The following is a 57,671-nucleotide window of genomic DNA, read 5'->3' as shown; positions in this document are numbered from 1 at the left end:
ACGTACTGATCTAAAATCGCACAAATTTCTTGCGGCGTTGGTAATGATTTATCCGTCGATTTAATATCGCTTAAACTTTGTACTTCTTCTTTGATGATGTCATTGCATAAATCGACGCATTCATCGCAAATAAACACAGACGGCCCAGCGATGAGTTTCTTAACCTCATGCTGACTTTTGCCGCAAAAAGAGCAATACAATAATTTTTCACTTTCGGCTTTATTCGCCATGCAACATCCTTAAACCAACAAACTTAAATACTGACCAAAAAACTTAACACTCTAAAGACTGCAAATTATGCAACGGCAGCACGTGCTTCGATTACTTTATCAATCATGCCATATTCAACAGATTGCTCTGCACTCATGAAGTTATCACGCTCCGTATCACGATCAATTTCTTTAGCCGTTTTACCTGTGTGATGCGCTAATATCGCGTTCAATTTACCACGTAAATATAAAATTTCTTTAGCGTGAATCTCAATATCTGTTGATTGACCTTGGAAACCGCCCGACGGTTGGTGAATCATCACGCGTGAGTTAGGCAAACTAAAACGTTTACCTTTTGCGCCAGCTGCCAACAAAAATGCGCCCATACTTGCCGCTTGACCAATACAAAGTGTGCTCACGTCTGGTTTAATGAATTGCATAGTGTCATAAATCGACATGCCTGCAGTCACTGAACCGCCTGGTGAGTTAATGTAAAGTGAAATGTCTTTATCTGGATTTTCAGCTTCCAAAAACAATAATTGAGCAACCACCAAATTAGCCGTCATATCATTGACAGGACCGACCAAAAAAATCACACGCTCTTTTAGCAGACGTGAATAAATGTCGTAGGAACGTTCACCACGGCCACTTTGCTCGACTACCATCGGAATCAAACCTAAACCTTGCGGTTCTAACCCATTGCTTATATTCACTTTAATATCACTCATATTAATTAATAACATTTACCAGTCAATTGGACTGCGATTACAGCATTAAATTTACTGACCAGCCATTAATTCATCAAATTTAATTTTTTTGGTCGTCACTTTTGCTTTATCTAACACCCAATTGACAACATTTTCTTCTGTCGCCAAAGCTGCTGGCTCGTCTAAGCGTTTTACATCGGCATAATACCAACTAACCAACTCAGTGGGTTTTTCGAAGCTTAGCGCAAAGGTATCTACCATTGCACGCACTTGATCAGCGCTGGCTTGTAAATTATTGGTATTAACCAACTCACTTAGAATCAAACGTAAAGCCGTGCTACGTTTAGCTTGCTCCTCAAACATCGTTGGCTCTAATTGAATCGCTTTAGGATCCATGCCGCGCTGTTGTAAATTCTGTGCAGTTTGTTGCATCATGCGATTAATTTCCGCATTCACCAATGCTTTTGGCGTTTCAATATTTGAATCTGCAACTAACGCTTGAAACACTTGTACTTTGGTGCGCGCTTTGATGCGTTTTTCAACTTCTTGCTCTAAGCTGGCTTTGATTTCAGACTGCATTTTTTTAACATCGCCATCATCAATGCCTAAACTTTTAGCAAAGTCTGCATCAATTTTTGGCAATACTGGTTGTGAAACACTGTTGTAAGTCACGTTGTAACTCACTGTTTTACCAGCTAATTGTGCAGGATTATGGCCTGCAGGATAAGTAATCTCAAATGCTTTATCGCTACCCGCTTTTCCGCCTGCTAAGTTTTCATCAAACTCTGCAATTCGGCCAACCTCGCCCAACACTAAATCAATACCTTTTTCGCCAGTGCTTTCTACTTGCTCACCATCAATACTTGCGGTCAAAATCACATTGATTTGATCACCTTTTTTTGCGGCGCGTTTAACAGGTTCGTAACTAACGCGTTGTTTAACCAAAACTTCCAATGTTTTTTCAACATCTGCTTCTGCTACTTCTAGCGCTGGTTTTTCGATTTTTAATTTGCTTAAGTCGTTTAACTTAACCTCTGGGAACACCTCAAAAGTTGCGGTGTATTCAAAATCAGTTGCTGCTTCTGCGAATGGCTTGTGTTCAATATTCGGAAAGCCTGCAACACGTAATTTATTTTCTTCAACCGCGTTGCCAAAACTTGTTTCTACCGCTTGCGAATACACTTCATCGCGTACTTGATCGCCATAATGCTGATTCACCAAACCAATTGGCGCTTTACCTGGCCTAAAGCCTGAAAATTTAGCTGTGCGCGAAATTTGAGTAAGGCGTTGTTTAATTTGGCCTTCAAGCGGTGCCAAAGGCACTTTAATCGTGATACGACGTTCTAAATTACTGATTGTTTCAAGCGATGCTGCCATATTGCAGTTCCTGTAGTAAGTGTTGCCTATAATTGATAGGCGACGATTTAATTGTTAACAGTTTGAAAGGTCGTAACTTGCACAACCTGTTTAATTTTTAATGCCTAGTTTAGTTTAATGCGAATTCGTTTTAATTTGAAAATAAGCCACTCGAATAATTCAAAATGGACTCATTCAAAACAACACTGAAATATATCACATCCTAGATTTGAAATAAACGCTTTAAAATTTAAGCGAACAGATTAAGCCGCTTGAATGCGTCAATAACTAAAGCTAAGTTAACGATACGATTGCTTCAATTTCCACCAAAACATTACGTGGCAATTTAGCGACTTGCACAGTTGACCTTGCAGGTGTGTGACCGCCAAAAGCTTCAGCGTAGACATTATTCATCGCAACAAAGTCGTCCAAATTTTTTAGAAAAACAGTTGTTTTCACTACTTTGGATAAATTTGCGCCAGCCGCTTCAATCACGGCTTTTAAGTTGGCTAGCACTTGCGTTGTTTGCACAGCAATATCGCCGTCATTTAATGTGCCATCTGCGCGCAAGGGGATTTGGCCTGAAGTGAACAATAAATCACCTACTACAATCGCTTGTGAATAAGGACCGATAGCAGCTGGCGCGTTGGGTGTTTGAATAATTTGCATATAAAAACCTTTTCAATAATGTTGCTAATTAATGTTTTTTAATATTATTTGATGTTAACTCTTGAATCTACAATAATTTGAATTAATCATTATCTGAATAACGAAATTGTACGCGTTTCACATTGCAAAACAATTCATAGGCAATCGTGTTTGCTGATTTAGCCACATCATTTGCAGCGACTTGGTCGCCCCATAATTCCACATCACTGCCAATTTCAGCATTTGGAATATCGGTTAAATCGACAAATAACATATCCATTGAGACGCGACCGATTAGCTGGGTAACTTTCCCATCAACCGCTACTGGCGCGCCGACTTTGTTTGCACTTGTTGCTAATCTTGGATAACCATCGGCATAACCGCAAGCGACAACGCCAACTTTTGTATCGCGCTGTGCGGTAAAAATACTGCCATAACCAATGGATTCACCTTTGCTAATTGTGCGTATTGAGATGATTTTAGAAGTTAACTGCATCACGGGCCGCAATATTTTTTGCTGCTTCAAATGTGTTAACTCCGTTTGATTTTGCACATTAGCCGTTAATGGATGCGCGCCGTACAGCATAATGCCTGGACGCGACCAATTTGCCTGCGCTTGCGGCCAACCTAAGATAGCAGCAGAATTTGCCAAACTGGTTTCGACAGAATGATTGTTTGCGTTGCTTAATAAATGAGAGGAAGCCAATTGATTAATCGTCTGCTGAAAAACCGCAACTTGTTGTTGTGTGTGCGGCGAAGCTAAATCGTCGGCATTAGCAAAATGGCTCATATGAACGATTTTTGCGATATTTTGATGGTTAACTAATCGCGCAAAAGCATTTACATATTCGGCAGGAGATAAGCCAACTCTATGCATGCCTGAATCCAACTTAAGCCAGACATGCAGTGGCTTCGATAGTTTGGCTGCTAATAATTGATTCAATTGCCATTTGGCATGCACCACAATCCACAAATCATTAGCGACAATTTCTGGCAGTTCTTGTGCTTCGAAAAAGCCCTCTAACAACAAAATTGGATTTTTAATAGCTGCTTGGCGCAACGTTAAAGCCTCTTCCAAACTGGCAACGGCAAAACCATCCGCTTCATTCTCAATCGCTTTTGCGCACTGCACCGCGCCGTGACCATAAGCATTGGCTTTAATCACCGCCAACGCAAAGCCAGCATGCGATTGTTTGGCGACACGGTAATTGTGCCTAAATGCATCTAATCGAATATGTGCGATTGCTGGACGAGACATGATGTGAATGTAGTTTTAGAGCTGTAGACTTAAGATTTGTTGAATAGTATTGTATTTTTACCGCGCAATACAACGATATTTGACGATATTAATCGTTAATCGCTATTCAAATAAAAATACAGCACTTTTGGAAATGTTACGGATTGAAACTGATGATATAACCATGTGTTTGATTTAATCAGGTTTGATTCAATTCCATGTTTGATTAAACCTGGTGCGAAAGGAGAGACTCGAACTCTCACGCCTTACGGCGCTGGAACCTAAATCCAGTGCGTCTACCAATTCCGCCACTCTCGCAGGTGATTCCGATTCACTGTTTAAGTATCCCTAAACAATGAAGATGCGTATTATATCTGAATATCAATCAATTTGATAAGAGAAAGTCGCTACTACAGCACAAATATTATTTTGTGATGAATTAAGTTGATTGACAAGCAAGCATGACCGATTGCAAGATAATAAGTGAATTTAAAAGAGAGAATGATTTATGCAAAACACACAACAATCTGCCGAAAATAACATGTTACGTTCGGAATTAGAATTACTGATGAAAGAACGTGAAACACTGTTAATTATCGCAGGTGCAGCCACTGGTTTGATTGCCGAATTAAATACGCAAGATTTGCCTATTCGCACAGTTGAAGCCGCAGATTTACTGGCAACAACTATCAATAAATTAGCTGAAGAAACGTTACAAGATGCGCTTGGTGCGGTGCATGCAACCATTGATGCTTAGGCTAAATCCACAAAATTGATATTAATATTAAACGCATCATTAGCTGCTTAGCCTAATGCTTAATTTCTACATTGCTATGAAAATCCCGCAAAAAAAACAAGCCGCTAATATTGCGTTAACCATTTGTAGTTTGAGCATTTTTTGTGGGTTAATCAGCAGTTGTGCCAAAGAAAAATATGTTGCAAAGCCGCTTGATCCGCAAGTAGTTAACGCTAAGATTTCGAATAAAAATCCTGCAAATGCAGCATTCAATGCTTATTTAATCCAGCAAGGTTATGCACAGACCGATTTGCCTTTGCAGCTTTGGGGCTTGAACGAACTGACCAGTGCTGCATTATATTTCAACCCAAAATTAGATGTCGCAAAGGCACAATTAGCCCTAGCAAATGCGGCCATCGATACAGCGCATCAGCGACAAAATCCCACTTTAAATGGCAGTTTGGCGCGTAGCAATAGAGCCAATGGTGACATTGATCCTTGGTCTTATGGTTTAAACGTAGACATTCCGATTGAGACTGCAAACAAACGGGCAATCAGAGTTGAAGAGGCGCAACACTTGCGCGATGCTGCAGAGTTAGACGTTGCAGAGATCGCGTGGCAATTACGCAGTCAAATTGCCAAAGACTTAATGACCTATCATGAAAATATTGCCTTACAGCAAGAGTTAAGTCATCAGCTGAAAGTGCATACTGACATTGTTAATATGCTCGAAAAACGCCTAGCTCTGGGTTTGATTGATAGCTCGACACTGAATGATGCCAAGTTAATTCAACAAAGAACTCAAATTGTCGCGAATGCCTTGCCCACGCAATTGATTGAAATTCGCGCGGCTTTGGCGGCAGATACTGGTTTGAGTCTTGATCAATTGAATACGATGGCGATTAAACCAATTGATGTTGACGTGATATTAACGCAACAATCTGACCAATTAAACCAACAAGATTTAAATGGTCAAAAACCATTTAAAACATTCCAGCAATACGCCCTGCTGAACCGTTTGGATATTCGTCGTAGCCTTGCCAAATACGCAGCGGCAGAAGCAAAGATTAAATTAGAAGTCGCCAAACAAACGCCTGATATTAATCTCACACCTGGTTTTCTCTTTGAATTCGGCGATAGTATTTGGTCACTGGGATTTTCCAACTTGCTTAATCTGCTGAATAGAAATCAAACCTTAATTGCGGAAGCGACACAATTACGTGAAATAGAAGGCGCTCAATTTGAAGTATTACAAACCAATATTATCAGTGATTTAAATTTAGCCTATGCGCAATTGACAACGGCTTTGCAAAATATCCAGCAAACACAATCCCAGCTTGAAAATCAGGCTAATCAACAGCGTAAATTACAAAAACAATTAGACGCCGGATTAACCGACCGTTTGGCGGTGACTCAGCAATCATTAAATTATTTATTGGCCGAACAACAATTATTAACGCTTAAGTTTAATGGTTTAAAAGCCATGATTGCGATTGAAGATTTAATGCAACGGCCGATTGATGATACGCAAAAAAACGCAATAGTTAACGCAAAAATAGGGTTAAAAAATGAATAAAAAACTCATCATTGTGATTGGTGTACAAACCTTATTAATTATCATCTTATTTTGGACACTGGTTATTAATAGTAAGGATGAGTTTGAAGCCTATCAAGCTAATCAGGAAGATGAAATCGAAAGCCCCAGCCGCGTTTCGACGGTTGAGGGCATTAATACCGTCACCTTGCCTTTGGCGACACAAATCAATAGTGGCATCGAAACGGCTAAAGTCGCCAGCACAGCGTTTCAAGGAGAGATTAAAAGTTTTGGCAATGTAGTCGCCATTGATCAACTAATCGATGGAAAAGCCACTTATTTGAACTTGCAATCCAACCTAAAGCTAGCCCGTGTGGGAAGCCAACAAAAGAATCAACAATATCAACGACTTAAAATTTTGAATGCGGATGATAAAAACGTATCAGATTTGGCACTACAAGAAGCACTGGCCGCAGTGGAAGCCGATGCAGCCAATATCACAGCAATTGAATTGCAGCTGAAAAACTTACAAACCAACTTGCAATTACGTTGGGGGAAAGCGTTAGCAAAAGTCGCTTTCAGCGAAAATTTGCCACCGAATTTGGCTAATTTACTCAATAAAAATAATGTACTGATACAAATTAGCTTGCCATTAAATACATCCGCGCCTGCGCAAGGTTCCATAGTTAATATCACGCCATTAACTGAATCTTCTTCACAAATCAAAGCAACTTATGTATCGCCAGCGGCAACTAGCGATAGTAATGGTTTTGGTAATACTTTTTATTACAGTGCACCTGCAGACTCATTACGTATCGGCATGCGTGTGAATGTTGAAGTGCAAGCGGATGCTGACGATGTGAGCAATGGCGTCATTATTCCGAGTAATGCGGTGGTTTGGTATGCTGGCAAACCTTGGGCTTATTTCAAACAACCGCAGCTTATTAACAATAAGCAATCAGATCAAACTAAACCCAGCTTATTTGTACGAAAACCGATTTCAACAGACACTGAAATTGATGCAGGTTGGTTTAATCAAGGCATAGAACCTGAAACTGAAATAGTCGTCAGCGGTGCGCAACTATTATTATCAGAAGAGTTTAAGTATCTGATTAAAAATGAAAATGAAGATTGATATGCCCATATTAACTTTCATTTCAGAAAAAAAATTAGAAATAACTCGCGCGAAAAATCCGCATTATTTAGCGAATAAAATCTTATTCAATTTAGTAAAGTCTAAATCGCCATGATGTCGGCATTGGTGCGTTTTTCCATCCGCTTTTATGGCGTGATTATTGGGCTCGCAAGCCTAATGGTCTTCTATGGTTTGTACAGTTTACAAAGAGCAAATTTAGATGTTTTCCCTGAGTTTTCACCCACGCAAATCATCATTCAAACAGAATCGCCTGGCCTATCGGCAGAATTAGTCGAAAGCCTAGTCACTCAGCCAATAGAAACCAGCATTGCAGGCACCGTAGGCGTGGCGGATTTACGCTCACAATCCATTCCAGGTTTATCCATCGTTACCGTCATATTTGATGAAGATGCAGGCACCAACACTGAAGCGATTTATCGCAATCGGCAAGCGGTTGCAGAACGTCTAAACACGCTGACTAATCAGATTCCAAAGGGAATCACACCCAATATCACCCCGCTCACTTCATCCGCCAGCACGGTTTTAGGCTTTGGCGTGACTTCAAAAACACGCAGCTTGATGGAGTTGCGCACGATTGTCGACTGGACAATCACGCCACATTTATTGGCAATTCCTGGTGTGGCGGATGTGAATGTTTTTGGTGGCGAAGTACGACAGTTTCAAGTGCTGATTGACCCTGCAAAGCTAGTGCGCTACCAAATCAATATTAACGATGTATTATTGGCGGCACAAAAAGCCACTGGCGTTAGCGGTGCGGGTTATATTCAAAATAACAACCAACGTCTGATTGTGAATACGGAAGGCCAAGCAACTAATGCTGCTACGCTAGCAAAAGCTACCCTGCTGCATAAAAATGGCCACACAATCCATTTGGGTGATATTGGGCGCGTGGTAGAAGGCGCAGCGCCATCGATCAGCGCAGCAGCGATCAATCAGGAAACCGGCGTTTATTTATCGGTACAAGGTCAGTTAGGCGCCAACACGCATGCAGTTACATTAGCAATTGAAGCTGCCTTACAAGAACTTAAACCCACATTAGCCGCAGAACAAGTGGTTTTGCATGAAGGCTTATTTCGACCCGCCAATTTTATTGAAACTGCGATTGATGGTGTGCGCACCGATATTTTAATCGGCTCAGTCTTAGTCATTGCTGTTTTATTTTTGTTTTTGTTTAATGTGCGTACGGCTTTCATTTCAGCAACCGCGATTCCCTTATCTCTTCTTACCGCCATTGTAGTGCTGCATTATTTTAATATTGGTTTAAATATTATGGTGCTTGGCGGTTTGGCGATTGCACTAGGCGAAGTTGTCGACGATGCGATTATCGATACTGAAAATATTTTCAGGCGTTTGCGCGAGAATCGTTTGCTCGCAAATCCGCAACCTATCGCAAAAGTCGTTTATCACGCATCGATGGAAGTGCGTAGCTCTGTGGTTTATGCGACAGTCATCGTCGCGCTGGTATTTATGCCGTTACTGACTTTAGGCGGCGTCGCGGGTAAATTATTTGCGCCCTTAGGTTTTGCCTACATCGCCGCTATCATGGCATCACTTGTCGTCGCGCTGACTTTAACACCAGCTTTGTGTTATCTTATGCTGGGCAATGCTGAATTGTCGGCTGAAGATTCGCCTATGATTAAAACCATCAAACGTGGTTACATAAAATTACTCTATAAAATCGAAAAACAATACAAAGTAATCCTAGCGCTGAGCTTTGTATTGATTGCATTAGGTTTAGGTATTCTGCCTTTGTTTAAAAGCCAATTTATCCCCGCTTTGCATGAAGGTCATTTTATTATGCATATGACAGCTGTGCCAGGCACCTCAGAAACTGAGTCTTTGAGGCTTGGCAAACAGGTAGCTAAGGTAATTGGTGAAATCCCAGGTGTTAAGTCAGTCACGCAATGGGTGGGACGTGCGCAAAATGGTGCTGACACTTTTGGCACGCATTACAGCGAATTTGAAATTGAAATTGGTACCTTATCTGGTGAAGAACAAGACCGCATTCTGGCAGATATTCGTGAAGAACTGGCAGGTGACGCGACTGATGAAGACAATGATGGTAAAGCCGAAATTGGCTTTGTAGGTGTCAATTTTGCCATCAATACTTTCTTAACTGAGCGAATCGAAGAAACCATTTCAGGCTATGCTGCATCGGTAGTGATTAATATTTATGGTAATGATTTAGACGCGCTAGATCGCGATGCACAAAAAGTAGCCAGTGTCGTTTCCAGCATCAAAGGTGCGGAAGATGTATTAGTGCAATCGCCGCCAGGAACGCCACAAGCGGTGATACGTCTACGCCCAGATGCACTATCGCGCTGGGGGTTGCAGCCAGTTGACGTACTAGATATGATTCGCACCGCTTATGAAAGTGTACCGATTGGGCAAATTTATTTGGGCAGTCGCGTAGTCGGCTTAAGCGTGGTGTTAGAAGACGAGGCGCGCGACGATATAGGCGATATTGGCAATATTCCGCTATTTAACCCAGATGGAAAATTATTACATTTAAAAGATATTGCGTTTATCAGCCAAGAAAATGGCCGTTCTAAAATTTTACACGCTGGCGCAAAACGCATTCAAACCGTTACCACGAATGTGCAAGGTCGCGATATTGAAAGCTTTACCAAAGACTTAAAAAACCACCTCAAAAATGATGTTAACTTAAACGTTGGCAATTATTTAGAGTTCACAGGCGAAGCAGAAGCCAACGCAAAATCACGCGAAGATCTCATCGTGCATTCACTTTTCGCTGGCATTGCCATATTTTTAATGCTGTATATCGCATTTGGTCGCCTGCGCAATTTATTACTCACATTTGCCAACCTGCCATTTGCGTTAATTGGTGGCGTCATTGCGGCTATGTTTACTGGTGGCTGGTTATCATTAGGCTCTTTGGTCGGCTTTGTCACACTATTCGGCATCACGCTACGCAACAGCATTATGATGGTTTCACATTTTCAACATTTAATCGATGAGGAAAACTGCGTGTGGACTTTAGAAACCTGCATTCGCGGCGCATCTGAACGCTTGCCATCTGTATTAATGACCGCGCTAGTGACCGCATTGGGTTTACTGCCACTGGCTATCGGTAGCGGTCAGCCAGGCCGCGAAATCGAAGGTCCAATGGCGACCATTATCGTTGGTGGCTTGGTCACTTCTACTATTTTGAATTTACTTATTTTGCCCGCGATTATGTTGCATTTTGGGCGATTTGAAAGAAAGGCTAGTTTTGACTAATACGAAACGGCTTAAGACTAATCGTATTTAATATATTTAAACCTAGCGTCATCATTTGGCGTACCTTCCAAAGCACTTTTTGAACCGTCCGCATTCGCCTCTTTAGCTGGTTGCCAACCAATAACTTGCTCGATTTTTAACGCCAATTCAAAGTCTTTATCCGTGATACCTTTGGCATCATGTGTCTGTAACTTAACGATGACAAAGGCATAAGAAACGGTTAAATCCGGGTGATGCCAAGCCGCTTCTGCTAAATGTCCGATTGTATTCACCACCATCAAAGTGGCTTTCCAGCCGCTGGTTTTATATTTACGACGTATCCAGCCACTTTCTAAAAACCACTGTGGCAGTTCACTTTCAAGTTTTGCTTTTACTTCGGCTTCTGAATAAACGGCTGCTGTCATCACAATTGACCTTATTAAAACTTTAAATATTGCTCATTCTAGCTGGTTAACTTGATGTGTAAAGGTTTTTGTAAGCTAGCTTTTTAATGAATTGAAGAGCCTACTTTATCCAGAGTTAACTCACTTAAACCTTCTAAAAAGTGTGTGTAATCAGTTTTATTTAACATCCATTTACCAAACGTTTTATTCAATACAAAATCACTAAATGCTTCGTCTAACACGCCATTTTGCGTCATCACTTTAAGGCTTAATTCTGCGGTATTGGGTTTGTCTGATTTTACTAAAATCAAATGCTGCGCATTGAGTTTTTGTGCCAACCAAGCCGCAATACTGTCAGATGTCACATTCCAACTTTGTGGAATACTATCGTCTGAAAGTACCATATGGCTGGGTAGCCAGACTATTCCGCGATGTTGCCATGTGCGTTCATCAATTTCCAGCTGCGTTCTTGCGGTGGCAAGTAGCGGATTCATATTTGCCAATAACAGACCGTATTGGTCCATCGCCAATACCGCTAAACGATGCGCACAGGCGTCGCTAATCTTAGATAGTTTTTGCGCATCACGTACCGCATCGGCAAACACGCCACCGCCCGGCACGATAATAATATTGCCATCACTGAATTTCGCAAATATAGCCAACCAACGCTCTAATTCAGGTGAGCCCAAAAGGCTGCCGCCGATTTTAACGATCCAAATAGGCCTGTCGCGTACGTTTACAAACGGTTCCATTTTTATTCCCAATTGTTATTACTATTTAATCTAATATAAGTAGTTTTCATTCTATAACAATTTTGAGTAGATTTGTTTAGTTAAGTTGCTAATGGAATCAATCAGTTGCAATCGCCGACTTAACCTTCAGAAGTGACTGAAAAATGCGCTAATATGGCCTTAAGACTGGAGGCTTTATCCAAAGTTTCGTTGTACTCTTTATCGGCAACAGAGTCTGCCACAATGCCGCCACCCGCGTAAAAACTCAATGTATTTTGGCAGACGACTGCGGTGCGGATGGCAATGTTCGTATCCATTTTTCCATCGAATCCAATATAACCAATCGCGCCACAATAAAGCCCACGCTGATGCGGCTCTAACTCTTCGATAATCTGCATGGCACGTAGTTTGGGCGCGCCGGTAATAGAGCCGCCTGGAAAACAGCCCTTTAACAAATCCACTGCGGTTGCATTAGGTTTTAATTTTCCAGTAACAATACTCACCAAATGATGCACATTGGCAAAACTTTGCAATTGAAATAATGTATCGGCTTTTACGCTACCAATGATGCAATTTTTACCCAAATCATTGCGCAATAAATCCACAATCATCACATTTTCAGCCTTGTCTTTCAGGCTGTTTTGCAGTTCTTGTGCATAAGCTAAATCTTGTGCGGCATCCTGCGATCTTGGGCGCGTACCTTTAATTGGCCGTGTTTCAACATGATCGCCATCGGTCTGTAAAAAACGCTCGGGCGAATTAGATAATACTTGGAAATTTTCTGAATCATTTAACGGCAAATTCATATAAGCCATAAAAGGTGCTGGGCTAATTTCACGCAATTTTTTGTACGCTTGCCAACTATCGCCCTGCACTTGCGCTGAAAAACGCTGTGCTAAATTAACTTGGTAACAATCACCCGCGTCGATATAAGACTTAACCTTATTAAACGCTTGAAAATATTGGTACTTGCTTAAGTTTGATTGAATATTAGAAGTAACTTGAAATAGGCTTTCAGTTGAGCTTTTCGCTTGCAAAACCATCACATCAAACCTTGTGCAAAGCGCTTGCCAGTTTTCTTTTACCGTATCCGTTAAACCATGCGAAACCAAGATACACTTTTTTTCACGATGATCAAATATCACCGCCCAATCATAAAAGCCAACCATCATTTCCGGCGTATCAGCAACTGGCGCGGCAATATTCGGTAGTTTTTCGATACTGCGTGCTAAATCATAAGCAAAATAACCTAATGCCCCACCAGAAAATGGATAATCTGCATGTGCTGTTTTATTGGGATTTAAATCACTAAGTATTGCGTTATTTTTGCCTACTTTATATTGGTTAAGTAAGTAATTCAGTAAAGCAAATGGATCCTCTTCAGAAGTATTTGTCTGGCCATTTTGGTTGATTGTGGTCTGTTTATTTTTAGTGACCAATGTAATAATTGGCTCTGCAACCAGAATATCGTAACGACCATATTGGCTGCCCGCTAAGCCTGTACTTGGGTTAATCGCCTGTCCACTATCCAATAACATCGCCCATTGTTGATGCGCAATCTGCTCAAATAGCAATGCGCTATCACTTTGATAAGCTAATTCATATTGCAATAAACTCATGCAGAAATAGCCTTCAATAATTGGTTAACTAAAGCTAAACGCGCAACCGCATAAGCGGGAAAACACACTTCTAAATCTGTTTGCTGCAAAACGTTAAGCATGTCATTCGATGAAATATCCGATTTTAGAATATCTGTAAGTGAACGATATTCGCAACCTAATTCTGTCGCCAACACTTTCACCAAAAAACTGCCTGCACCCGCGCCGATAATAGGCATATTAGGTTTAAGATGTTTTAAAATCGCCGCTTTGAGTTGTTTTAATTGTATAGCTCTAAATGAAAAAGCCAGTTTTATCCATGTTTCAATCGGTTTATCTTCCAGGTCGCAACCCACCATGCGCGCCAATCTACGCGCTGATTCCTGTTTTGTTTTACCTTTGCTATCCGCGGTTTCGGCCATATCATTTTCAACAGATAATTCGCCAGTTAATCGATATACATCAGCCATCGTCGCAAAAAATTCTGCTGCAACATTCATTTCAACAATTAAGCCATTGTCATTAATAGTTATTTTTTGTGCGACTGCCATTATCGGCGTACGCACAACACCGGTATAAACCAATGTGTCATGCTGCATGCGGCTAGCATCTGATAAATCTTGTAGCGCTACTTTAGCGTGCGCAATCGGGATAATATCGCTAGTTGTACTGCCAATATCAATCAGTAATGCATCTTGCACATGCTCAGCCAATAATCGCGCGCTTGCATGCCAATTGGTAGAAGCGATTTGCGCCGTATATTCAGCAACATTTTCAAATTTCACAAAGCCGTTATTTGCCGCATAAAAAAATGTATTCCGCCCTAACAAGTCCATAACATATTTTGCAATTTCGCATACGCCTGTGTGACGATTAGGAAATAAATCCACTAATTCGCCAGTCATCGTCAATGCGTGTAATGCTTCATCAGGTCGCACATCCATTAGGCTAAAAACTGCTTCAATCGCAACTTCAAGCTCATTTAATCCACGCCAAAGCGGACAAGGCAATTGTATGCAGCTTAGCTGTGCGCCATTTGTATCTAACAACACAGCTTTAAGATGTGCGCCACCAATATCCCAGCCAATAATTTTAGGTTGAATAAAATTAGACATGCACACTCACCACATGACGTTTTAAAGCTGGCCAAACAAAATTGGGTTGCGTGAAAGTATTGATAATCAACTCTGCTGGGTTCGTGGCAATGGCGTCTGCTAATACTGCATAACTCGTTGTTAAACGCGGATTGATTTCTACCACTGTAATTAGATTTTCATTTTGCGTGTCGACTATTAGCTCGTTCACTAGCACATCAATTCCTACATAACCGTTTAAATCGGCAAGTGTTTCCGTTATTTTTTGCGCGATCAATTCAAACACATGCCAAAGATGTTGCATGCCATTTACTTGGCTACCCGCATAAGTTAACCCATTTTTTTCGCTAATAATCATTTGTGTATTACAGCTTAACACCTGCGCGCGACCTTGATGCATCACGCATGAAATACTGGCTGGAATACCCTGCCGATAAGGCTGAATCACGTAACGGGGGCTTTTATTATTTTGCGCCAGCCAATTCGTTAAATTATCTGCATCATCAAATATGACGATTCCATCGCAACCTGCACCATCATTTGGTTTTACTAGCCAACGCCCTGCTGTTTTAGGCCAGTTTTCCACTGTATAAGTGGGTATAGTTGCAATACCAGCCTGTTGCAAAAGATTATAAGTTGCGAGTTTTTCGCTGGTAATTTGAATAGCATCCGCGCCGCTGCCTAATACTAACTTGCCTTTTTGCACGGCTAATGCGGTTAACTTTTGTAATAATCCATCCGTTTCTGGCGCAATCAACCAAACGGCATCTGCTAACTGTACTTGGCTCGCCCAAATATCCCATACGTCTTGATTAGCATCAATTGTCAGGCAGTCATCGCAATATTCAGGCGCACTTAAACGCGCATCAATCGTTGTACTTATCTCATAAGGCAAAGTCGATAAATCGCGCAACAAGGCATCACGCATCAATGTCGCCTCAGCTACCAATCCTGCAGGTAAATCTAGGTGATTAAAACCGCCTGCCGTGACAAATTCGCATACGAATATTTTTTTAATCGGTATTTTTTTTGCAGGTATTTTTTTTATAGCCATATGTCTAGCGGACAAATATTCTAAAATGCATGATTGAAAACCGAATGTCTATAAAAAATGAATGCTGCAAAATCTAAAGGCAAGCTTTGAAAATTATTCCCGTGATTGATCTAATGCAGGGCCAAGTTGTACACGCTAAATTCGGCTTGCGCAGTCAATATCTGCCGATTCAATCCAGTTTATGCAATGGTAGCGCACCGTTGGTTGTTGTTGCGGCATTGCTGGAATTATACCCATTTCAAACACTGTATATCGCAGATTTAGATGCCATTTTGGGCGTTGGTCATCACGCTGAGTTAATCGAAATCATCAGCAATACTTACCCGCAATTAACTATATGGCTAGACTCTGGCATTCGCCAAGTAAACGCACGCGCCCTTTATCCATCTAATCAAAATCAATCCAATCGAATCAAACCTGTCGTTGGCAGCGAAAATATTGCCAATTTACAAGATTATCGCGCGATTAGCGACGCTTGCGAGAGTCAGCATATATTGTCTCTGGATTATTCTGCCACCAGCGCAATGGGTATTGTTGAGTTGCATGCATCAGCACACTATTGGCCAGATGACACCATTTGCATGACGCTAAACGCGGTTGGTAGTACACAAGGGATTGATTGTGAAAGACTTCATTCTTTAATCAAATTAAATCAAGTCAGAAAAAAACCGTCTAGATTATATGCGGCTGGTGGCGTTAGAGATATTAACGACATTCAACAGTTAAATAAACTTGGCATTGCAGGTGTATTAATCGCAACCGCGCTACATTCGGGCAAATTAAGCCATGCAGATTTACAACTTTTAGGTGTTTAAATTTAGTTAAGTTTATTTGGTTAACTTAACTGATTAAATCAGACAGATTTAATCAAAAAACCCGAGCAAGCTCGGGTTTAAAATGCATTTTATGATGAAATAAAATTATTCCAAATTTGCATGAATCGCGCGCATGCCTTCTTCAGTTAAGCCTTTTGCAGCAATCAAATCTGCAATCGCTGCTTCTAAGAAAATCAATGTTGATAATTCAAACTGTGAACCCATTGGCATTGCTTTTGTTAATGGGAAGCTATCATCTTGACCGATTTGAATCACTAAATCAGCAACGTCTGCCATTGCAGAAGTTTTCTTCATTGAGATAACAACCAATTTAGCACCAACTGATTTGGCTTTTTTCACAAACGGTAACAATGTTTCTGTGCCGCCTGAACCTGAAACCAAAATCAATAAATCACCTGCTTTGATGGCTGGTGTAACTACTTCACCAATCATGCTCACATTGTAACCAGAGTGGACTAAACGCATCGCAAAAAAACGTGAAACTAATAGTGAACGACCTGCGCCACCAATAAATGTGCGACCAGCTTGGTCAACTAGTTTTAACAACTCTGCTGCTTTAGCATTGTCCGTTACCGCTAAAATACCGGTTAATTTATCTAAAATGAGTTTTTGATTATCCATTTTGTATCCTTTTCTTAAATATCTTTTAAGCCAATTAAATGCTTATTCCTGCATCAAATTACCACATAAAAAATCCCGACACATTACTGGGTCGGGATTTTATTTTACTTACTCTTAAGTTAACTCAATAATTGCTTATTGAAGTAGTTTGACTTAAGCGTGAGCAATAGCTGTGATTTCAGCAGCAGAAGCAGCAGGATCAGCAGCGCCGTAGATAGCAGCACCAGCAACGATGATTGTTGCGCCAGCATCTTTAACTTGTTTTGCAGTAGCAGCTTTAACGCCACCAGCAACTGAGATTTCAACGCCTAAGTTTAAACCAGCAACTAAAGCTAAGTCAGCAAAAGGAGTTTGACCAGCAGCTTGTTGATCTAAACCAGTGTGAACGCCAATGATGTGCGCGCCAGCAGCAGCAACTGCTTTAGTAACAGCAGCTTTATCAGCAACGTTGATCAAGTCAACTTGTGCTTTTTTGCCATATTTGTTAGCAACGTCGATTACACCTTTGATTGTACCGATATCAGAGATACCTAATACAGTAACGATGTCTGCACCAGCTTTGAAGAATGGCTCAGCTTCGTAGAAACCAGCATCAGCTGTTTTCAAGTCAACTAAAATTTTGTTGTTTGGGAATTTAGCGCGTAAAACTTCAAGCAATTTGATACCGTTGTGCTTGATGCAAGGTGTACCGATTTCTAAAATGTCCACGTGTGGAGCAACTTGAGTTGCTAATGCAACTGTTGCGTCAAAATCTAATGAATCTAATGCCATTTGGGTTAAAGCCATGGTGTACTCTCCGATTGAAAATTATTGTTAGTAACTAAATTTTCACAACAATTAATTTGAAAAATTAATCACCGTAAAGATGATGTTACAAAAAAGATTACTGCTTTCTTACCACTAAATTTTTTGCACGAAATGATTGTTAAGTGCTTGCAGACCAAATACCGTCTAGCGTTTAGTGAATTTTAAGCTGGACGCATTATATTATGCGTCCAGCCCATGATTGTCAATGTTAAACCATCGATATTACAACTAAGTTACAGTTTCGTGACTTAGCCTGTGTGACTTAACACTAAAAAACTGATCATTTTTCGCTTTACAACTTAGCGCTTAATGCTGCTTCTAATTTGTTTTGGTCTACAACGAAACCACGAATACCTTCAGCCAATTTTTCTGTTGCCATTGCGTCTTCGTTCAATTGGAAACGGAATTCTTCTTCAGTTAATTTAGCACCCGGTGATTTTTTAGCACCGCCATCAGTTAACACGCGTGTCAATGTGCCTTCTGTTGCAGCCAAATCTTGCAATAAGTTTGGTGAAACAGTTAAACGATCACAACCTGCAAGTGCAATTAACTCGCCAACGTTACGGAATGAAGCGCCCATCACTACAGTTTTGTAGCCATGTTCTTTGTAATATGCATAAATTGCACGTACAGAAACAACGCCTGGGTCAGTTTCTTGTGTATATGTTTCACCAGTTTTAGCTTTGTACCAATCTAAGATACGGCCAACGAATGGAGAAATCAAGAATACACCTGCTTCAGCACATGCGCGTGCTTGGCCGAAACCGAATAACAATGTGAGGTTACATTGGATGCCTTCTTTTTCAAGAATCTCACCAGCTTTGATGCCTTCCCATGTTGATGCTAATTTGATCAACACGCGATCTTTACCTACGCCTGCTTCTTGGTAGAATTTGATTAATTTACGGCCTTTAGCGACCATTTTTTCTACGTTGAATGAAAGACGTGCATCTACTTCTGTAGAGATACGGCCTGGCACTACTTTAGAGATTTCGATGCCGATTAACACAGCTAATTTGTCTGCTGCGTTTTCAACTTGCACTTCTTTGCTACCGCCTTGTGCTTTAGCAAAAGCAATTGATTCTTCGATCAAATGCGCATATTGCGGCAATGTACTGGCTTTAAGCAGTAATGAAGGGTTGGTCGTTGCATCCACTGGTTTTACACTTTTAATCGCTTCTACGTCGCCTGTATCGGCTACGATTGTGGTCATGCTTTTTAATTGATCTAATAGATTTGCCATTACTTCCTCCTAATTTGCTTGCACCCAATTTTTGAGCTACGCATGGTTTGTAAAATTCAACTTAACTTAATTTTTTAACTAAATAACTTTTAACTAAACTAAAGCTTAACTCATTATTATAGCGCAAAATAAATTCAGAATGATTGAACACCAGTCTAAATTTTATTAGGTTTAGTGTTATATTTGAGATTGTTAAACAATGTTAAATGTCTTTATATTGACTTGCGCCATGGCTACAATTCGTAGGCACACAGGATTACATCACGTTTAACTTATATGAATTACTCAGAAGAAGATATTGCCAGCAATACGATGGATTTATTATCGGTGACCAGTACATGGATATTAGTACGTCACCAATGGTTAATTACAAAAATGCGTAGTATTTTAACCGGGGAAATCTCACCGCCACTGCACGATTTATATCAATTCGATACATTAAATTTGAGCCATTTAAAGCTGCCAGAAAATCTACTCGCAAGCTTTATCAACATAAAAGGACGCTTAGAAAGTGTGTGGAATGATACGGTCAACATTCATCATCCGCTATCTGGCTTGTCTATTTTTAATCAACTGAATTTATTCCAACAGCAAGCGCATTTGTTTATGCAAGAGTCAAAAGAGTTGAATCAAGAGTTATGGCGCGACTTTACGATGCGCGACCCTTTAACAGGGGCACTCACTCGGTTGACACTTAAATCTAGTTTATTGCAAGAGTTAAACCGTAGTAAACGGCATCAGCACGCTTGTACTATTGCGCTGATTGACCAAGATAAATTCAAAAAAATCAATGATGATTGGGGACACAATGTTGGCGATCAAGTATTGGCTAACACGGCATCTTTAATTCAGCAGAACCTGCGTTTTGGCGACAAATTATTTCGTTATGGTGGTGATGAATGGTTAATCTTAATGCCGAATACTGACCAAGAAAAGGCTGGATTGATGCTGGCAAGAATCCAAAATATTTGCGCAAGCTTTCAACACACCACCAGCAACCAAATCAAATTTCATAGCTCGTTTCATTATGGCATTGCGGAATGTAGTCCATATGAAGATGTAGAGGACTGGATTGCAGCGGCTGACAATGATTTGTATATTGCAAAAAAACTGATTAAATTGCCGCTATTTATTTGATATAACAATATATTTTATTGTTATTAAATACTTAAATACTGCTGAAAACTCAACACTGGTAAACGCAAATTAAAACTGGTTTTTTGTCCTAAATCGCTTTCCACATCAACGCTGCCTAAATGTTTTTCAGCTACGGTATGTACAAAATACAAACCTAAACCAGCGCCATCGGCTTGACCACTTTTCAAGCGACTGAATCGCTTAAATAGCTGTTTCTGTTCATCTAATGGAATACCTGGACCACGATCAATCACGCTCATCACAGCATGTTTATCCGCATAAGTTAACCGTATTAAAACCGTAGAATATTCGGGTGCAAACTTAATCGCGTTCAGTACCAAATTTAGAATCGCCCGTTGTAGTAAACCAAAATTGCCATTCACCCAAACCAAGCCATCTACAATATCTCTTTCCAGCGTGATATTTCTCTTAAGCGCGTTTTCGTAAGCGTCATCTACCGCCTGATGCGTAATGCCAGCAAAATCCAACTCTTTAAAATCGGCACGATTACTCATTTCTGCGCGTGAAGCCTGCAGAAAATCTTCCGCCAAATGCAAGGCCTGCGATAGCGGTGCATATAGTCTGGATTTGAGCTGCTGATGTTCTTCTAACGCCATTATTGCACTCGCTAATGGGGCACGTAAATCATGCGAGATAAATGCCAATACCTCTTTGCGGTCATTTTGTAAAAATCGCAATTGTTGCCCCGCCGCACGCACTTGTTCAATGCGCGCATCAAAATTATCGTAGCTGTGCGATGTATTATCTTTTGCGTCTGGTTTGAGTATTAAACTGTTTAAATAAGCTAACTCTTGGTCTAAATAGCGTTGAGCCGCTTCTAATTTACGCCAACTCCACACAGGATAAGAAATTAAAATGGGCAGCAAAGCAGCCGATGGTGAAATCCAGATACTCAACATTCTGGGTAAAATGGCGGCTAGTAAACCAATCGACCCGAAATAAATTAAAGTAGAGACCAAGCCATTTAATGCAGATAATTTGGGCATCCACACCAAAGGCAGCAACGCCAATACGATTAAAATCACTAGACTTAACCACAATGGCACACTGTCGATTAAGCCTTTGTTGCGCATTGAATCTAGTACATTGGCATGAAACTCGACTCCCGCCATTGACTGCCCTAAACCTGACACGGGCGTAGCCAATAAATCGTTCATACCAGACGCGGTGGCGCCGATGAGCACAATCTTGTCTTTAAACGCATCTTTTTCAAACTCCCCATTTAACACTTGCACATAAGAAATAGTAGAAAAGTGACCGGGTGGCCCTCGAAAATTGACTTTTTTTTGTTGCTGGCGTTTTAAAGAGAAAGTGCCGTTTTCATCTAAATCTTGCTGAGAGTCTTGCAGAATGGTTTGCGTTTGAAATTGATTTTTTGAAGGCTGTTTAAGCGCAACATTTAAAACTGCTTGCGAAAAGTGTTGCCAAACGGGTGCGCCAATGCCTTCAAATAAATAAACACTGCGTGCAATACCATCTTCATCTAAAACCGCATGCACACGACCTAAATCAGCTGCATTTTTAGCCAAAATTGGTAATGGCAGTGTTTCAACCAATTGACCATTTATCCGCGTCGTTTCCAGCAATACTGGTAGAACGACATTTTTGGCTTGCTGTATAGATTCTGCCAGGGCAATATCTGCCTCTGGATTTAATTGGTCGGATTCAGAAAAAACAACATCCAAGCCAATTGCGCGTGTATTTTCTTGCTTGAGGCGTTGGATTAAATTAGCATGGACTTGCCGAGGCCAAGGCCAGCGGCCTAATTGGGATAAACTATTTTCATCAATCGCGACGATTACAATGTCAGAAGGCGCAGCTGTTATATGGCTTTTTTGACCAATATCAAATATCAAGTTATCGACACGTGAAAATAGCCCAGTTAAATGGATTGACACCACCAAACACAGCAAAATTAGCGCTGTCGATACATAATCGTTAAAACGCATGTGTTTCAAATGATGGCTTTTCCAAAATGCTTAATTTAAGTAAAAATTAATAACTTGATATTACCATTGTGAGTTGGCATCAAATTCCGTTTTCGCTTCTAAACCTGCTAAACCGTCAGAATCAATCAAGCGTAAACGCAGCGTTTGCTTGCCATATTCGCGTAGCAAGAAATCAAATTTCCCGCTTAACCCAACGGCCCGCCAAACGTTCATTTGATGATTTTTTTCATTGTCTACCATCGCCTCATAAACAAAGCCTTGTGGCGGATCAATCGTCGTAATATATGCCCGATTATTTTCCACTTTAGCCACCAGTTGACTAATATCTGGCGCTGGCGGTTTAGGCTTGTACTTAAAATGATTAACGCTCGAATAAGGCCCAATATCATCACCATTCACACTGGCTAATCGCCAAAAGTATTCGCCTGTTTGTAATACATTTGCTGGGATAAATTGATTGGTAACTACTTGCTCGGTTTGTAACAAATGACTGAATTGTGCGTCTTTAGCCAGTTCAACCAAATAGGTTTTCGCCATATTGACCGCTGACCAACTGAATGTAGGTTTGGAATCTGTCACGACCTCTGCTTGGCGTGGCGAAACCGGCTGCGGCGCAAACGGACGCGCTTTCAAATTAAACACATGCGTTGCGTCATAACCTTCGAAACCTTTGTTATCTTTTGCACGTACTTGCAAATAATATTGCCCATCATCCAAATCGCCAAAATCCAAATGGCTGGTTTGACTTTCATTCTCTGCCAATACAGTATTAAATTGCGCTTCTTTGTAGATTTTTCCTATCCAAGCAGTTGCATCTTTTTGCGCTGGCATTGTGAAAGTAATCGGCAAAGCGGTTAACTTAACTGGCAGCGATTTTGTATCTGGCGCAGGCAATAACATCACAGGTGGTTGCGGCGCTTGGCCATTCTCAGACAAACTGCCATAACCTTTTTTAACTGCCACTTCTTCACCTGCGGCAGACAGTGCCACTTGGCCATCAAGCGTTTCTTGCCGAACACTGTGTGCATCGGTTGACACCCGAAATTCTGTGCCTCGAACCGCCGCCACTGCGGTTGGCGTAAAAATTTTCATCTGATTGCCGCGTACTTTTTTAGGGTTTGCTTCCACATCCACCTCGCCCTGTTGCAAGCGCAACTTAGTATCAACCATGCCGCCACCGCTATACATGCTTAATGTATCTAGCTTTAAAGTGGAATTGGGCTGCATGGTTACAATTGACCCATCAGCAAAACGAATATTCAGCTTACTTTTATCAGCGGTTTGCAATTCATCACCCACATTTAATTGCTGACCGACAATAACCAATTTTTTAGATTTATCTACACTTAAAATATAAACCACGCCAGAGGTCAATATCACTTCTGCACTGGCTGGGCCTTGTTTGACTAAACTGAGCGGCACGCGTATTTTGCTGCCAACAGGCATGCGATAAGGATCTTTGATGTGGTTTAATTTTTGTAAAATGCGCCAGTCATCTGGATTGATTAAGTGGCGTTTGCCAAAATGAATCAGCGTATCCTGCGGACGCACACTGTAAATCCATTCTGGTGAAGTTTCTGTTGCAGCAATTGCTGAAATTTGCGGTGTTAATAATGCTAATAACAATATTCTTAATGCAAAATTTGGAAGTTTTATGGTGTTAAGTAAAGCGATATTTAGGTGCATTTTTATTCATTTCGGCTTTATATATTTATTAGATGTACATTTCGATTATGTATAGCGGCGACTTAACGTGCTAATTGGTTAAGTTTTTATGGGCGTAATCAATGCATAAAAACTACACCAAATGCTCTAAACGATAACCTTGTTGATAGACGGAAATTAAACGCCAGCCAAATTGCGGCAATAAATTCAATTTGTTACGTAAGTGACTCACATGCACGTCGATCGTGCGTGTATCAATTTCTGGCGTTGTTCCCCACACCACTTTCGTCAAATGTCCACGCGAAAGTAGTACGTCCAGATTGGCAAAAAAATACAGTGCCAATTCGGTTTCTTTTTCGGTTAACTTTACCGTTTCAGCGTTAATTTCAAATTTTCTTTTGGCATAATCGACAGTTAAGTGACCGTAATTGATGGAATCTGGCTGACTTTTATTCGGATTAACCCTGCGATATAGCGCATTGATTCGGGCATTCAACACACTGATGTTTGGCGGCTTTACAATAAAATCATCTGCGCCCGCATCCATCGCCTGGACGATATCCTCTTCTGCATCTCTGCCCGTCAAAAAAATCACCGGCGGAATATTACCTTTTAGCTTCAAACTAGCCATGACTTCTGGCCCAGTCATATCGAGCACTTCCCAATCCAGCAGACATAGATCAAACTGATCACTAGAAACTGCTTTTAAGCACTCACGCCCAGTTAAGTAATGATGTACTTCGTGGCCTACCAAGGTAAGTGAACGTACGATATCTTCTGCAAAACTCGCATTATCTTCTAAAAATGCTATTTTCATTTCCCAACCTTTTTCCAGCTAGCGATTGCAATCTAACAGATAGTTAACCATCAAACTGAATCAATTTATTGATTGCCTGAGCAAATAAACTGGCGACCGTTAAATCGGCACTGGTTCCTGGATTTATGTGCGCTTGCTTCAGTTGATTATCCCACGCGAGCAGCTTGCTTTGATACAGTTTAGGATTGTCTGAAAGGTTAAAAATTGTTAAATGCTGGTTAGCTTGCTGCTGAATTTCAGTCGCGATTTTTGCGCCGTGCTTGCGCATAATATGTGAATCAGCATAAGTTGAGAGCAAAGTCAGATAGAGTTTCGTGGTTAGCCAAGAATCATTTAGAGCAGCATTATTTTTAATATTTTCTTGTGCCAGAATGGGCAAAGATAGATTAAAAATCGTCTCAAATCCATTAGTGTATTGCATGGCGATCAAATCTCGCTCTGACGCTATTTGCATCGCTTGCAGCAAAGTACAATCGGCTGCCTGATGCACATCGTGCTGGGCTGCATCACCTAAACCAGCAGGATTCGCCAGCGCAATCGCATCAAAAGTATATTGCGCGTCGCTGATTATCGTCTGCTGCAAAACTTGTTGTAAACGCTGCTGTAAATTACCTTTTGTTACTGTTAAAACTGCTTGGATTAAAGGTGCGCATAATAAAATAATGCCTAAATTGGTATTGCAACCCACTGCTTTTTGAGTCGCCTCTACGCTAACTAAAATGCGTTGCCCCAAACTTAAATCTGGCTGTGCAATCACTTTAGAAACGGCATCCGCACTTTTAATAAAATCATGAATGGTCATGCCGTGACCATCTGCAAAAATATGCACATTGCCCGGTTTTAATGCTTCAAGTTCAGCGATACAAGCTGTTTTGAAAAGTTGGCTTATTTGCAGATTAAGACTAGACATAGCGTTTAGATTTTATGCATTGAGATTTGAAAGCTGACTCAAACAATCATCGACTAAAGCTTGTGCAATATTAGTTTGCGTGACAGTTTGTAAGCCACGCCAGGCAGGAATGCTATTCACTTCCAACACATACAACACACCACTTTCATCACGGATAATATCTACGCCGCAATAGGCAATATCCAAAGTTTTGGCAGCTTTCTCAGCCAGGCCTAAAATATCAACATCATCAACCGCCTCACAATTTGCACCAAGCGCCACATTGTGTAGCCAACCCTCGCCACTGCGACGCATCGCGGCGATTGCCTGATTATTCACCACAAATACGCGGTAATCATGGCTGGATTTAATCAAAGCTTGCAAATAAAAAACGCCATCCACATGTGCATCCATCGGCAATGGAATCGGCTCATGCACCAACCTGACGCCCTGCCCTTGCGAGCCAAATAACGGCTTAATAATTAACGGTTTTTGTTGGTTAACTTTCTCAGCATGAATAATTTCATGCGCCATTTTTCGAGATTCACACACCCATGTTTGCGGTGTTTTGATGCCGGCCTGATGCAGTAAAAAACTGGTCATACCTTTATCCACGGTGCGCTCAATCGCTTTCGCGTCGTTGTAAATCAATACGCCCTGCATTTTCAACATGTGTAGAATATTTAAACGAGTGGTAATCTGCTGCAAGGTTCCGCCTGCAATGCCGCGTACAAAAGCGGCTTTGGGCAAGGCATTAAAATGGGGAATTTGAATATGCGGCAATTGCCCTGACAAATCCATCACACAATCTCTTAATGACACAAAAACGGCTTCTATAGAATGCGTGGCAAAAGCCTTGGCTAGTTGTGCGCCGTGCCAGCCACCTTTAATATCCACTTCATCGGTAAAAATTGGAATGTGCATCAAGCCCGATTATGCACCGAACGATTGATTTAATAAGGCCTCATTAAACGCGCCGCCAAAGAAACTATTGCCGGTGGTTAAATTGGTAATAGTGACTTTTGCAGGTGAAAATAATAGCGGATCGATTTGATAAAAATCCATATTCACCGCTTTAAACACTTCGGCAAACGGTTTGCCATAATCTTTTGAAGCACTACTCGGCAACTCTGCGGCTAATTTCTTAGCCGCTTCATCGCTACCATTAACAAATAATTGCACAAATCCACCAAACAAAATCGCATCATTAGTGCGCCCCATTCCAGTTAAAAAATCTGGGCTTGGCGACGGCAATGGAGCAGAAGCGATGCCATCAACTAAGTTCTGCAAAGGAAAATGCAGTGTATGCAGCTTATGTAAAGCCACTTCTAACACGCGCGCTACAATTTGCACAGTGCCGGCAATGCTACGAGTTGGCGTTAAAATAAAGGTTAGATTTTCAGCCTTAATATTGGTGTCACGCGCGACTTTTTCGATAACTTCAGCTGGCGGGATTTTGTCTGTTTCTAAGATTAATACTGTTTTTTCAGCGGTGTCTTTATATTGAATGTCTTTAAAAATATCTTCACGTTGCGCAATACAGCGCGCAGGGCCAGAACCAAGTGAAAAGAACTTTTCATGACTGAGCGCCCAACCAGCGTATTGACTGCCAAGACAAGCCAGCACAGGTTTTTTTGCAGTAACCTGCAAACCAGCTGGCCAGTTTGCAAAGCTGTTATTTTGCACAAATGTAACTTGTCCCAAACCACCCATACAGATTTCTGCAATACGCCGCCCTGCTTCTAAACCGCCAGTTGCGTCAATCCCCGCGTCAATAATGGTTGCGCCTGATTCATGTGCGAAAATCTTTAAATTTAACGCTTCTACATCGTTAATTAACGCCGTAACTAAAGGCTGTGATAGATAGTTAATACTGATATTTTTTGGTGAATTCATAGAGGATTGAGCTGTTAAGTTTTTTAGATTATTTGAGTTTTGATTATTTTGCTATCAATCAACCGCTGCAAAACTTAAGCGTATCACAGGCTAGCCGCTCTTTCTAATACCTTTTGTTTAGCAAGTTTTGCCGTACGCGCGTCGGCAATCACACTACAAATCGGTGCGCCAGCCGGTATCACGCTGTCAGGTTGCGGAATATCACACACCCATTCTGGCCAATCCATTTCTGCTGGCACTTTTGCGATTTGATTCGCGTAAACAATCTGAATCGCCCGCGATGATTGATCAACAACAGGCCACTCTTGTAATTGTCCCAAACAAGCCGCCGCATGTGCAGCAAATAGTTTGCCGCGTTTTGCTTGATACAAACTCAAACTGGCACTCAACCGCGGATTGATTTCCAAGGCAAATACTTCATTATCCTGCACAAGAAAATCGCAACTATTTAAACCTTTTAAGCCTAATGTTTGAGTGATTGACTGTATAAATTCGGTGAGCTTATTTTGGATATTTCCATTCAATTCAACATGGCTCACCGCACCGCCAAAGCGATATGGTGACAATGTCGTTGGGCTGCACCATTGCTCATTAAAGCCTAGTATCAGTGCATTTTTCCCATCGGCTAAAAATAAGCAGGAAATGGGTGTACCAGACTGCTTATTTTGATAGTAGACCTGCGTCATTGGCTCTAAATCTAAAGTTAAGTCTAAAGGTAGTACAGATTTAATATGCTCACCGCCACTTGCACCGATGGTTTTTTGCAACCAACCCAGTGTATTGATAGGTTTTTCAAACACAGTTTCTGGATACAGCATACTTAACACATCACACAAGGCAAAAAAATCGCGTGGCTGTTTGCATTGCTCAATCACTTCAGCAGTGTTGCCGATAATTGGCAACAACAAAGCGATTTGCTTTAACAGTTCAGGTTGTGCCTCGAATCCTGCGCCATAAGCAAATCCTATACAGTCGCTCAAATCTATTTGGTTTAAAGCATGTAGTAAATGCTGCGGATGAAACTGACCGTGATTTACCTCAATCTGAATCACTTTTTTTGCTGAATTTTGGGTGTCTACATCTGCAAACGCGTCAATCGCAATGACTTCAAAACCAGCATCTACCGCCGCTTGTACATAACAGCGGCTGGATATTGCCGCGATGATAATCGTATTAATCACGCAAAATCAGCGTTAACTATAAAGCTCTGGCAATATCAAAAGCATGGTTATAAGCGAGATGCACAGGATGTTCCGCTTTCAGCATTTGCTGTAACATGGTTTGCTGAGTTTTGTATTTTAGTTGACCGATAGCTAGCGCACCGATTCCTTTAATCTCATGACCGTTAATCTCACGCCCAAGAATTTGTGTATCGGCAATCACTTGTCCGTCGCTCATCACATCAACGCCGGCCGCGCCTGATGGCGCAACTGCATTCACATCCGCCACAATTTTCAGCGTTGTAGATGCACTAAAATGCGCATGTTCTAACACTCTAACGCCTGCTGCCGCTGCGCAAATCGCTACAGTAGCCGTTTGCAAAATCTGCGTTTTCTTTGCATCATCCGAGCCATCCACCACGTATAAATTAACTCCATATTTTGCCTGCAAATCCCCTGCGTAAACTTGCATTTGCGCTAATTCTTTGTGCGCGACCAACTGTACCGTTGCCCCTAACGATGCAGCAATTAAAGCCGCGGTACTGCCTACCGTACCACCAGCACCAAAAATGGCAATAGTTTGCGTGGATAATGTTTGCTGCTGGCTTTTAAGTAAAGCATCAATTTTAGCCAACATGGCTGCGGCGGTTGTAAACGCGCCAGAAGGATCCGCAAAGGTAGACATTTCAAACGGTGTAAACATGGCATTTTTTGCGGCGTGCTGCATGGTTAATGCCAGATGAATATCACGCCCGCCAATAAATAGCGCCTCGCGTTTTACGCCTGAAGGACTGCGCGAAAAAATCGCATCCTGAGTTAAGCCAGCGACCTCATTAAGCGCCACATTGGTATACGGCATTATTTTGTCAAAACCCGCATCGTACGCCATATTCACATCAAACGGACTAGCGTTTTTGGCAGCGGTGATTAAATGTAATATAGAAACTTTTTGCATGATGGTTGCTTATCTTTTTAATTTTGAGTCTTTAATTTTAACTAAATAAATAACGTTAACCTGAGTAAATAACTTTAACTAAGTTGAATCGTCGCGCCCGTATTTTTAGCGCGCACCAGTCGAAATTGTACTTGGTTAAGTTTAGAGAACTGCTGTTGTAATTGATTCAATATTTTATTGGCGGCATCGTCACTCTCAAAGATAGCAAAGCCAGTCGGCCCCCAAGAGCTTTGTCCTGCGCAGATAATACCTTGCGCATTGATATAATTTAACACTTCAGCGACCTTGCTACTTTTGTAATGTCCGCCTTGGGCAGTAGAAAAATAGTTTCCTGTAGCCAGTTGCAATGCATGGATCGCTTCAGAGAATTGCGCATAATCGCGTTCGATAATTGCAGGTAGCGCTTGCATTAACACGCTGTGACTTAACGCCTGCGCAGTAGCAAAATCTGCTGACTTTAATGTCTCAAAAGCTTGCAATTCTGCATCGCCAAATACACCTTGATCATCGTTATCCATGATCAACAAAATCGGCCAATCTTGCGCAAAGTCGTGGCGTGCAATAATTGGCGGAACTTGTAGATTGTTTTTTTGGGAATTATTTTCTTGAGAGTTACTTTCTGGCTGTATTTTTCTGCCACCATCTAACACCAATCCACCGTGTTCAAAAGTACCGATTCCCACACCTGAACGATTGCCTCGATTAGTTAGACTTGCCAGCTGCGCGGTGGTTAAATTTAAATCACATAAAGCATTTATCCCAGCACTTATCGCTAAAGCCATTTGCGTACCAGAACCCAAGCCGGCATGTTCAGGTATATTTTGTTGAATATCCACCAAAAAATTAACATCTATTTTTAGCTTATTTTTGATATTTTCGACGATTTTAACAACATAATTGCAGTTTTTACCTGCAATTAACGTTTTTTCACTTTTTGCAATAGTTAACTGCGTTATTGGTGCATTCAACGCCAAACCCAAACTACCAAATAGACGGCCCTTGCTACCATTCAAATCCACAAACCCCATATGCAAACGTGCCGTGGTCGTCACAGTGACTTTTTCAAGATATAACTTTTCTTGAGGCTGCAACTTTTCAGAATTTTCAGGCGATATTGGATTTAGAGGATTCATGGCTTACTTTGGCAATTTTACACTTAACTATTTTCTATTATTTTAGCTTAAACGGTCAAAATGCGGATGGATTAACCAATTTAGTCTTATTGGGCTAATCATGTAACGTGACATTAACAGGCTATTTTGGCACAATATCGAACATAAACAATTAACAATCAATAGTGTGGATATTTATAAAGCACTATTAATCTAGTTCTTCTGCAAAATTAAGGGATTTCAGCATGTCAGCAGCTCACGTAGTTCCATTTGAACAGCTCCGCAATACAGATGTAGGCTCAGTTGGTGGTAAAAATGCGTCTTTAGGCGAAATGATTTCACAGCTAAAGGCCAAAGGTGTACGCGTACCGACTGGTTTTGCTACAACCGCTCATGCATTCCGTGAGTTTTTAGCACAAGATGGTCTAGATAAAAAAATCAACGACTTGCTGGATAACCTAAATGCAGATGACACGCAAGCTTTAGCGATTTGCGGTGCGCAAATTCGCGCCTGGATGATGGATGCACCGTTTCCAGCTGCATTAAATGCTGCAATCGCCGAAAATTATGCACGCTTGACTGATAACTCTGCCGCGGGCACCACTTTTGCGGTGCGCTCTTCAGCCACTGCAGAAGATTTACCTGATGCTTCTTTTGCTGGCCAGCAAGAAAGCTTTTTGAATATTCATGGTTTAGATAACATTAACCACGCTATTAAAGAAGTATTTGCTTCTTTATATAACGACCGCGCGATTTCTTACCGCGTGCATAAAGGTTTTGTGCACGCCGATGTGGCTTTGTCTGCAGGCGTACAACAAATGGTGCGCTCTGATATTGGCTGTGCCGGCGTGATGTTTACGATTGATACAGAGTCTGGCTTTAAAGATGTCGCATTCATTACCTCTTCATACGGTTTAGGTGAAACAGTTGTTCAAGGCGCTGTGAATCCAGATGAATTTTACGTGCATAAGCCATTATTAGCGCTTGGCAAGCCAGCGATTGTGCGCCGTACCATGGGTTCTAAACTCATCAAAATGGTATTTTCAGATGCAACGCAAGCAGGCAAAAGCACCAACACAATCGATGTTGAAACAGCAGATTCTGAGCGTTACTCATTAAGTGATGAGGATATTTTAGAACTGGCGACTTATGCCATGACGATTGAAAACCACTACGGCTGTCCGATGGATATTGAGTGGGGTAAAAACGGTTTGGATAACAAACTTTACATCTTACAAGCGCGTCCAGAAACAGTTAAATCGCAAGAACTACTTAAAAACGTAACAGAAACCTACAAACTGCAAAAACATTCAGCTAAACCACTGGTTGCTGGACGTGCGGTGACACAAAAAGTGGGCGTTGGTCCAGTGAGAATCGTGTTAGATCCTTCACAAATGCATGAAGTGCAACCAGGCGATGTATTGGTTGCCGATATGACAGACCCGAATTGGGAACCTGTGATGAAGCGCGCTTCTGCTTTGGTGACTAACCGTGGCGGCCGTACTTGTCATGCTGCGATTATCGCGCGTGAATTAGGTATTCCAGCGATCGTTGGCTCAGTCAACGCGACAGATTTATTGCGCGAAGGTGAAATCGTGACGGTTTCCTGTGCGGAAGGCGAAACTGGTTTTGTCTATCACGGTGCATTAGATTTTGAAGTATCGACACAAGCGAACAGCGCGTTACCTAAACCACCTTGCAAGATCATGATGAACGTCGGCAACCCAGATATGGCGTTCAGTTTTGCGCAAATCCCTAATGATGGCGTTGGTTTGGCGCGCTTAGAATTTGTGATTAACAATATGGTTGGTATTCATCCTAAAGCGATTTTAAATGTCGATGCCATGCCGAAAAGCATTCAAACCATCATTAAAAGCCGTGCGCGTGGTTATGCTTCACCGAAACAATTTTATATCGATAAAGTAGCCGAAGGTGTTGCAACTATTGCCGCTTCTTTCTACCCAAAACCAGTGATTGTGCGTACGTCTGATTTCAAATCAAACGAGTACAAAAAACTAGTCGGTGGTGATATCTATGAGCCAGATGAAGAAAATCCGATGATTGGCTTCCGCGGTGCGGCGCGTTATATGGCAGAAGACTTTAAAGAATGTTTCGCCATGGAATGTACTGCCATGAAAAAAGTACGCGATGAAATCGGCCTAGTTAACGTAGAGTTAATGATTCCTTTTGTGCGCACTTTGGATGAGGCCAAAGCGGTGACTGAAATCATGGCTGAGAATGGCCTTAAACGCGGCGAAAATGGTTTGCGCATTATCATGATGTGCGAAATTCCATCTAACGCATTACTGGCTGAACAATTCTTAGAATATTTCGATGGATTCTCAATCGGCTCTAACGATTTAACGCAATTGACATTGGGCATGGATAGAGATTCTGGCATCTTGGCTGACGGCTTTGATGAGCGTAATGACGCAGTGAAAGAGTTGCTGAAAATGGCAATCAACACTTGTAATCGCTTAGGTAAATACGTGGGCATCTGTGGCCAAGGCCCATCAGACCATCCCGATTTCGCTGAATGGCTGGTTGCTGAAGGCATACAATCTGTTTCATTAAATCCAGATACGGTAGTTGCAACATGGCAACGTCTCACTAAAAAATAGCATCAGCTAATAAAAGGTTGTATTCAAATGGATCACCGTACTGTATTTTTTATTTCTGACGGCACTGGCATTACTGCGAGTGCGTTGGGAAAGTTGCTGGAACATTTTCCACGCACGAATTTTAAGCAAGTACGTTTGCCATTTACAGACACCTTGGAAAAAATTGAGCTTGCTAAGGAGGCGATACTGCATGCGACAGAAGAAGACCAAGCGCGCCCAACAGTTATTATGTCGCTGGGGAATATAGAGTTACGTAATTGCTTAAAAAAAGCAAACGCCTATTTTATTGATCTATTCACAACATTTATTGATCCATTAGGTGTAGAGCTAGATCAAAAACCACTGACTGGTGCGGGCATTGCGCATAGTGTGATGGGCACCAATTATCATGAGCGTATGGAAGCTATTAACTTCACACTTGGCCATGATGACGGCATGACTAATTCTGGCCTTGATGAAGCGCAAGTGATTTTAATCGGCGTATCGCGCTGCGGAAAAACCCCAACCAGTATTTATTTAGCAATGCAATTCGGCATTAAAGCAGCCAATTACCCGTTGATTCCAGAAGATTTTGAGCGTGGCACATTGCCTGAAGTGTTGTATAAACATATCGACAAGATTTTTGGTTTAACCATCAAACCAGAACGCCTACATTCTGTACGTTCTGAACGTAGACCTGATAGTTTTTATGCTTCTTTGGATAATTGCCGTAAAGAAATCGCCACTGCTGAAAGTCTTATGCGCAGCAATGACATTACTTGGGCAGATTCGACCAGCCGTTCAATTGAAGAGTTGTCTGCCATTATTTTGCAAAAAATACGTAAGCCTGTGAAACAAGCGGCTTAATTACCAAGTAATTAAGATATTAATCAAATAAATATTAGTTAAATAAATAGGTTAAGTTAACCTTATTAAAACCGCAAAAAGAGGCTTAAAAGCCTCTTTTTTGTTTTACAGAATTAAGTTAAACAAGTGATGACTTTGAAAGCACCTATTTTAGAAATGGTTTGATTTTGCCAAGAATCTCATCTGATTCTGGCAGGACAGTACTTTCATAGGCAAACACCTCTTTACCGCCTGGCAAAATCACATATTTATAGAAATTCCATTTTGGCGTGACACCAGACTTTTCAGCCAATTGCTTGTAAAAAGGATTGGCATTTTCACCTGAAACGGAACTTTTTTGCGTCATCGGAAAGTTCACTGCATAAGTCAATTTACAAAAATCGCCTATCGCTTTATTGTCGCCTAGCTCTTGCTTAAAATCATTTGACGGGAATCCAACTACTAACAAACCCTGTTGCTTATATTTTTTGTATAAACCTTCCAAAGCTTCAAATTGCGGCGTAAAGCCACACTTACTCGCCGTGTTCACCACCAAAATTGGTTTGTCTTGATAATCACACAAGTTGATTTTCTCGCCTTGTAAAGTCGTGTATTGATGATTGTAAAGCGCTGAACAGGTCGCAGCATTCGTTATCAGGCTAGCACTCAAAACAAACAATCCAAACAAGCCCACGCCTAAATTTCTTTTCATATTCCCAGTCATCATATTGGCTTTCAAAGTAAGTTAATGGCATGTTTAACTGACTAAAATTAAGGCGTTTCGTTCGATTAGTGACCGTTAAAAATTGGACTAAACCAATCAACTACCTCTAACTGATATCGCCTGTATTGGCATGTCACTTTAATAGTCATCAGCTAAACGTTGATTGCTATGTCAATAATTAGAATTTATTACATATTAATTACAGTTTTTTAATGAATCTGAAATAACTAAATTTTATAATAATGGTTATATAAAATTACTTGCTTATTCTTTTTTTACCGCTTAATAGGAAATCATCATGAAATTGAGTCTAATTGCCCTTGTATTCGCTGCTACATTCACAACATCATTACTTGCTAGCGCTTGCCAAAAAACAGTCATGGGCGGTTGTACTCAAGAACCAACACACGATACATCCAGTCATATGAAATCAGAGATTGTGAATCGAGTAGAACCTGTAAAACCAGCAATTACCAATCAAGCAAACACTTCCAATACAGCTAAAATTGGCGCAAATAAATCAAGCAGCACTGGAAATTTAATACAAACAGTCAATAAAGTGGTCATCAAATAACAGGCTTTTTTAAGTGATTAATTTGTATATCTAGTAACCGTCCAGTATAAATATAAAGCCAATCCTGCAATTGATAGGCTTTATATTTTTCTATGTAAAGTAATTCTGACAAAAAATTCCTCTCACGTCCTACATTTACTCTCAAATTTATTGATTAAGGTTTGGTTATACCAACTCAGTTGAGCTAGGTTTTTTCATCAATTCTGGAGAAGATCATGAACAAATTAAATACATTAATCGCAATTACATTTCTTTCATTCGCGTCCGCACAAGTTGTTGCAGCACCACCAGTAGAAGATGCTCCGCCAGCACAAATGCAAAAAGATAAAGTGCCAAATAGTACTGATAACGGCAATTATCTTGAGCCACAACCTACCGAAAATCATGATGCAAAACCTGCAGATAAACACCATAAAAAAGACAGTAAAAGCAGACCTAAAGGTAAAAATGTGACAGAAGAGCCAAAAGACGGTGGCGTTGAAGTAACGCCTAAATAAAAATATTATTAAAATCGAAAAAGCCCTTTGAATAAGGGCTTTTTATTTATAGTGTTTATCAATCTTGGTTGACTGGATTGCTTGAAACTAACTTTTGGCGGAGAGAGAGTCCTCAATATAATTTGTTCCAATAAGTCCAAGCTTATCCAAATAATTCACTAATAATGCTTATATTCAATATGTTGCGATTATATATTGTCTTTTTTAGTATTTTTATGTTGCCTTCTGCATTTATCAAACCGATAATATAAAGGGGTCTAATAAAGGGTCTTTAAAAACCTATTTATTTTAAACATTAAAGAATTATATTAAATGGCAAAACGATTAACAGACAAAAAGGTACAAAACTCCCCACCAGGACGGTATTACGATGGGAATGGTTTACTCTTGAGAGTAAGAAATTCAGGTTCACGTGATTTTGCTTTAAGAATAACCGTTAACGGTAAAACATCAGATTATGGGCTTGGAGGTTATCCCATAACCACCCTATCAGAAGCTAGAGATAAAGCTTATTCATTGAGAAAAAACATTAAAGGTGGTTTAACTATTGAACCTAAAATTAATTTAGAAAGCCAATTAATAATAAACTTGGCTAATGATTATCTAAAATCTCATGCCCCAGCCTGGAAGGGCACTAAAAGCGAGAATCAGTGGCGTTCCTCTTTAATTAACTATGTATATCCCAAAATTGGTAAAAGGCTCGCGAAAGATATTAAAACTTCTGATGTTTTATCCATCCTAAAACCCATTTGGGAAACCAAAAACGAAACTGCTAATCGAGTTAGGGGGCGTATAGAGAAAATTCTTGACTATGCAACTGCTCAAGGCTTTAGAAGTGGCGATAACCCTGCAAGATGGAAAGGGCATTTGAGTACAATTTTACCAAAACCAAGCTTAATGTCATCGGTGAAACATTTTCCAGCAATGGATTACCGTCATATCCCGGAATTTTGGGTAAAACTTAAAAGCATGGAAGGAACTGGAGCGGCTGCCCTTAAATGGACAATTTTGACTATTGCTCGTTCAGGCGAAACTCGTGGTGCAACTAAATCTGAATTATCAGATAGTCTGTGGATAATTTCCGCTGAAAGAATGAAAGCAGGCAAAGAGCATCGAGTGCCACTTGTTCAAGAAGCCATTGATTTAATACCTAGCTCATTAATAGAAAATGATAATTTGCTATTTAAGTCTCCCAGAGGTGGTAAGTTATCTGATATGAGCATTTCAGCTGTTTTAAGACGTATGGGATATGGAGATATTACTGTACATGGGTTTAGATCAACATTTAGAGATTGGGCCGGAGAAACTACTTCCCATCCAAGAGAGGTGATAGAACATGCCCTTGCCCATCAACTTAAAAATAAAGCGGAAGCAGCTTATGCAAGAACCGACTTATTAGAAAAAAGAAGAAAATTAATGGCGGACTGGGCAAGTTTTGTAACGGGTAAAAATCAATGAATTATGATTTTAAATACATACCTAACCCGAAATATGATGCCAACAACAAAAATTTAAAATCTAACTTTCCCGAAATAATAGATCCACTTTGTGAAGCATCAAAACTATTTTGTCAAATTGAATTGAAGATTATAGAAATTCATTTTCTGGAAGATTTCGATCTCAGGAAAGTATACTTGGATGTATTTGACAGCTACTTAAATGAAATTAGATCCTATATAAACTATGCAGATAAAAGTAATGTTCAACACTATTTAAATGAACTTGCTGCATATGAAAATAATATTAAAGTATTTTTTCCATCAAAAATCAGATATGGAAATTTACTCAATAAAATATTTAATTCAGTTGAGGGTATAAATTATAAAATTTTGAGGGAAGAATATTCACATTTGAAATTCCACAAAATCACTTCAACACCAGAAAAAAAGCGATTATTTAATAAAGCTTTGAGGTTAATTGCTCATCACCAAGTTGCACCGCCCGCTTGGCTTGCAAACTTAATATTAGAAAATATCTTAGATTTACCACCTAAAAAAATTAAAGGTTTAAAAATAGAAAAATTTGAAGAGCTAATAAGTGAAATTAAAGCACGAGAAAAAACTAGCCTCTCTGACTTTGCAGCATCCAAAAACATTGAAAGAAGATATTTAGATAAAATAATTGAAAAAGGGAAATTGTTAGCACAAGAAGATTTATTAAGAATTTATCTATTGCCCTAAAATGTTACATAATCAAGTAATCAGTTTTGAGTTGTTATCCCAAAGATATGAAGGCTGTTTAATTGGCCTAGCAATCGGAGATGCACTTGGTACAACCGTTGAGTTTTGCCCTCGTGATAGCTTTTCAGAACTTACCACCATTATTGGTGGTGGGATATTCCATCTTAAAGCAGGTCAATGGACTGATGACACGTCAATGACTTTATGTTTAGCTGAAAGCCTAATTATATGTAATGGTTTCAATGCTCACCATCAAATGACCAATTATCTTAGATGGTGGAAAAACGGACACCTTAGTTCTACTGGTAGGTGCTTCGATATCGGTAACACCGTAAGAGCAGCCCTCTCCCGCTTCGAAAAAAGCGGCAACCCATATAGTGGCTCAACTAATATATTATCTGCTGGTAATGGCTCACTAATGCGCCTTGCACCTGTTGTTTTATATTTCTACCCATTGTTATCTGACGTTTTGCATTACTCAGCCGAAAGCTCAAAAACCACGCATGCAGCGCCTGAGGCAATAGAGTGTTGTCAATTATTGGCATTTATACTTTATCAAGCTTTAAGTGGTAAAGATAAGGCAACTACATTAGATGGAAGATCACTTCTCCTAATTCAGCCCAAAGTGATTTCAATAGCATGTGGAAATTATAAGCATAAGACTAAAAATGAGGTTAAAGGATCAAGCTATGTCATTGACTCATTAGAGGCTGCTTTATGGTGTTTTTATAACTCAACATCTTACAGGGAGGCAGTACTAATGGCAGCAAATCTAGGGGATGATGCAGATACTACGGCTGCAATCACAGGACAGATAGCGGGTGCATTTTATGGGGTAAACAATATCCCTAATCATTGGCAGAATATTCTCTATCAAGGAAAGGAAATTAAAGACATAGCAATTAAGCTACTTCATTGATTTGAGTCTTTTCTCAACAGCTTCAATTAGCTGGCTAGCAGTCATACCTAAAGCATTAGCTAGTGTAAATAATGTAGGGATAAGCGGTGATCTTGTCGCGCGTTCTAAAGAACTAATGTGGCTACGATCTACTTTTGCTAATTCTGCTAGTTTATCTTGAGTAAGTCCACGCTCTAACCTTTGCTCTTTTAGAACCTGACCAAAGACTATTGATGTGATATTTTTAGCTTTCATTTTAAGCGAGAGATTCGCTTATTATTTTGCCCTTGTCTGCATACAGTTGTATCCGTTATTATCGTGTTACTTATCTATCAATCATTTATAAACTTTACAAAGGCAATTTATGGAACAAGAAAAAAAGCAAGTTAGTGCCCTACTAATCTTAGGAGTTGTTTGCGTGCCTATAATATTTGTATGGTTTTTATTAAAAAAAGAATATAGCAATAAAGCTAGGATCTACGGTTTTGCATATGCAACTTTAGTAGCCTTATACGCTTTATACAAAGAGCCGGAGGCACAAATACCAGACACACCACCTAGCGCAAACGTCAGCATCCAAAGCGTTTCCCCTACTGTTGAACCTAAAGTAGAAAAAGAGTTAAAAAGTGATAATTACGAAGGGAAAATCGAGGATTACGCGCTGGAGCCTTATACAGCTAAGGGTGGTTTTGAGAAAACAATTAAAAAATATAATTCAAGACTAAATGAAATCACAAAATTCCGTAAATTAGCAGCAGAAAAATCCATTAATAGTGGCAAATGTGACACTGTGATTGCTTCAGAGTTGAGTGATAGCAGCACCTTAAAACATATGAAATTTTGGGTGGATTGCAATAATGGTGAAAGAATTTATTTAGATGAGTTTCAGCTTAAAAATAATGATGAAGTTTCAACACAAAAGGAATTAGCAATTAGCAAAGGTGATGCCATGATAGCCTGTGAAAAAGGTATCAAAGCAAATTCGAGATTTCCTATCTCTGTAGATATACATCACTTTAGTGGGACAACATACTATGAAGCACCAGCTACACATAATGTGAGATTAGAAATGAATTTTGATGCTAAAAATGCTCTAGGTAATGAATTGCCTTATAAAGCAATATGTACTTTCCAACCTGGAAAAGAGGGAGAAATTGAAATCGTTGAAAGATAAGTAAATAAAGTAGCTTTTGCGGCAATTTTCAATTTATCAAAAAAATCATCCACTCAACTCGTATAGATGATTTTTTCTTTTCTAAGTTAGTTGAGAAATAAAATTTAACTTCTGGTTTTGTTCCCTCGATATGTGGTACATTAATCGGAAGTTAAGTTAAGGGGTAACCAATGTTCGAACTAACGCCATCTTATGTACCACGTGCAGAAATATTCATAAATGAAAGTGTGCCAATGAGACTTTGGCGGCTCCACCCTTCTCTTGAGGAAAGTCTTTTTACTAAAGCAAATTCTATGGGCGCAGCAGCTAGGCTTGAAGCAACGCCAGCACATGCTCCTACTGCGGCAGGCAGCTTTCATTGGTTCTATACCGTTGCCGCACTTAGAACTGAGTTAAAGGCTCTGCGTTGGAATTTCAACGATAACAACAACTGTCCTTTAACTGTTTCACTTGAGAAAAACGTCATGATTGCTGTAATGACTGGCGATAAGGATACTGGCCGTCCAGCGGGATTTCCAAGAAATCAAGGCATCAAAGGCGTAGTTTTAGATAAAGCTATTAAGAAAAACTTACAGCTATTCGCAGGACAAGACGGAGCTGGGTCTGAGGGCACAGAACTTTGGGTTTTCTTGTATCACGTTGAGGTTGGTGGCGAAATTCGTATGGAGTTATCACTACCAGCTTCCTTTGTACGTGGAAAGATTATGGGTTGGAAAGAAAGAATTATCTTCAAACCTATTGATTCAAGGTCGGAGCCCAAAGTTTTACCTAGCTTTCCAAACGAAGATATAGATTTTGATGTAATACGTAAAAAAGCATAAAGAGTTACCATATGAAAGCATTAAATCCATCAAGGATTGAGTTCGCCCGTATCAGACGCAAATGGACTAAAGCAAAATTAGCGACCGAATTAAATGTAGATGTAAGATCAGTGCAGGGATATGAGGCAGGAGAATATACTCCTGAAGGGGATAAACTACAGCTGATAGCTGATAAGTTGAGGTTTCCCTTGTCTTTCTTCTATGGTGATGATTTAGCTGTTATAGCTGAACATACTGCAAGCTTTCGTTCTATGTCCAAAATGTCGGTAAGCTTGATGCAGAGCGCATTGAGTTCTGGAGCCATTGCATTCCTATTTAATGAATGGATAGCTTCTAAATTTACCCTTCCAGCCATCAACGTGCCAAATCTACATGACCTATCTCCTGAGGACGCGGCTGCAAGCTTGAGAAGAATTTGGGGTTTAGGTGAGGCGCCTATTCCTAACATGATTCATTTGCTCGAATCCAAAGGTATAAAGGTATTTTCTTTGGCAATAGAGGCTCATGAAGTTGATGCGTTTAGTGTCTGGCATCAAGAGCAACCATTCGTTTTTTTAAACACACAAAAATCTGCAGAGCGCAGTCGTTTTGATGCAGCACATGAACTTGGACATTTGGTCAGAGATAGTTACAGCATGTTGCATGGAGAGGCAGCACATAACCCAGAAATGGAAAAAGCGGCCAACGCTTTTGCTGCTGCTTTTTTAATGCCTAGCAATAGTGTAATCGCATATAAACCTACAATTTCAGAAATAGATTATCTTATTAAACTAAAGGCGGTATGGGGTGTTTCGCTAGCGGCATTAGTTAATCGAATGAACCAACTTGGACTACTTAGTGAGTGGAGACATCGAAACCTTTGCATTCAAATTGCTAAGCTTGGGTATAGGTCTAAAGAGCCAAGTCCCATGCGGCACGAAACATCAAAAATGCTTGCGAAAGTGTTTGAGATGTTAAAGGAAGAAAATGTATCTAGGGCGGATGTTGCAAGAGAATTGTCGTTACTACAAGAGGATATAGATATGCTCACTTTTGGTTTAACACTTACGAATGTATCGACTAATAATACCATTTCAATTACTAAACAAATTAAACCTACAAATGCATTAAAACTTGTTAAGTAACTCTCGTTAATTTTTTCCACGTCCTTTTAAGGTCACAAGCCGCTTCTCGAAATAACGCGCTAATCGCTTTCTACTGACATTGACCGTTTTAAGGATGGTTGAACCGTTAATTTTATTCGTCTCCGATCTACTCGGAGAATGTGCAATGGGGTTTTAAGATGAGTGAAGCAGAACATAAGTACAACTGTCCATTGGCGGCGGTAGATCGTCGGCTTGAAGACCTACATAGGCATTGGCATGAAGCAGAACGCGGATATTTTGACCCAGAAAGCTTCAGGGTTTCAATTCAGTCCGCAATTCAAACACTGCGTACTGTTACCTTTATAGTGCAGAGTAACAAACGGCTCTTCCCTAATTTCGAAATTTGGTATGAATACTGGCAAGAAAAGTTGCGCGCCGATCCTTTGATGCGCTGGATGGTAGACGCACGTAACAAAATCGAGAAACAAGGTGATCTAGAGACGCATAGTTTTGTCAGAGCCGAAATAATTGCATCCTATTTCGAAGAAGGACCGAGCATGGAAGTTCCCACTGAACTATTTCAAAGCACAACCGAATTGATTAGCAGCATTTCTACCGAAGCATTAAAAAAGCATATTTTCAAGGATGGTATATTGCGTATCCAAAGACGCTGGATAGAAAATAGCTTGCCAGACTATGAGCTTTTAGATGCTGTGGGAATTGCCTATGGAAAAATCGCCGAGTTAGTGTATGACGCTCACCGAGAACTTAGTTTGGAAATGCCATGCACTGTGGAAGGCAACATGGACCATTCACAGGGTCACAAATCGAGAGGTGGAAGGCTTCCCTGTATGATTGGACACGACGACGCCCGCAGTCACAGCATTTGGCTCGCGACTGGACAGTCAATGGAACTTGAACAGAAACATATCGAATTCGACAGGGAAAAGGCGGAACACGCTGCACAGAGGTACGAGCTTGATCCCAAGAACATGTTCACATCAATAGACTCTACACCCGAAGCGACGTTGAAAGATCTGTTCTTAGTAGCCAGAAAAATGTTTTCTTTGGATGGTCATCACGACACAATTGCTTTCCTTCTCCATGGCGTACGACCAGTAAATTTGATGCAGTTGGCTGTTCAGGAACACGGAGAAAAGTATCTTGTCATGAGAACGCTAGCTAGCGAGATAATCAAGCTCGGTGCGGATGGGGTTATTCTCATTAGCGAGGTTTGGAGCGCTACCTTTGATCCAAGCAATCCGTATCGCCGAGCGGTAGATGCGCCCGAAAAAAGTGAATTTTTATCTGCCACTCTAGTGACCAAAACCGGCACACCTGTTCAACTACTTGCATTGATTAAACGCATAGGTAATGACGTGACTCTTGGAGAGACGGAAACATCACGGGATCAAGCACATATTGCGTTTTCTCCAATCTATGCTGCATGGGGACGGAAGATTCCTGATGCTTGGGAAAAAGCGCTATAGATTCCTACAAATATAAATCGTCATAGGTTGAAGCCACTACATTGGCAAAATCCGCCAATGAGCATCCATTTTGAAGGAAAAGCCACTTCGGACCAAAATATGCCATTCTGAAATTGTAACTTTATAAAGGATGTCGGAGATACTCTCCCACATTATAATGTTGAAATTAGGCTGAAAATAACTGATTTTAATACCATTCAAAAGCATGAGACCCCTAATTAGACCCCTTAATGCTCTCAAAAATCCTCTGCACAACTGCAGATAAGCCATGCATTGTTTAAATTATTAGCAATATGTGTAGATTGATTATTAATGATTGATAGAAACTTACTTAATTTCATGATGGACATGAAATAATTTTTATATGGTTACTTAATTAATTTAATATACACCAATAATACTTGCTAAGCATTCTAAAATGATTATTAAAAAGAAAAATAAACCACAAGTTATACAAAAAAATAGTTGGCACGGCCATTCTAATACAAGTAAAACTGCGATTGTATTTGTACATGGATTTATGTCAAATTCCAAAAGTTGTTGGACTAACAAGAACACTTACTGGCCAAACTTGCTGCTATCTGACACCCGTTTAGCTAATGAGGACTATAGTATTTATATTGCAGAATATTACACAGAAATTAAATCTGGAAATTACAGCATCACAGACTGTTCGAAGCAGATGTTTACTAACCTCAATTCTTCAGACCTCATTCACCAAGCAAATGTAATAGGAAAAGATAATATTATATTTGTATGCCATAGCCTTGGAGGCATTATAGTTAGGCACATGATTGATTTTCATAAGGAGTATTTTGCAAATAAGAAATTAGGCCTCTTACTTATGGGATCACCATCATTAGGTTCTAAGTTTGCAGATAATCCTATCGCAAAAAAATTAAGAACTCTATATTCAAACACTACCGCTGATCAGCTTTCACTCACAAATACATTTTTAGTTGATTTAGATCATAGATTTAGAAGAATTATTAACAATCCTCAAAACTTTACTATCGTTGGACTAGAAGCTCTTGAGAATCACCCAATGTTAAGAATAAAGTTCTTACCAGAATTTATGTCAATAGTAGTTAATCCATTGTCATCGAATAGATATTTTGAAGCACAGACCATACCTGGAACAAATCACTCATCATTAGTAAAACCAGATAATTTAAGCCATCCAAGCCACATTTGGCTTATACAATTTCTGCTGAAAGAGTTTAAAAGAATTAATTCTGTTAGCTCTTCAACAACAATTAATTCACACCCACCTTTACAGAAAAGTGGAGAAATAACCAATGTTCTTTTTGATGTTGTAAATCAAAACTCAATTCAATATTACTTGTACAGGAATATTGATGAAAGTATAAGTAAAGAACAATCCAACAGAAGTATTTGGATTTATGGTCTTTCAGGTTCGGGAAAAACATCATCAATAAAAAATCATTTGCTTATTAATGGGCTTGAAACAATTAATTTGTGTTTATCTCATCTTAAAAATAAATTTAACCCAGAAGATTTTTATAATGAAATCCTTTTAACAGCAAAACAAGTTGGTAAATATGAGGGTAATCTGCCAACTTTTATGCCCAGGCAAGCATTAATAGAATTTCTAATGTCACAAGGCCTACATAGTGAAGTAGCTCTTTATCTAGACGAAATACCTTTCGCATCAGAATCTAAAGAAATGAAAGAGTTTGTTCAATGTATATCTGAGATTATTAACACAGTCAAAATAAGAACATCAAATTCAAAAATTCGCATATTTTTCTCATCCATCGAGTCCCCTGAAATTGCTATGCAAGCATACGAAAAATGTTCAGAACAAATATCTTTAATTGAATTTGAAGCATGGAATAATGATGATTTACAAAATTTAGTTAATTTAATTTTTAATCATCTTCCTACACTTATGTTATCTATAACTGAGCAAAAAAAATTAATTAATAAAGCTTTAGGATCACCAAGAGTCATTAAAAATTTCTTTCGAGATAAATCCCATAACGATCAATTGTCTTTCGAACAATTACTAAATTCAAAAAATAATCATGAATACGCCTATTAAGTCGACAGATACAAAGGTTTTAAAATCGTACACGATTGTTCCTCAAAGCTTATATGTTGCTCGTCAAGCAGATAGACAGCTTAGAAAAATATTAGAAGATAAAGGTAGACCTGGATATGTTTTAGTATCAAGACAAATGGGTAAAACAAATCTTCTATTGAATGCTCGGAGAGAGTTTAAATCTTTTACAAATCATTTTATATATCTTGATATATCTAATAATTTCCCTGACCTATCAAGTTTTTTTAGAAATATTATCGATGTTGCCATTGATAATATGTCAGCAGAAAGCCATGCTTTAAGAATTCAGATTGACCTTCTTAGATCTGAAGGGCTATTTTCGAGCTATCCTCACAAAGAGCATGAACAAGAGCTTAGATATCTGTTATCCATTATCAATGGTAGCATCACCATTTGCCTTGATGAAATTGATGCAATAATCAAAACAAATTATTCAGATGCTGTTTTTTCATTTATTAGAAGCGTATATTTTTCAGGAAGGGTCAACTTTCCTGAATTTGAAAGATTGAATTACGTTTTGTCTGGAGTTGCCGAGCCTTCAGAGTTGATTAAAGATAAAGCATCCTCTCCATTTAATATTGGTGAAAAAATATATCTTGATGACTTTTCATTTGAGGAGTTTGAGGAGTTTATTGAAAATGCAAATATAACAATTAACAATCAGTCTCGAGACCGTGTTTTTTACTGGACAAATGGTAACCCTAGATTAACTTGGGATGTCCTTTCTAAAATTGAAGACTGCATACTAGAGAATATTGACATTACAACTTCAAAAATTGATGAAATTGTAAAAATCAATTATTTGAGTTCTTTTGATCTTCCTCCTATTGATCACATTCGGAATTTAGCAGAAGAAGATCCTGAAGTTAGATCCTGCCTTATATCCTTACACTACAGCAAGAGTGACGGTCTAACTGATCAGCAAAAGAGTAAGCTATATTTAGCTGGAATTATAAGTAGCTCTATCACAAGTGCAGTGCCTAAAATCAAAAATCGAATTATTGCTGAATCTTTGTCTGAGTCATGGCTTAAAGAAATTGATAACAGTAAGTTGTCTACTTTAGAAAGAGCTAATAAATTTTATGAATCAAAACAATTTTCGGATGCAGTCCTATACTTTGAAGAATATATTGCGTCACTAGCAGATCATTCATCTGTTGATTCGATTGTTTATCATAAGATTGGGTTTAGCTACTATGAACTAAATCAATTTGAGGATGCAGAGGATAATTTTTCTAAAAACCCTTTCAAAGACAATAATTTGGAGTTATTTCTACTACAAACATATTGGCGAGGTATGTGCAGTTTTTTTAGAGAGGACTTCATTAGTAGCATAGGATTCTTTAAACTTGTAATTCAGAAAAGTAACGAAGCTCATAACTACAAACTTTATTACGATGCTCACACTAATTTGTCATCAGCCATGTTTCGGAGTTCAAAAGCCAGTTACGAAGAAATTTTAGAGATCACAAATAATGTACTTAAAACTTCTTCTGAGAATATCCAAAAGCAAGCAGATAAAAGTTCTAGACATGTTACAAACTTATATTGCGTTTGTAACATCAATTTATTTAAGATTGCTCTTTTACAAGGCTTAAACGAATCCGCGTTAGCACACATATCTGAAGCCATTAAATTTGCAGATGAACATGCAAAAGTTGGACTCATTTTAGATCAAATTGATGCTCAATTATCAACTAAAAGTGACGTAGAGTTTCTGGATGAATTGATTGCATATATCTATGACAACAATCTTCGAATTGTTGAAAAATCAATCAAATATCCAAATGCATTTGATTATGAAAAAGTAGTTAAATTAGTTACCCACTTAAATAGACTAGGTCAGCAATCAAAAATAAAAGATTTAATTATCTATTTAAGCGATAGTAAGTTTAACCATGAAGAGAATATTTTTGATTTATTAACTAGTGCTTGCTTTGAATTAATTCCAAAAAATCGAGTGAACGACTTCTTAGAGTTATCAAAACTTGTTATAACATTTTCTCAAGAACTCACAGAGAAAACGGTTCTTAAAGACTTGGTAGGTTTGAGGATATTATTTGACGAAAAAAATGCTTCAACAATTACTGAATATGATAACTTCTATACTGATAACTTTTGGAGTGAGGACGAAGAAATAGTAGAGGAGTCTGCTAGTCAACTTGGAGATATTGACTACAAAGTCCTTGAAATAATCACTCACAAGCTAAGGTCAAACAATAAGCATCTTGAAGCTGTAGAATTAATTAGCAAATTTAAACAATTTAAATCATCGGATTTGATAATTATTGATGATTATCCTTTATCAGTAACAAAAAACATTGTTGTTACTGCTCGGGAGCTTATGGCATCCATGCCGCTGCTAAATGAAGAAAGTATTTTCAACCAAGCAGAATATTTAAATTCGTTGTTTACAATGAACTATTCAAACGAACTTCTGTATTTTAATCAGAAAATACTTGATGACATAAAAAGCTTCAACAATAGAATCTTATACGATTTTAAGAAAATTAAGACTATTCGAAATGAACATCCAAAATATGGGAGAAATCAAATAATCTCTGTAATTTCCAAAAATGGAATTGTATCTAAAGGTAAATTCAAAAATTTAAAAGATAAAATCGATTCTGGTGAATATAAAGTTATTGACTAATATCATGCCCCGCACTACCCCGTGACCATTAAAAATATATATTCCTTAAAGAAAAACCGTTTAAGAAAATTTACTACGGGTTAGTGCGGGGGAGTAAATTTAAAACCTCTCTAATTGGTTTTTAATAATCTCACGGGGATCCTTACCCAGACCTATTTCTCTTTTAGCATAGATTACGACCCCAGTATTGATACCAGATATATTCCATCGACCTTCTTTGTTATTAGGATTTCCATACCTAACATAATCTGCTGCAGTTGCTGCATGCTTAATTTTCATTTGAAATTGACTGATTTTAGAGGTATCAATTTCTCCATTTCTTTCTGCCATTTTTTTTATCTTAGGAACGCTTATAAAATCTGGGGAACCTAATTCATTGACGATATCAAAAAACCATCCATACTGCTCCAATTCAACCATTATTATGGATTGATGCGCTTTAGTTCTTCTTTGACCATTTGCAGCAGAAAATTTACTAATATCTTTTTCCCGCAAGTACGCAGCAATATGCTGACTACCCCTTTCATTATTAAACCAATTCCATAGAGAATCGAAATATAAACCTTTTTCGTCTAAATTTTTAAATCCCATCTCTTGATATGTTGCACAATCTATAACGTCATATCTTCTATCATCTGGCGGTATGTGTAAGCCATTTAACAAGTGATTTGTGGTTATAATTACGCCACAAAATAATTTGACGGAATATTTTTGACCATATTTTTGATTGATCATACAAATATCAGGTAAACCCGCTATTAAAACTTTGGTTTTTTCATTGAATGCCCAGCGTGACATTTCTTGAAGATTGGCTGCCTCATTTATCCTGACCAAAGTGCTCGCAGCATGCTCATTAAATGCACTTTCTAAGTGGTTAGGCTCAATATTTGCCACGTTCCATGAGCCTATAGCAGGAATGCACATTTCTACAGCCGTATCTTTTCCAACCCCCTGCCCTCCGCCAATTAGTAAAGCAAATCTCGGTTTTTCAGCGGGTTTCTGAACTCTGTGAGCCATATAATTTAGAAACTGTTCAGCATCACCTTCTTTATTGAAAAGCTTATCAATATGCTCAATGAATGGTTTAGCTAAAGATGCATCACCCGAGATTATCGTGGGGTGCCTATATGTATTGAATATCGAACCTTTAGATTGGATTAACTCCCCATTACTTAAATCATATCCTTGTAAGTAATCCTCTATAAGTGAAGGATCACAAGTCAATGAACTGATAAGTCGATTTGTTTTTAGCCACTCCGATGCAAGGATAATTTTTCCTTCAAAGTTAACTTTAGAAACAGCCGCATTTACTGCTGGTTCAATCCAAAGCCCACGATTTATTTTGTATAAAAACTTGTTGGACTCTGCTAGATAAACAAAATTTTCAACTGGAACTTTACCTTGTAATGGCGCCCAACCGTTCTCAATAGCCAATTTAGAGACCGTTCCGATAGTCAGTTCTTTTTCTGCCTGCTCTTGGCTGAGTGTATAGAAAGCTTCATGCATAATTTTGTCATGATTACGACCTTTCTTAGCCCCAGTTTTCTCTGACCAAGTAACATAAATGCTCCATGCATCATCAGATAGTTTGAACTCTCTTCCCAAGATTATCCCCACTGCTCTCCATATATCTCTATCTTCTGAAGGTATAAGATCTAGCATTGATTCAACTTGCTCTAAGGTGTATTTATTAAAACGAATTTGGTTATTTTTGGATTTACCCGTTGTCCCTATAGGTCTAGAAAGATGTGCTGGTAATATTGCCAGTTCCATACCCCAATTAACCCATTGATATATTCCGCCTGAACGATGTCGGGATGGAGCAGCGACAATATAGCCTCCATCATTGCGGCAATCTATACCGCTACCTAAAACGTTTGTAGAAGTTTTTAAAGCAGAATTATATTTAAACAATACATGCATTCCCCCTGATCCAGTTTGAGCAATAAGAGTTTGTGGCTCACCATGTTCACTAATGGCTTCCGCCCAACTTTCTGCCCCGAATTTGTCTTCCCCAATATCAATGTCTATTACGGTAAGATTTGAAATCTCACCTGTTACTAGGCCTATATTTGATAAAGGTGCTTCACCTCCAAACCATTTATTTATTTGAGATAAATCAGTGCTAGCTCCTTTGAGACCTTGAGGTATACGTGGATGTTTACCAGCATTAGAACAAATTGCATCTCCGCAGGTGCATTTGCCGTTGACATCAATTGAATGCACTGGGAATACATGCCAACCAATATTTATGTAGTTTTTTGCTTCTACTAAAACTGTATTTTTGAATTCTAAATTTTTCATAGCATCACCTGTTGATTAGCTTTAGCTATGAAACGAGGTGGACGACCTCTACGCGTGGATTTTGTTTTAGATTCATTTCTACGAGCTATCATAGAATTCACAGCATCCTCAATTTCATTTGATAGCCATCTAGATGATCCACCAACTTTTATTGGTGCAGGTAAAACACCATCAGAAATCATTTTGTATATAGCTGATTTTTTTACACCAAATAATTCCATTACTTTATTAATGTTGATTAACATCTCGCACTCCTTTTTAACAAAAAATCCAAATCGGATGTGAGAAATTTATATATTTGTAATCAGTTGGAATACGGTCAAAAAAAAGTAAAAAATTTGCCGTTGGAAGAAATAAAAAACTATGGTGGTGAAATACTACGAAACTCTTGAAAGGGTCTTATAAAGGGTCGGATTAAAACAAAAAACCCCAATATCTAATAGATAATGGGGTTTAGCAATTATTTATGGCGGAGAGAGAGAGATTCGAACTCTCGACAGGGTAAACCCTGTGCCACCTTTCCAGGGTGGTGACTTAAACCGCTCATCCATCTCTCCGAAACAGGTGAATGCAAAATGATGATCAATTATGCATTTACTTGAGCGGCGGATTATATACGATACGTAAACGATGACAAAGCGACTTAACCTTATAATTACATCAATAATTTAGCTTAATACCAAACCTAATCAATTAGGCTTTAAGAATATAAGTATTGACCTTGCCTTTGCCTTTAATCGGTATTAAACCGCGCGCTTCAAAAACATGCCTGTCTTTGATTAAATCATAGGTAAATTCGCTCACTTGAATCATGCCAGGCAATCCGTTTTTTTCCATGCGGCTAGCCATATTGACTGGATCGCCCCAAATATCGTAGGCAAATTTGCTGGTGCCGATAACACCAGCAACCACTGGTCCACTGCTGATGCCAATACGCATTTGTAATTGTTTATCAATTTGCCGATTAAATAGCGCTAAGTCTTCCTGCATTTGTAAGGCCAAATGCGCAATAATATTGGCATGGTCGTCTAAATAAACAGGCGCGCCGCCTACGACCATATAACCATCGCCGATGGTTTTTATCTTTTCCAAACCATATTGATCGGCCAATTTATCAAAACGAGAAAACAGTTGGCTTAACAAATCGACTAACTCTGCTGGCGGCATGGTGGCAGTTAACTTGGTAAAGTCGACAATATCTGCAAATAGAATGGTCACCGCATCATGGCTATCTGCGATGCGCATATCATTCTCTTTTAGGCGATTAGCGATTGATTTTGGCAGGATGTTCAGTAACAATTTCTCTGAGCGCTCCTGCTCTAATTCAAGCTCATGCAAGGTGCGTTCTTTTTGGCTTTGAAAATAGCGCATCACTGCATACAAAATACAAGCCGTGCCCATGATATTCATCAAGAAGAAAGTATCTTTTACGTGCGCGGGAATCGGCAAAGAATTGCCTGCAAATAAGTAGTTAAGTTTCCAGGATAGACCAGCTAAAAAAGCGAACAAAATAAACCAAGGTGTAGATTGTTTTGTGCCTAAGATCATCAATGCACCAATCGGTGACAAGATTGCCCAAATGGCAATTCCGCTAGAAGCTTCATATCCGCCGATCGCCCATTGCATGAAAAATGGCATCACCAACAACATGACTAGCTGCGTGAAAGTGAAGTATTCGAATTTCTTGGTGCGGTAGAAAACTAATAAACTGGCGTATGAAAGAATAATGTAAGCGTATGGCACGGCTGCCATTATTGCATAGCCTTCGCCTAGGCCTGAAAGCGTGAATATCCAAAATATACACACTAAACTTTCAGCGAAAACTAAAATAGAAAGGATAGCTTTACCGATAGTAGAGTCGGTTGGATGACTGATATTGTGCCAGAACTCCCTCGTGGCAATTCCAAAAACTGCTGACGAATCAGACATAAATGCGTTTTTACCTTACTAATTATAAAGTTAACATTCTTCTAATGCGCAAACTATAGCTTATGCGGCATTTGTCCGCTATAGCTTAAGAATAAATTTAAACTATAAAAGATGATTTATGCTTGATTTGCACACAACTAAGGTTTATTGTTTAACTCAACCAATTGCTGGTAAATGCTTTGCAAAAAAGACAAAAAAGTCTTTATTAACAAATGCATACATATAACCTTGTGAACTTTCACATATCATAAAACACTAACGAAGCAATGCGGTTTTACAGATAGAAAAACTATATTAACAATAGAAAAACTAGAGGAGTTAGCATGAGTTTAGATTTACTAAAAGGCCTTGGCGTGAAAATACCTTACAAAGCCAAATACGATAATTTCATCGGCGGTAAATGGGTTGCTCCCGTTAAAGGTGAATATTTTGATGTGATTACGCCAATTACGGGCAAAGTTTATACACAAGCGGCTCGCTCTAGCGCAGAAGATGTTGAATTGGCATTAGATGCGGCTCATAAAGCATTTGAAAAATGGGGCAAGACTTCAACTACGGAACGCTCTAATATCTTGCTTAAGATCGCTGATAGAATTGAAGCAAATTTAGAGTTAATTGCAACTGCCGATACGATTGATAACGGCAAACCAATCCGCGAAACACTGAATGCAGATATTCCGTTAACTGTGGATCATTTCCGCTACTTCGCAGGCGCCATTCGCGCACAAGAAGGCGGCATCAGCGAAATCGATCACGATACAGTTGCTTATCATTTTCATGAGCCACTAGGCGTTGTTGGTCAAATTATCCCTTGGAATTTCCCTATTCTAATGGCTGCTTGGAAACTGGCACCAGCATTAGCTGCAGGTAACTGTGTCGTATTAAAACCCGCTGAATTCACACCACTTTCTATCTTGATTTTGATGGAAGTGATTGGTGATTTAGTTCCGCCAGGCGTGATTAATATCGTGAATGGTTACGGTCGCGAAGTTGGCGCGCCATTGGCTAACAGCAAGCGTATCGCTAAAATCGGTTTCACAGGCTCAACTGCTACTGGCCGTGCAATTGCACAAGCAGCCGCGAGCAATCTGATTCCAGCTACGCTTGAACTAGGTGGCAAATCACCTAACATTTTCTTTGCCGATATCATGGATGAAGATGACGCATTCTTTGATAAAGCAATTGAAGGCTTGGTATTGTTCGCATTCAACCAAGGTGAAGTTTGCACTTGCCCATCACGCGCGATTATCCAAGAATCCATTTACGATAAATTTATGGAGCGTGTATTAAAACGTGTGGCTGCGATTAAACAAGGCAATCCGCTAGATCCAAACACTATGCTTGGCGCGCAAGCTTCACAAGACCAATTGAACAAAATTATGAATTACATTGATATTGGTAAACAAGAAGGAGCGGAAGTGTTAATTGGCGGTAACCGTAATGTATTAAAAGGTGACTTTGCAGATGGCTATTATGTGCAGCCGACTTTATTAAAAGGCCATAATAAAATGCGTGTTTTCCAAGAAGAGATTTTTGGCCCAGTGCTTGCTGTAACAACATTTAAAGATGAAGCCGATGCGTTAGCCATCGCTAATGACACTATTTTTGGTTTAGGCGCTGGTGTTTGGAGCCGTAACGGTACAACCGCTTATCGCATGGGCCGTGGCATTAAAGCAGGACGTGTGTGGACCAACTGTTACCACGCCTACCCTGCTCATGCTGCATTCGGTGGTTATAAAGAGTCTGGTATTGGTCGCGAAAATCACAAAATGATGTTGGATCACTATCAACAAACTAAGAACTTATTAGTGAGTTACAACCCTAATAAATTAGGCTTCTTCTAGTTTTTAGCTAATCGTGTATGAGTAAATAAAGGGGCGGGTTTATTCTCGCCCCTTTATATTTGGAGAAATAGAAATGGCAGAACGTTTATCTGCAACACCACCAGCGCTAGCACTGATTGACAAGCTCACTGCAGAGCATGGCGAAATCATCTTCTTACAATCGGGCGGTTGTTGTGAAGGCAGCGGCCCATTATGCATGCCAAAAAATGAGTTTCACGCCAGCGCATCCGATGTCATATTGGGCGTATTAGGCACAGAAAAAAAAGCTACTTTTTATATGGGTGATAGCCACTTTACGTTTGCAGAAAACATGCACACTATATTAGATGCACAACCTGGTTCTAGCGGCTCATTTTCATTGGATTGTGGCAGTGGATTTGCGTTTATCACACAAGGACGTTTGTATTCTGACGAAGAGCTTGCGGCCTTGCCGCCTGTGCAACGTGCAGGCTATGCATAGAGGTTTAAAGTTTAAATCTCGTGAATACTTAACCAATTTAAATGCACAATTTTTATTGGTGGATTATAGAATTAAGGTAAAATACCGTCTGGCGGGCCTCCCCGCATTGTAAAGTAGCCAATCTGGTCAGATGCGGAAGCAAGCAGCCACAACTATTAAGCAAGTGCCGGGGGTTTGGCTCGCCTCTTCTTAAAAAAATGCATTTCAACTATTTATCTGCGGCGTTACTTGGTACTCGAAATCCTCATGTACCAATTGTACATTCCAGTTTCTGCGTTCCGTACGCTTTGCATCTACATTATTTAAATAATTTTTTAGCACTAACCTCTACATTTTGGCTTAGACGAAATCCATTTTTTAGGCTAAAGTCTCGCTTATGTCATATATCGTTTTAGCACGAAAATACCGCCCCAAATCTTTTGATACCTTAGTTGGCCAACCACATGTAGTGCGCGCATTAACCAATGCATTGACACAACAACGGCTGCATCATGCGTATTTGTTCACTGGCACACGCGGCGTTGGCAAAACAACTATTGCGCGGATTTTAGCCAAATCATTGAATTGTGAAACGGGTATCACTGCCACGCCTTGTGGGGTTTGTAACGCCTGCACAGAGATTGATCGCGGCCGTTTTGTGGATTTGCTGGAAGTAGATGCAGCATCGAATACACAAGTAGATGCGATGCGTGAACTGCTGGATAACGCACAATACGCACCTACTGTTGGTCGTTTTAAAGTGTACATTATTGATGAAGTACACATGCTATCCAAAAGCGCGTTTAATGCCATGCTTAAAACGCTAGAAGAGCCGCCATCGCACGTTAAATTCATATTAGCGACTACTGACCCGCAAAAAGTACCTGTGACCGTGCTATCGCGTTGCTTGCAGTTTAATTTAAGGCAAATGGCAAGTATCACCATTACTGAGCATTTACAAAATGTGCTCGCGCAAGAAAGTATCAGTTACGAGCCAACTGCAATCAATCTAATTGCGCGCGCTGCTGCAGGCAGCATGCGCGATGCGTTATCACTGACAGACCAAGCCATTGCATACGGCAATCAAACCGTGAATGAGGCTGAGGTACGCAGCATGTTGGGCGCAATTGATCAGACTTATTTATTTGATATTTTGTATGCGTTAATTAACCAAGATGGCGCAGGATTAATTGAAAAAGCGTTATCCATGCAAATGCGCAATATCGCGTTTGAGGCAGCTTTGAATGATTTAGCCAATATTCTGCATCAAATTGCCGTCATTCAAACAGTACCAAACAGCATTGCAGGTGATCATCCAGAACATGCACTTTTAAGTGATTTAGCCACAAAACTGCCTGCTGAAACATTGCAGCTATATTATCAAATCGCATTGCTTGGTCGCCGTGATATTGGTTTGGCGCCAGACGAATATGCTGGGTTCACGATGAGTTTACTACGCATGTTAGCTTTTTCGCCACATGAAAAACTAACGGCTAACCAGCCAAAATCTGCTGTTTCAACACAACAGTTGGCATCAAAACCAACAATTAGCACAGCGCCTAATCCGGTTGAAAAACAGCCTGATTTACAACGTTCTGATTCACAAATGAATGCCTCGCGCATTGCTGAACCGCCTCTTCAAACAAATGCAATAATCTCTATTGAAAATAGCACGAGTGAACAACGCAACAACGATTCAGATACGGAAAACATAGAAAATACTAGCGCAGCAAATAGTAATTTCGATGGTAATTGGCGCAGATTAGTTGAACAAAATTTGAAGCTAGGGCTTGCACGTGCACTGGCACAAAATTGTGAGATGGTTAATTATGACGAAAACAGTATCACCTTGCGCGTTGCAGAAAATCAGAAACATTTAATTAGTGCGAGTTATCAAGACAAGTTATCCAGCGCCATTAACCAACATTTTGGCAAAAAAATTAAGTTAACTGTTGAGGTCGGTAGCGAGCATGAAGCGGAAATCATCACGCCAGCTAAGCAAAATGCAGCAGAAAAAGCCACAGTACAAGGCGCAGCAGAAGCAGCGATTATGCAAGATAGTTTTGTGCAAGCGTTGATGACTGACTTTGGTGCGACAATAATCCCCAACTCAATAAAACCTATTTAAAATTTTAAACTTTGTCATCGTGCATCGTTACCGTAACAAAAATGTTCGCTCACATACAAACACGTATGCTACGCTCCATTTTGGCCACGCCGCCTCGCCTGATTTAAAAGTTTAAAAGTTTCAATATATATAAAGGAGAAAAGTATGATGAAAGGCGGCATGGGCAATATGATGAAACAAGCCCAACAAATGCAAGCGAATATGCAAAAAGCACAAGCCGAACTAGCGGAAACGCTGGTAGAAGGTGTTGCGAGCAGTGGTTTGGTTAAAATAAGCATGACCTGTAACAACGTGGTAAAACGTGTGACGATTGACGATGCTGCGATGGACGATAGGGAAACTTTAGAGGATTTATTGTTGATTGCCTTAAATGATGCAAGGGCAAAAGGTGAAGCGACATCAAATGCGCGTATGAGCGGCATGATGCCAGCTGGCTTTAAATTACCGTTTTAATATGCTTTAATCTTTAAAAACTCCAATCCACTTTACTCAAAGTTTCTGCATTGAAAAATCCACCCGCGCTTGAGCAATTAATTGATTCGTTGCGTTGCTTGCCTGGCGTTGGGCCAAAATCCGCCTTACGCATGGCATATTATCTTTTGCAACGC

51 protein-coding genes, 2 tRNA genes and 1 other RNA gene (2 of these 54 only partly in view) are annotated in these 57,671 nt (G+C 39.7%); 25 read left to right on the top strand and 29 right to left on the bottom strand.

Going from position 1 to position 57,671, the window contains the following annotated elements:
* From clpX to METVE_RS0109460, 6 genes are all read right to left on the bottom strand, one after another.
* Positions 1 to 230, bottom strand: partial view of an ATP-dependent Clp protease ATP-binding subunit ClpX gene (gene clpX, locus METVE_RS0109485; RefSeq protein WP_020168240.1) — the 5' portion only. The gene continues 1,084 nt to the left of window position 1, outside the view; the window shows 230 of its 1,314 coding nt (coding positions 1–230); it begins with the start codon at positions 228 to 230; the stop codon falls past the left edge of the window.
* Positions 231 to 295: 65 nt separating this feature from the next.
* Positions 296 to 952 (bottom strand): ATP-dependent Clp endopeptidase proteolytic subunit ClpP, encoded by a 657-nt coding sequence (gene clpP, locus METVE_RS0109480; RefSeq protein ID WP_020168239.1) that lies wholly within the window; start codon positions 950 to 952, stop codon positions 296 to 298.
* Positions 953 to 988: 36 nt separating this feature from the next.
* Entirely contained in the window at positions 989 to 2,293 is a 1,305-nt protein-coding gene (gene tig, locus METVE_RS0109475; RefSeq protein WP_020168238.1) for a trigger factor, read from the bottom strand.
* Positions 2,294 to 2,566: 273 nt separating this feature from the next.
* The gene (locus METVE_RS0109470; RefSeq protein ID WP_020168237.1) at positions 2,567 to 2,941 is read right to left on the bottom strand and encodes a RidA family protein; all 375 of its coding nucleotides are present in this window, start codon (positions 2,939 to 2,941) and stop codon (positions 2,567 to 2,569) included.
* 82 nt (positions 2,942 to 3,023) lie between these two features.
* On the bottom strand, positions 3,024 to 4,178 hold the full coding sequence (gene alr / locus METVE_RS0109465; RefSeq protein WP_020168236.1) for an alanine racemase: 1,155 nt from the start codon (positions 4,176 to 4,178) through the stop codon (positions 3,024 to 3,026).
* Positions 4,179 to 4,390: 212 nt separating this feature from the next.
* Positions 4,391 to 4,475: transfer RNA gene (locus METVE_RS0109460), tRNA-Leu, on the bottom strand.
* Positions 4,476 to 4,665: 190 nt separating this feature from the next.
* Here METVE_RS0109460 and METVE_RS0109455 point away from each other — a divergent pair.
* The 4 genes from METVE_RS0109455 (at position 4,666) to METVE_RS0109435 (ending at position 10,823) form a co-directional block, all read left to right on the top strand.
* Complete coding sequence (locus tag METVE_RS0109455; RefSeq protein WP_020168235.1) at positions 4,666 to 4,914, top strand: hypothetical protein; 249 nt, start codon at positions 4,666 to 4,668, stop codon at positions 4,912 to 4,914.
* A gap of 76 nt (positions 4,915 to 4,990) precedes the next feature.
* Positions 4,991 to 6,469, top strand: a complete 1,479-nt coding sequence (locus tag METVE_RS0109450) for a TolC family protein (protein ID WP_020184112.1) — start codon at positions 4,991 to 4,993, stop codon at positions 6,467 to 6,469.
* Positions 6,462 to 7,562: a hypothetical protein gene (locus tag METVE_RS0109445; RefSeq protein ID WP_020168233.1), complete on the top strand. Its 1,101-nt coding sequence runs from the start codon at positions 6,462 to 6,464 to the stop codon at positions 7,560 to 7,562. The genes METVE_RS0109450 and METVE_RS0109445 overlap by 8 nt, the downstream gene beginning before the upstream one ends.
* A 111-nt stretch (positions 7,563 to 7,673) precedes the next feature.
* Complete coding sequence (locus tag METVE_RS0109435) at positions 7,674 to 10,823, top strand: efflux RND transporter permease subunit (RefSeq protein WP_020168231.1); 3,150 nt, start codon at positions 7,674 to 7,676, stop codon at positions 10,821 to 10,823.
* Positions 10,824 to 10,840: 17 nt separating this feature from the next.
* Here the strand turns inward: METVE_RS0109435 and METVE_RS0109430 are convergent, their stop codons facing one another.
* The 5 genes from METVE_RS0109430 to METVE_RS0109410 all read right to left on the bottom strand — a co-directional run bounded on the left by METVE_RS0109430 (position 10,841) and on the right by METVE_RS0109410 (position 15,683).
* Positions 10,841 to 11,227 carry a 4a-hydroxytetrahydrobiopterin dehydratase gene (locus tag METVE_RS0109430; RefSeq protein ID WP_020168230.1) on the bottom strand — a complete coding sequence of 129 codons (387 nt, stop codon included), beginning with the start codon at positions 11,225 to 11,227 and terminating at the stop codon, positions 10,841 to 10,843.
* 83 nt (positions 11,228 to 11,310) lie between these two features.
* Positions 11,311 to 11,958, bottom strand: a complete 648-nt coding sequence (locus tag METVE_RS0109425) for an amino acid kinase family protein (RefSeq protein ID WP_020168229.1) — start codon at positions 11,956 to 11,958, stop codon at positions 11,311 to 11,313.
* A 119-nt stretch (positions 11,959 to 12,077) separates the two neighbouring features.
* A complete protein-coding gene (gene pabB / locus METVE_RS0109420) occupies positions 12,078 to 13,556 on the bottom strand; it encodes an aminodeoxychorismate synthase component I (protein ID WP_020168228.1) in 1,479 nt (492 codons plus the stop codon).
* The gene (locus METVE_RS0109415) at positions 13,553 to 14,650 is read right to left on the bottom strand and encodes a hydantoinase/oxoprolinase family protein (RefSeq protein WP_020168227.1); all 1,098 of its coding nucleotides are present in this window, start codon (positions 14,648 to 14,650) and stop codon (positions 13,553 to 13,555) included. Before METVE_RS0109415 ends, pabB begins: the two co-directional genes overlap by 4 nt.
* The gene (locus METVE_RS0109410) at positions 14,643 to 15,683 is read right to left on the bottom strand and encodes an ATP-grasp domain-containing protein (protein WP_020168226.1); all 1,041 of its coding nucleotides are present in this window, start codon (positions 15,681 to 15,683) and stop codon (positions 14,643 to 14,645) included. Before METVE_RS0109410 ends, METVE_RS0109415 begins: the two co-directional genes overlap by 8 nt.
* 86 nt (positions 15,684 to 15,769) lie before the next feature.
* Between METVE_RS0109410 and METVE_RS0109405 the strand changes: the two genes are divergently transcribed.
* On the top strand, positions 15,770 to 16,498 hold the full coding sequence (locus tag METVE_RS0109405) for a HisA/HisF-related TIM barrel protein (RefSeq protein ID WP_081621887.1): 729 nt from the start codon (positions 15,770 to 15,772) through the stop codon (positions 16,496 to 16,498).
* A gap of 105 nt (positions 16,499 to 16,603) precedes the next feature.
* Here METVE_RS0109405 and hxlB read toward each other — a convergent pair whose 3' ends face one another.
* From hxlB to tal, 3 genes are all read right to left on the bottom strand, one after another.
* On the bottom strand, positions 16,604 to 17,140 hold the full coding sequence (hxlB, locus tag METVE_RS0109400) for a 6-phospho-3-hexuloisomerase (RefSeq protein ID WP_020168224.1): 537 nt from the start codon (positions 17,138 to 17,140) through the stop codon (positions 16,604 to 16,606).
* Between the two features lie 153 nt (positions 17,141 to 17,293).
* Positions 17,294 to 17,926: a 3-hexulose-6-phosphate synthase gene (gene hxlA, locus METVE_RS0109395; protein WP_020168223.1), complete on the bottom strand. Its 633-nt coding sequence runs from the start codon at positions 17,924 to 17,926 to the stop codon at positions 17,294 to 17,296.
* Positions 17,927 to 18,239: 313 nt separating this feature from the next.
* Positions 18,240 to 19,190, bottom strand: coding sequence for a transaldolase (tal, locus tag METVE_RS0109390; protein WP_020168222.1), 951 nt, complete (start codon positions 19,188 to 19,190; stop codon positions 18,240 to 18,242).
* A 276-nt stretch (positions 19,191 to 19,466) separates the two neighbouring features.
* Between tal and METVE_RS0109385 the strand changes: the two genes are divergently transcribed.
* On the top strand, positions 19,467 to 20,327 hold the full coding sequence (locus METVE_RS0109385; RefSeq protein ID WP_020168221.1) for a GGDEF domain-containing protein: 861 nt from the start codon (positions 19,467 to 19,469) through the stop codon (positions 20,325 to 20,327).
* 23 nt (positions 20,328 to 20,350) lie between these two features.
* On the opposite strand, the gene METVE_RS0109380 is transcribed toward METVE_RS0109385, so the two are convergent.
* From METVE_RS0109380 to METVE_RS0109340, 9 genes are all read right to left on the bottom strand, one after another.
* Positions 20,351 to 22,297, bottom strand: a complete 1,947-nt coding sequence (locus tag METVE_RS0109380; RefSeq protein WP_020168220.1) for a CHASE2 domain-containing protein — start codon at positions 22,295 to 22,297, stop codon at positions 20,351 to 20,353.
* Between the two features lie 60 nt (positions 22,298 to 22,357).
* Positions 22,358 to 23,923 carry a FecR domain-containing protein gene (locus tag METVE_RS0109375; RefSeq protein WP_020168219.1) on the bottom strand — a complete coding sequence of 522 codons (1,566 nt, stop codon included), beginning with the start codon at positions 23,921 to 23,923 and terminating at the stop codon, positions 22,358 to 22,360.
* 172 nt (positions 23,924 to 24,095) lie between these two features.
* A complete protein-coding gene (locus tag METVE_RS0109370) occupies positions 24,096 to 24,779 on the bottom strand; it encodes a response regulator transcription factor (RefSeq protein ID WP_020168218.1) in 684 nt (227 codons plus the stop codon).
* A 43-nt stretch (positions 24,780 to 24,822) separates the two neighbouring features.
* Entirely contained in the window at positions 24,823 to 25,689 is an 867-nt protein-coding gene (locus METVE_RS0109365) for a triphosphoribosyl-dephospho-CoA synthase (protein WP_020168217.1), read from the bottom strand.
* A gap of 12 nt (positions 25,690 to 25,701) precedes the next feature.
* A complete protein-coding gene (locus tag METVE_RS0109360) occupies positions 25,702 to 26,592 on the bottom strand; it encodes an ATP-grasp domain-containing protein (RefSeq protein WP_020168216.1) in 891 nt (296 codons plus the stop codon).
* Positions 26,593 to 26,601: 9 nt separating this feature from the next.
* Positions 26,602 to 27,564 (bottom strand): methenyltetrahydromethanopterin cyclohydrolase, encoded by a 963-nt coding sequence (gene mch / locus METVE_RS0109355; RefSeq protein WP_020168215.1) that lies wholly within the window; start codon positions 27,562 to 27,564, stop codon positions 26,602 to 26,604.
* An 83-nt stretch (positions 27,565 to 27,647) separates the two neighbouring features.
* A complete protein-coding gene (locus METVE_RS0109350) occupies positions 27,648 to 28,745 on the bottom strand; it encodes an ATP-grasp domain-containing protein (protein ID WP_020168214.1) in 1,098 nt (365 codons plus the stop codon).
* Between the two features lie 16 nt (positions 28,746 to 28,761).
* Positions 28,762 to 29,679 (bottom strand): NAD(P)-dependent methylenetetrahydromethanopterin dehydrogenase, encoded by a 918-nt coding sequence (locus tag METVE_RS0109345; protein WP_020168213.1) that lies wholly within the window; start codon positions 29,677 to 29,679, stop codon positions 28,762 to 28,764.
* Between the two features lie 74 nt (positions 29,680 to 29,753).
* Entirely contained in the window at positions 29,754 to 30,812 is a 1,059-nt protein-coding gene (locus METVE_RS0109340) for a beta-ribofuranosylaminobenzene 5'-phosphate synthase family protein (RefSeq protein WP_020168212.1), read from the bottom strand.
* A gap of 224 nt (positions 30,813 to 31,036) precedes the next feature.
* Here METVE_RS0109340 and ppsA point away from each other — a divergent pair, with 224 nt between their 5' ends.
* Together ppsA and METVE_RS0109330 are read left to right on the top strand one after the other, a co-directional pair.
* A complete protein-coding gene (gene ppsA / locus METVE_RS0109335) occupies positions 31,037 to 33,412 on the top strand; it encodes a phosphoenolpyruvate synthase (RefSeq protein WP_020168211.1) in 2,376 nt (791 codons plus the stop codon).
* A gap of 27 nt (positions 33,413 to 33,439) precedes the next feature.
* Positions 33,440 to 34,258, top strand: a complete 819-nt coding sequence (locus tag METVE_RS0109330) for a pyruvate, water dikinase regulatory protein (RefSeq protein WP_020168210.1) — start codon at positions 33,440 to 33,442, stop codon at positions 34,256 to 34,258.
* A gap of 145 nt (positions 34,259 to 34,403) precedes the next feature.
* Here METVE_RS0109330 and METVE_RS0109325 read toward each other — a convergent pair whose 3' ends face one another.
* Positions 34,404 to 34,949, bottom strand: a complete 546-nt coding sequence (locus METVE_RS0109325) for a glutathione peroxidase (RefSeq protein WP_020168209.1) — start codon at positions 34,947 to 34,949, stop codon at positions 34,404 to 34,406.
* 310 nt (positions 34,950 to 35,259) lie between these two features.
* Here METVE_RS0109325 and METVE_RS0109320 point away from each other — a divergent pair, with 310 nt between their 5' ends.
* From METVE_RS0109320 to METVE_RS0109300, 5 genes are all read left to right on the top strand, one after another.
* The gene (locus tag METVE_RS0109320; RefSeq protein WP_020168208.1) at positions 35,260 to 35,535 is read left to right on the top strand and encodes a hypothetical protein; all 276 of its coding nucleotides are present in this window, start codon (positions 35,260 to 35,262) and stop codon (positions 35,533 to 35,535) included.
* A 215-nt stretch (positions 35,536 to 35,750) separates the two neighbouring features.
* Positions 35,751 to 36,032 carry a hypothetical protein gene (locus METVE_RS0109315; protein WP_020168207.1) on the top strand — a complete coding sequence of 94 codons (282 nt, stop codon included), beginning with the start codon at positions 35,751 to 35,753 and terminating at the stop codon, positions 36,030 to 36,032.
* Between the two features lie 312 nt (positions 36,033 to 36,344).
* A complete protein-coding gene (locus tag METVE_RS0109310) occupies positions 36,345 to 37,490 on the top strand; it encodes a tyrosine-type recombinase/integrase (RefSeq protein ID WP_020168206.1) in 1,146 nt (381 codons plus the stop codon).
* Positions 37,487 to 38,212, top strand: a complete 726-nt coding sequence (locus METVE_RS0109305) for a hypothetical protein (RefSeq protein WP_020168205.1) — start codon at positions 37,487 to 37,489, stop codon at positions 38,210 to 38,212. The genes METVE_RS0109310 and METVE_RS0109305 overlap by 4 nt, the downstream gene beginning before the upstream one ends.
* A gap of 1 nt (position 38,213) precedes the next feature.
* Positions 38,214 to 39,131 (top strand): ADP-ribosylglycohydrolase family protein, encoded by a 918-nt coding sequence (locus METVE_RS0109300; protein WP_020168204.1) that lies wholly within the window; start codon positions 38,214 to 38,216, stop codon positions 39,129 to 39,131.
* Here METVE_RS0109300 and METVE_RS0109295 read toward each other — a convergent pair.
* Complete coding sequence (locus METVE_RS0109295) at positions 39,120 to 39,365, bottom strand: helix-turn-helix domain-containing protein (protein ID WP_020168203.1); 246 nt, start codon at positions 39,363 to 39,365, stop codon at positions 39,120 to 39,122. The two genes, METVE_RS0109300 and METVE_RS0109295, sit on opposite strands and share 12 nt — an antisense overlap.
* 109 nt (positions 39,366 to 39,474) lie before the next feature.
* On the opposite strand from METVE_RS0109295, the gene METVE_RS0109290 reads away from it, so the two are divergent.
* From METVE_RS0109290 to METVE_RS0109260, 6 genes are all read left to right on the top strand, one after another.
* Positions 39,475 to 40,284: a hypothetical protein gene (locus tag METVE_RS0109290; protein ID WP_020168202.1), complete on the top strand. Its 810-nt coding sequence runs from the start codon at positions 39,475 to 39,477 to the stop codon at positions 40,282 to 40,284.
* A 170-nt stretch (positions 40,285 to 40,454) separates the two neighbouring features.
* Complete coding sequence (locus METVE_RS0109285; RefSeq protein ID WP_020168201.1) at positions 40,455 to 41,105, top strand: hypothetical protein; 651 nt, start codon at positions 40,455 to 40,457, stop codon at positions 41,103 to 41,105.
* A gap of 11 nt (positions 41,106 to 41,116) precedes the next feature.
* A complete protein-coding gene (locus METVE_RS0109280) occupies positions 41,117 to 42,229 on the top strand; it encodes an XRE family transcriptional regulator (protein ID WP_020168200.1) in 1,113 nt (370 codons plus the stop codon).
* Positions 42,230 to 42,387: 158 nt separating this feature from the next.
* A complete protein-coding gene (locus tag METVE_RS0109275) occupies positions 42,388 to 43,680 on the top strand; it encodes a hypothetical protein (protein ID WP_020168199.1) in 1,293 nt (430 codons plus the stop codon).
* 418 nt (positions 43,681 to 44,098) lie between these two features.
* Positions 44,099 to 45,745: an alpha/beta hydrolase gene (locus tag METVE_RS0109265; RefSeq protein WP_020168197.1), complete on the top strand. Its 1,647-nt coding sequence runs from the start codon at positions 44,099 to 44,101 to the stop codon at positions 45,743 to 45,745.
* Positions 45,729 to 48,419, top strand: a complete 2,691-nt coding sequence (locus tag METVE_RS0109260; RefSeq protein WP_020168196.1) for an AAA-like domain-containing protein — start codon at positions 45,729 to 45,731, stop codon at positions 48,417 to 48,419. Before METVE_RS0109265 ends, METVE_RS0109260 begins: the two co-directional genes overlap by 17 nt.
* 99 nt (positions 48,420 to 48,518) lie before the next feature.
* Here the strand turns inward: METVE_RS0109260 and METVE_RS0109255 are convergent, their stop codons facing one another.
* The 4 genes from METVE_RS0109255 to METVE_RS0109240 all read right to left on the bottom strand — a co-directional run bounded on the left by METVE_RS0109255 (position 48,519) and on the right by METVE_RS0109240 (position 52,652).
* Complete coding sequence (locus METVE_RS0109255; protein ID WP_020168195.1) at positions 48,519 to 50,723, bottom strand: bifunctional DNA primase/polymerase; 2,205 nt, start codon at positions 50,721 to 50,723, stop codon at positions 48,519 to 48,521.
* The gene (locus tag METVE_RS0109250) at positions 50,720 to 50,968 is read right to left on the bottom strand and encodes a helix-turn-helix transcriptional regulator (RefSeq protein ID WP_020168194.1); all 249 of its coding nucleotides are present in this window, start codon (positions 50,966 to 50,968) and stop codon (positions 50,720 to 50,722) included. Before METVE_RS0109250 ends, METVE_RS0109255 begins: the two co-directional genes overlap by 4 nt.
* A 222-nt stretch (positions 50,969 to 51,190) precedes the next feature.
* A tRNA-Ser gene (locus tag METVE_RS0109245) sits at positions 51,191 to 51,280 on the bottom strand.
* 136 nt (positions 51,281 to 51,416) lie between these two features.
* On the bottom strand, positions 51,417 to 52,652 hold the full coding sequence (locus METVE_RS0109240) for an adenylate/guanylate cyclase domain-containing protein (protein ID WP_020168193.1): 1,236 nt from the start codon (positions 52,650 to 52,652) through the stop codon (positions 51,417 to 51,419).
* Positions 52,653 to 52,975: 323 nt separating this feature from the next.
* Here METVE_RS0109240 and exaC point away from each other — a divergent pair, with 323 nt between their 5' ends.
* The 6 genes from exaC to recR all read left to right on the top strand — a co-directional run.
* On the top strand, positions 52,976 to 54,496 hold the full coding sequence (gene exaC, locus METVE_RS0109235) for an acetaldehyde dehydrogenase ExaC (RefSeq protein ID WP_020168192.1): 1,521 nt from the start codon (positions 52,976 to 52,978) through the stop codon (positions 54,494 to 54,496).
* 73 nt (positions 54,497 to 54,569) lie between these two features.
* Entirely contained in the window at positions 54,570 to 54,956 is a 387-nt protein-coding gene (locus METVE_RS0109230) for a DUF779 domain-containing protein (RefSeq protein ID WP_020168191.1), read from the top strand.
* A 90-nt stretch (positions 54,957 to 55,046) separates the two neighbouring features.
* Positions 55,047 to 55,143: signal recognition particle sRNA small type (gene ffs, locus METVE_RS12715), an RNA gene on the top strand.
* A 189-nt stretch (positions 55,144 to 55,332) separates the two neighbouring features.
* Positions 55,333 to 57,063, top strand: a complete 1,731-nt coding sequence (dnaX, locus tag METVE_RS0109225; protein ID WP_020168190.1) for a DNA polymerase III subunit gamma/tau — start codon at positions 55,333 to 55,335, stop codon at positions 57,061 to 57,063.
* Positions 57,064 to 57,207: 144 nt separating this feature from the next.
* A complete protein-coding gene (locus tag METVE_RS0109220) occupies positions 57,208 to 57,516 on the top strand; it encodes a YbaB/EbfC family nucleoid-associated protein (RefSeq protein WP_020168189.1) in 309 nt (102 codons plus the stop codon).
* 50 nt (positions 57,517 to 57,566) lie between these two features.
* Positions 57,567 to 57,671 carry the start of a recombination mediator RecR gene (gene recR, locus METVE_RS0109215; protein ID WP_020168188.1) on the top strand. It continues 492 nt past the right edge of the window, so the window shows 105 of its 597 coding nt (coding positions 1–105); it begins with the start codon at positions 57,567 to 57,569; its stop codon lies beyond the right edge, outside the window.

It is taken from the genome of Methylotenera versatilis 79, from assembly GCF_000384375.1.
Classification (GTDB): Bacteria; Pseudomonadota; Gammaproteobacteria; order Burkholderiales; family Methylophilaceae; genus Methylotenera_A; species Methylotenera_A versatilis_B.
Note: the sequence above shows the minus strand (reverse complement) of the source record. Positions and strands in the feature narration are given on the sequence as shown.

Bases quoted from the DNA above. Each gene is read 5' to 3' on its own strand.
- clpP (WP_020168239.1), bottom strand. From the start codon at position 952: ATGTTATTAATTAATATGAGTGATATTAAAGTGAATATAAGCAATGGG.
- tig (WP_020168238.1), bottom strand. From the start codon at position 2,293: ATGGCAGCATCGCTTGAAACAATCAGTAATTTAGAACGTCGTATCACG.
- METVE_RS0109470 (WP_020168237.1), bottom strand. From the start codon at position 2,941: ATGCAAATTATTCAAACACCCAACGCGCCAGCTGCTATCGGTCCTTAT.
- alr (WP_020168236.1), bottom strand. From the start codon at position 4,178: ATGTCTCGTCCAGCAATCGCACATATTCGATTAGATGCATTTAGGCAC.
- METVE_RS0109455 (WP_020168235.1), top strand. From the start codon at position 4,666: ATGCAAAACACACAACAATCTGCCGAAAATAACATGTTACGTTCGGAA.
- METVE_RS0109450 (WP_020184112.1), top strand. From the start codon at position 4,991: ATGAAAATCCCGCAAAAAAAACAAGCCGCTAATATTGCGTTAACCATT.
- METVE_RS0109445 (WP_020168233.1), top strand. From the start codon at position 6,462: ATGAATAAAAAACTCATCATTGTGATTGGTGTACAAACCTTATTAATT.
- METVE_RS0109435 (WP_020168231.1), top strand. From the start codon at position 7,674: ATGATGTCGGCATTGGTGCGTTTTTCCATCCGCTTTTATGGCGTGATT.
- METVE_RS0109430 (WP_020168230.1), bottom strand. From the start codon at position 11,227: ATGACAGCAGCCGTTTATTCAGAAGCCGAAGTAAAAGCAAAACTTGAA.
- METVE_RS0109425 (WP_020168229.1), bottom strand. From the start codon at position 11,958: ATGGAACCGTTTGTAAACGTACGCGACAGGCCTATTTGGATCGTTAAA.
- pabB (WP_020168228.1), bottom strand. From the start codon at position 13,556: ATGAGTTTATTGCAATATGAATTAGCTTATCAAAGTGATAGCGCATTG.
- METVE_RS0109415 (WP_020168227.1), bottom strand. From the start codon at position 14,650: ATGTCTAATTTTATTCAACCTAAAATTATTGGCTGGGATATTGGTGGC.
- METVE_RS0109410 (WP_020168226.1), bottom strand. From the start codon at position 15,683: ATGGCTATAAAAAAAATACCTGCAAAAAAAATACCGATTAAAAAAATA.
- hxlB (WP_020168224.1), bottom strand. From the start codon at position 17,140: ATGGATAATCAAAAACTCATTTTAGATAAATTAACCGGTATTTTAGCG.
- hxlA (WP_020168223.1), bottom strand. From the start codon at position 17,926: ATGGCTTTAACCCAAATGGCATTAGATTCATTAGATTTTGACGCAACA.
- tal (WP_020168222.1), bottom strand. From the start codon at position 19,190: ATGGCAAATCTATTAGATCAATTAAAAAGCATGACCACAATCGTAGCC.
- METVE_RS0109385 (WP_020168221.1), top strand. From the start codon at position 19,467: ATGAATTACTCAGAAGAAGATATTGCCAGCAATACGATGGATTTATTA.
- METVE_RS0109380 (WP_020168220.1), bottom strand. From the start codon at position 22,297: ATGCGTTTTAACGATTATGTATCGACAGCGCTAATTTTGCTGTGTTTG.
- METVE_RS0109370 (WP_020168218.1), bottom strand. From the start codon at position 24,779: ATGAAAATAGCATTTTTAGAAGATAATGCGAGTTTTGCAGAAGATATC.
- METVE_RS0109365 (WP_020168217.1), bottom strand. From the start codon at position 25,689: ATGTCTAGTCTTAATCTGCAAATAAGCCAACTTTTCAAAACAGCTTGT.
- METVE_RS0109360 (WP_020168216.1), bottom strand. From the start codon at position 26,592: ATGCACATTCCAATTTTTACCGATGAAGTGGATATTAAAGGTGGCTGG.
- mch (WP_020168215.1), bottom strand. From the start codon at position 27,564: ATGAATTCACCAAAAAATATCAGTATTAACTATCTATCACAGCCTTTA.
- METVE_RS0109345 (WP_020168213.1), bottom strand. From the start codon at position 29,679: ATGCAAAAAGTTTCTATATTACATTTAATCACCGCTGCCAAAAACGCT.
- METVE_RS0109340 (WP_020168212.1), bottom strand. From the start codon at position 30,812: ATGAATCCTCTAAATCCAATATCGCCTGAAAATTCTGAAAAGTTGCAG.
- ppsA (WP_020168211.1), top strand. From the start codon at position 31,037: ATGTCAGCAGCTCACGTAGTTCCATTTGAACAGCTCCGCAATACAGAT.
- METVE_RS0109330 (WP_020168210.1), top strand. From the start codon at position 33,440: ATGGATCACCGTACTGTATTTTTTATTTCTGACGGCACTGGCATTACT.
- METVE_RS0109325 (WP_020168209.1), bottom strand. From the start codon at position 34,949: ATGAAAAGAAATTTAGGCGTGGGCTTGTTTGGATTGTTTGTTTTGAGT.
- METVE_RS0109320 (WP_020168208.1), top strand. From the start codon at position 35,260: ATGAAATTGAGTCTAATTGCCCTTGTATTCGCTGCTACATTCACAACA.
- METVE_RS0109315 (WP_020168207.1), top strand. From the start codon at position 35,751: ATGAACAAATTAAATACATTAATCGCAATTACATTTCTTTCATTCGCG.
- METVE_RS0109310 (WP_020168206.1), top strand. From the start codon at position 36,345: ATGGCAAAACGATTAACAGACAAAAAGGTACAAAACTCCCCACCAGGA.
- METVE_RS0109305 (WP_020168205.1), top strand. From the start codon at position 37,487: ATGAATTATGATTTTAAATACATACCTAACCCGAAATATGATGCCAAC.
- METVE_RS0109300 (WP_020168204.1), top strand. From the start codon at position 38,214: ATGTTACATAATCAAGTAATCAGTTTTGAGTTGTTATCCCAAAGATAT.
- METVE_RS0109295 (WP_020168203.1), bottom strand. From the start codon at position 39,365: ATGAAAGCTAAAAATATCACATCAATAGTCTTTGGTCAGGTTCTAAAA.
- METVE_RS0109290 (WP_020168202.1), top strand. From the start codon at position 39,475: ATGGAACAAGAAAAAAAGCAAGTTAGTGCCCTACTAATCTTAGGAGTT.
- METVE_RS0109285 (WP_020168201.1), top strand. From the start codon at position 40,455: ATGTTCGAACTAACGCCATCTTATGTACCACGTGCAGAAATATTCATA.
- METVE_RS0109280 (WP_020168200.1), top strand. From the start codon at position 41,117: ATGAAAGCATTAAATCCATCAAGGATTGAGTTCGCCCGTATCAGACGC.
- METVE_RS0109275 (WP_020168199.1), top strand. From the start codon at position 42,388: ATGAGTGAAGCAGAACATAAGTACAACTGTCCATTGGCGGCGGTAGAT.
- METVE_RS0109265 (WP_020168197.1), top strand. From the start codon at position 44,099: ATGATTATTAAAAAGAAAAATAAACCACAAGTTATACAAAAAAATAGT.
- METVE_RS0109260 (WP_020168196.1), top strand. From the start codon at position 45,729: ATGAATACGCCTATTAAGTCGACAGATACAAAGGTTTTAAAATCGTAC.
- METVE_RS0109255 (WP_020168195.1), bottom strand. From the start codon at position 50,723: ATGAAAAATTTAGAATTCAAAAATACAGTTTTAGTAGAAGCAAAAAAC.
- METVE_RS0109250 (WP_020168194.1), bottom strand. From the start codon at position 50,968: ATGTTAATCAACATTAATAAAGTAATGGAATTATTTGGTGTAAAAAAA.
- METVE_RS0109240 (WP_020168193.1), bottom strand. From the start codon at position 52,652: ATGTCTGATTCGTCAGCAGTTTTTGGAATTGCCACGAGGGAGTTCTGG.
- exaC (WP_020168192.1), top strand. From the start codon at position 52,976: ATGAGTTTAGATTTACTAAAAGGCCTTGGCGTGAAAATACCTTACAAA.
- METVE_RS0109230 (WP_020168191.1), top strand. From the start codon at position 54,570: ATGGCAGAACGTTTATCTGCAACACCACCAGCGCTAGCACTGATTGAC.
- dnaX (WP_020168190.1), top strand. From the start codon at position 55,333: ATGTCATATATCGTTTTAGCACGAAAATACCGCCCCAAATCTTTTGAT.
- METVE_RS0109220 (WP_020168189.1), top strand. From the start codon at position 57,208: ATGATGAAAGGCGGCATGGGCAATATGATGAAACAAGCCCAACAAATG.